49 protein-coding genes (1 of these 49 cut by a window edge) are annotated in these 46,788 nt (G+C 61.1%); 32 read left to right on the forward strand and 17 right to left on the reverse strand.

Annotation, left to right across the window (positions count from 1 at the left end):
• Positions 1 to 106: the 5' end (the start) of a LuxR C-terminal-related transcriptional regulator gene (locus tag CO655_RS10765; protein WP_245423783.1), read on the reverse strand. It extends 476 nt beyond the left edge of the window; only the first 106 of its 582 coding nucleotides appear in the window; it begins with the start codon at positions 104 to 106; the stop codon falls past the left edge of the window.
• Positions 107 to 412: 306 nt separating this feature from the next.
• A complete protein-coding gene (locus CO655_RS10770; protein WP_097664649.1) occupies positions 413 to 1,747 on the reverse strand; it encodes an aspartate aminotransferase family protein in 1,335 nt (444 codons plus the stop codon).
• A 142-nt stretch (positions 1,748 to 1,889) separates the two neighbouring features.
• Here CO655_RS10770 and CO655_RS10775 point away from each other — a divergent pair, with 142 nt between their 5' ends.
• A complete protein-coding gene (locus CO655_RS10775) occupies positions 1,890 to 2,438 on the forward strand; it encodes a cupin domain-containing protein (protein WP_097607251.1) in 549 nt (182 codons plus the stop codon).
• 89 nt (positions 2,439 to 2,527) lie between these two features.
• Here the strand turns inward: CO655_RS10775 and CO655_RS10780 are convergent, their stop codons facing one another.
• The 4 genes from CO655_RS10780 to CO655_RS10795 form a co-directional block, all read right to left on the reverse strand.
• The gene (locus tag CO655_RS10780; RefSeq protein ID WP_010031832.1) at positions 2,528 to 3,715 is read right to left on the reverse strand and encodes a hypothetical protein; all 1,188 of its coding nucleotides are present in this window, start codon (positions 3,713 to 3,715) and stop codon (positions 2,528 to 2,530) included.
• A gap of 286 nt (positions 3,716 to 4,001) precedes the next feature.
• Complete coding sequence (locus CO655_RS10785; protein ID WP_010031833.1) at positions 4,002 to 4,448, reverse strand: DUF5086 family protein; 447 nt, start codon at positions 4,446 to 4,448, stop codon at positions 4,002 to 4,004.
• A 5-nt stretch (positions 4,449 to 4,453) separates the two neighbouring features.
• Positions 4,454 to 5,239 (reverse strand): pyrroline-5-carboxylate reductase, encoded by a 786-nt coding sequence (locus tag CO655_RS10790; protein WP_097664650.1) that lies wholly within the window; start codon positions 5,237 to 5,239, stop codon positions 4,454 to 4,456.
• A gap of 4 nt (positions 5,240 to 5,243) precedes the next feature.
• Positions 5,244 to 5,963, reverse strand: coding sequence for a GntR family transcriptional regulator (locus CO655_RS10795; protein ID WP_010031835.1), 720 nt, complete (start codon positions 5,961 to 5,963; stop codon positions 5,244 to 5,246).
• 200 nt (positions 5,964 to 6,163) lie between these two features.
• Between CO655_RS10795 and CO655_RS10800 the strand changes: the two genes are divergently transcribed.
• From CO655_RS10800 to CO655_RS10850, 11 genes are all read left to right on the forward strand, one after another.
• Positions 6,164 to 6,994 (forward strand): transporter substrate-binding domain-containing protein, encoded by an 831-nt coding sequence (locus tag CO655_RS10800; RefSeq protein WP_097607247.1) that lies wholly within the window; start codon positions 6,164 to 6,166, stop codon positions 6,992 to 6,994.
• 64 nt (positions 6,995 to 7,058) lie between these two features.
• The gene (locus CO655_RS10805) at positions 7,059 to 7,841 is read left to right on the forward strand and encodes an amino acid ABC transporter ATP-binding protein (protein ID WP_097581121.1); all 783 of its coding nucleotides are present in this window, start codon (positions 7,059 to 7,061) and stop codon (positions 7,839 to 7,841) included.
• A gap of 9 nt (positions 7,842 to 7,850) precedes the next feature.
• On the forward strand, positions 7,851 to 8,513 hold the full coding sequence (locus tag CO655_RS10810) for an amino acid ABC transporter permease (RefSeq protein WP_064807820.1): 663 nt from the start codon (positions 7,851 to 7,853) through the stop codon (positions 8,511 to 8,513).
• 9 nt (positions 8,514 to 8,522) lie between these two features.
• Positions 8,523 to 9,191 carry an amino acid ABC transporter permease gene (locus tag CO655_RS10815; protein WP_176539234.1) on the forward strand — a complete coding sequence of 223 codons (669 nt, stop codon included), beginning with the start codon at positions 8,523 to 8,525 and terminating at the stop codon, positions 9,189 to 9,191.
• A 31-nt stretch (positions 9,192 to 9,222) separates the two neighbouring features.
• Positions 9,223 to 10,101, forward strand: a complete 879-nt coding sequence (locus CO655_RS10820; protein ID WP_097607246.1) for a dihydrodipicolinate synthase family protein — start codon at positions 9,223 to 9,225, stop codon at positions 10,099 to 10,101.
• A 58-nt stretch (positions 10,102 to 10,159) separates the two neighbouring features.
• Positions 10,160 to 11,398 carry an FAD-dependent oxidoreductase gene (locus tag CO655_RS10825; protein ID WP_097664652.1) on the forward strand — a complete coding sequence of 413 codons (1,239 nt, stop codon included), beginning with the start codon at positions 10,160 to 10,162 and terminating at the stop codon, positions 11,396 to 11,398.
• Between the two features lie 34 nt (positions 11,399 to 11,432).
• A complete protein-coding gene (locus CO655_RS10830) occupies positions 11,433 to 12,923 on the forward strand; it encodes an aldehyde dehydrogenase family protein (RefSeq protein ID WP_097664683.1) in 1,491 nt (496 codons plus the stop codon).
• Positions 12,920 to 13,954: a proline racemase family protein gene (locus tag CO655_RS10835; protein ID WP_097607243.1), complete on the forward strand. Its 1,035-nt coding sequence runs from the start codon at positions 12,920 to 12,922 to the stop codon at positions 13,952 to 13,954. The genes CO655_RS10830 and CO655_RS10835 overlap by 4 nt, the downstream gene beginning before the upstream one ends.
• Before the next feature lie 9 nt (positions 13,955 to 13,963).
• A complete protein-coding gene (locus tag CO655_RS10840) occupies positions 13,964 to 14,728 on the forward strand; it encodes an SDR family oxidoreductase (RefSeq protein ID WP_097664653.1) in 765 nt (254 codons plus the stop codon).
• 71 nt (positions 14,729 to 14,799) lie between these two features.
• The gene (locus CO655_RS10845) at positions 14,800 to 15,555 is read left to right on the forward strand and encodes an SDR family oxidoreductase (RefSeq protein ID WP_097664654.1); all 756 of its coding nucleotides are present in this window, start codon (positions 14,800 to 14,802) and stop codon (positions 15,553 to 15,555) included.
• An 85-nt stretch (positions 15,556 to 15,640) separates the two neighbouring features.
• Complete coding sequence (locus tag CO655_RS10850) at positions 15,641 to 16,318, forward strand: GntR family transcriptional regulator (RefSeq protein ID WP_097664655.1); 678 nt, start codon at positions 15,641 to 15,643, stop codon at positions 16,316 to 16,318.
• A 28-nt stretch (positions 16,319 to 16,346) separates the two neighbouring features.
• Here CO655_RS10850 and CO655_RS10855 read toward each other — a convergent pair whose 3' ends face one another.
• Positions 16,347 to 17,348: an Ldh family oxidoreductase gene (locus CO655_RS10855; protein ID WP_097664656.1), complete on the reverse strand. Its 1,002-nt coding sequence runs from the start codon at positions 17,346 to 17,348 to the stop codon at positions 16,347 to 16,349.
• A 287-nt stretch (positions 17,349 to 17,635) separates the two neighbouring features.
• On the opposite strand from CO655_RS10855, the gene CO655_RS10860 reads away from it, so the two are divergent.
• Together CO655_RS10860 and CO655_RS10865 are read left to right on the forward strand one after the other, a co-directional pair.
• Positions 17,636 to 18,688 carry a proline racemase family protein gene (locus CO655_RS10860; RefSeq protein WP_010031656.1) on the forward strand — a complete coding sequence of 351 codons (1,053 nt, stop codon included), beginning with the start codon at positions 17,636 to 17,638 and terminating at the stop codon, positions 18,686 to 18,688.
• Positions 18,689 to 18,797: 109 nt separating this feature from the next.
• Positions 18,798 to 19,637, forward strand: a complete 840-nt coding sequence (locus CO655_RS10865; protein ID WP_097664658.1) for a hypothetical protein — start codon at positions 18,798 to 18,800, stop codon at positions 19,635 to 19,637.
• A gap of 12 nt (positions 19,638 to 19,649) precedes the next feature.
• Here the strand turns inward: CO655_RS10865 and CO655_RS33350 are convergent, their stop codons facing one another.
• From CO655_RS33350 to CO655_RS10890, 6 genes are all read right to left on the reverse strand, one after another.
• On the reverse strand, positions 19,650 to 19,844 hold the full coding sequence (locus CO655_RS33350) for a hypothetical protein (protein ID WP_141514299.1): 195 nt from the start codon (positions 19,842 to 19,844) through the stop codon (positions 19,650 to 19,652).
• A gap of 99 nt (positions 19,845 to 19,943) precedes the next feature.
• Positions 19,944 to 20,528 (reverse strand): TadE/TadG family type IV pilus assembly protein, encoded by a 585-nt coding sequence (locus tag CO655_RS10870; RefSeq protein WP_097607236.1) that lies wholly within the window; start codon positions 20,526 to 20,528, stop codon positions 19,944 to 19,946.
• Position 20,529: 1 nt separating this feature from the next.
• Positions 20,530 to 21,060, reverse strand: a complete 531-nt coding sequence (locus CO655_RS10875) for a TadE/TadG family type IV pilus assembly protein (protein ID WP_010030766.1) — start codon at positions 21,058 to 21,060, stop codon at positions 20,530 to 20,532.
• Entirely contained in the window at positions 21,057 to 22,424 is a 1,368-nt protein-coding gene (locus tag CO655_RS10880) for a TadE/TadG family type IV pilus assembly protein (protein WP_097664660.1), read from the reverse strand. The genes CO655_RS10875 and CO655_RS10880 overlap by 4 nt, the downstream gene beginning before the upstream one ends.
• Positions 22,425 to 22,611: 187 nt before the next feature.
• Positions 22,612 to 23,862 carry an ABC transporter substrate-binding protein gene (locus CO655_RS10885; RefSeq protein WP_097607234.1) on the reverse strand — a complete coding sequence of 417 codons (1,251 nt, stop codon included), beginning with the start codon at positions 23,860 to 23,862 and terminating at the stop codon, positions 22,612 to 22,614.
• Between the two features lie 42 nt (positions 23,863 to 23,904).
• Positions 23,905 to 25,983, reverse strand: a complete 2,079-nt coding sequence (locus CO655_RS10890) for an EAL domain-containing protein (protein WP_097664661.1) — start codon at positions 25,981 to 25,983, stop codon at positions 23,905 to 23,907.
• A 900-nt stretch (positions 25,984 to 26,883) separates the two neighbouring features.
• Between CO655_RS10890 and CO655_RS10895 the strand changes: the two genes are divergently transcribed.
• Entirely contained in the window at positions 26,884 to 29,427 is a 2,544-nt protein-coding gene (locus tag CO655_RS10895) for a bifunctional diguanylate cyclase/phosphodiesterase (protein ID WP_097664662.1), read from the forward strand.
• 47 nt (positions 29,428 to 29,474) lie between these two features.
• On the opposite strand, the gene CO655_RS10900 is transcribed toward CO655_RS10895, so the two are convergent.
• Positions 29,475 to 30,431, reverse strand: coding sequence for a LysR family transcriptional regulator (locus tag CO655_RS10900; RefSeq protein ID WP_097664663.1), 957 nt, complete (start codon positions 30,429 to 30,431; stop codon positions 29,475 to 29,477).
• A gap of 126 nt (positions 30,432 to 30,557) precedes the next feature.
• Between CO655_RS10900 and CO655_RS10905 the strand changes: the two genes are divergently transcribed.
• Positions 30,558 to 30,989: a DoxX family protein gene (locus tag CO655_RS10905; RefSeq protein WP_097664665.1), complete on the forward strand. Its 432-nt coding sequence runs from the start codon at positions 30,558 to 30,560 to the stop codon at positions 30,987 to 30,989.
• Positions 30,990 to 31,339: 350 nt separating this feature from the next.
• Positions 31,340 to 31,534 carry a hypothetical protein gene (locus CO655_RS33810; protein WP_170965008.1) on the forward strand — a complete coding sequence of 65 codons (195 nt, stop codon included), beginning with the start codon at positions 31,340 to 31,342 and terminating at the stop codon, positions 31,532 to 31,534.
• 43 nt (positions 31,535 to 31,577) lie between these two features.
• Here the strand turns inward: CO655_RS33810 and CO655_RS10920 are convergent, their stop codons facing one another.
• From CO655_RS10920 to CO655_RS10930, 3 genes are read right to left on the reverse strand one after another with little or no spacing between them, the layout of a single operon-like run.
• On the reverse strand, positions 31,578 to 32,396 hold the full coding sequence (locus CO655_RS10920) for an ABC transporter ATP-binding protein (protein ID WP_097607228.1): 819 nt from the start codon (positions 32,394 to 32,396) through the stop codon (positions 31,578 to 31,580).
• Positions 32,389 to 33,420, reverse strand: a complete 1,032-nt coding sequence (locus tag CO655_RS10925; protein ID WP_097607227.1) for an iron ABC transporter permease — start codon at positions 33,418 to 33,420, stop codon at positions 32,389 to 32,391. Before CO655_RS10925 ends, CO655_RS10920 begins: the two co-directional genes overlap by 8 nt.
• Positions 33,417 to 34,424, reverse strand: coding sequence for an iron ABC transporter permease (locus CO655_RS10930; protein WP_245423778.1), 1,008 nt, complete (start codon positions 34,422 to 34,424; stop codon positions 33,417 to 33,419). Before CO655_RS10930 ends, CO655_RS10925 begins: the two co-directional genes overlap by 4 nt.
• A 94-nt stretch (positions 34,425 to 34,518) precedes the next feature.
• Here CO655_RS10930 and CO655_RS10935 point away from each other — a divergent pair, with 94 nt between their 5' ends.
• From CO655_RS10935 to CO655_RS11005, 15 genes are all read left to right on the forward strand, one after another.
• Entirely contained in the window at positions 34,519 to 35,439 is a 921-nt protein-coding gene (locus CO655_RS10935; protein ID WP_245423779.1) for an iron-siderophore ABC transporter substrate-binding protein, read from the forward strand.
• Positions 35,440 to 35,859: 420 nt separating this feature from the next.
• Positions 35,860 to 37,053 (forward strand): ABC transporter substrate-binding protein, encoded by a 1,194-nt coding sequence (locus CO655_RS10940; protein ID WP_097664666.1) that lies wholly within the window; start codon positions 35,860 to 35,862, stop codon positions 37,051 to 37,053.
• Positions 37,054 to 37,074: 21 nt separating this feature from the next.
• The gene (locus CO655_RS10945; RefSeq protein ID WP_097607223.1) at positions 37,075 to 37,947 is read left to right on the forward strand and encodes a branched-chain amino acid ABC transporter permease; all 873 of its coding nucleotides are present in this window, start codon (positions 37,075 to 37,077) and stop codon (positions 37,945 to 37,947) included.
• Between the two features lie 40 nt (positions 37,948 to 37,987).
• Entirely contained in the window at positions 37,988 to 38,974 is a 987-nt protein-coding gene (locus CO655_RS10950) for a branched-chain amino acid ABC transporter permease (RefSeq protein ID WP_097664667.1), read from the forward strand.
• Positions 38,971 to 39,741, forward strand: a complete 771-nt coding sequence (locus CO655_RS10955; protein ID WP_097664669.1) for an ABC transporter ATP-binding protein — start codon at positions 38,971 to 38,973, stop codon at positions 39,739 to 39,741. The genes CO655_RS10950 and CO655_RS10955 overlap by 4 nt, the downstream gene beginning before the upstream one ends.
• Positions 39,734 to 40,045 (forward strand): ATP-binding cassette domain-containing protein, encoded by a 312-nt coding sequence (locus CO655_RS34665; protein ID WP_280953067.1) that lies wholly within the window; start codon positions 39,734 to 39,736, stop codon positions 40,043 to 40,045. The genes CO655_RS10955 and CO655_RS34665 overlap by 8 nt, the downstream gene beginning before the upstream one ends.
• An 86-nt stretch (positions 40,046 to 40,131) precedes the next feature.
• Entirely contained in the window at positions 40,132 to 40,257 is a 126-nt protein-coding gene (locus CO655_RS34670) for a hypothetical protein (protein ID WP_280953068.1), read from the forward strand.
• A gap of 15 nt (positions 40,258 to 40,272) precedes the next feature.
• Entirely contained in the window at positions 40,273 to 40,974 is a 702-nt protein-coding gene (locus CO655_RS10970) for a GAD-like domain-containing protein (protein WP_245423780.1), read from the forward strand.
• A 128-nt stretch (positions 40,975 to 41,102) separates the two neighbouring features.
• Positions 41,103 to 41,405, forward strand: coding sequence for a PAAR domain-containing protein (locus tag CO655_RS10975; RefSeq protein ID WP_097607189.1), 303 nt, complete (start codon positions 41,103 to 41,105; stop codon positions 41,403 to 41,405).
• Positions 41,406 to 41,519: 114 nt separating this feature from the next.
• Positions 41,520 to 42,533, forward strand: coding sequence for a hypothetical protein (locus CO655_RS10980; RefSeq protein ID WP_097607188.1), 1,014 nt, complete (start codon positions 41,520 to 41,522; stop codon positions 42,531 to 42,533).
• The gene (locus tag CO655_RS10985; protein WP_097607187.1) at positions 42,530 to 43,375 is read left to right on the forward strand and encodes a hypothetical protein; all 846 of its coding nucleotides are present in this window, start codon (positions 42,530 to 42,532) and stop codon (positions 43,373 to 43,375) included. Before CO655_RS10980 ends, CO655_RS10985 begins: the two co-directional genes overlap by 4 nt.
• A 17-nt stretch (positions 43,376 to 43,392) precedes the next feature.
• The gene (locus tag CO655_RS10990; protein WP_141514300.1) at positions 43,393 to 43,992 is read left to right on the forward strand and encodes a hypothetical protein; all 600 of its coding nucleotides are present in this window, start codon (positions 43,393 to 43,395) and stop codon (positions 43,990 to 43,992) included.
• Between the two features lie 134 nt (positions 43,993 to 44,126).
• Positions 44,127 to 44,816, forward strand: a complete 690-nt coding sequence (locus CO655_RS10995; RefSeq protein WP_245423781.1) for a hypothetical protein — start codon at positions 44,127 to 44,129, stop codon at positions 44,814 to 44,816.
• A gap of 284 nt (positions 44,817 to 45,100) precedes the next feature.
• Positions 45,101 to 45,349 (forward strand): PAAR domain-containing protein, encoded by a 249-nt coding sequence (locus CO655_RS11000; protein WP_097607300.1) that lies wholly within the window; start codon positions 45,101 to 45,103, stop codon positions 45,347 to 45,349.
• A 527-nt stretch (positions 45,350 to 45,876) separates the two neighbouring features.
• Positions 45,877 to 46,584, forward strand: a complete 708-nt coding sequence (locus CO655_RS11005; RefSeq protein WP_141514301.1) for a hypothetical protein — start codon at positions 45,877 to 45,879, stop codon at positions 46,582 to 46,584.
• Positions 46,585 to 46,788: the final 204 nt, after the last annotated feature.

Consider the following 46,788-nt stretch of genomic DNA (forward strand, 5'->3'; position numbering starts at 1 on the left):
GGTCGGACAGACCCAGTTTTTCGCCAAAGTAGCTGTCGATATAGGCGGGCGGCATATCCGTATCGATGGAGCAGCCCCGTCCGATCCGATATCCCTCGAGATCCAGCCCGCCGACAGCGATGTAGCGGAAATCGACGGCCTTTCTCAGTTGTTCCAGCAGTTCGCTGTTGCGCAATTGCCGATGGGACGGAACCTCGGAGAGGTTTCTGAAGCGGCAAAGGCTTTCAATTGATACGCACCCCATCGGTCCCCCAACTCGCTGTTGCGTTAACGTTTAACCCAGATTTTGGGGTGCGACGGGTTAATAAATGTTTACGTCTCGACCTCGTGCATGGCAGAGCGTGGATTCTCATCGCTCCGGCGCATGCCGGAGCTGTTGCTTTCTGTCGTAAGGTCTCGAACGGCGCGCGGTTTAAGCCGCGCGTTTCAGGGCATCGGCAAGCGTCGAGACCAGCGTGTCGATCTGGTCCTTCTCGATGATCAGCGGTGGAGACAGGGCGATAATGTCGCCGGTCACGCGGATCAGCAGTCCCTTGTTGAAGCAGTCGACGAAGACGTCGTAGGCGCGTGTTCCGGGAGCGCCGTCACGCGGCGCCAGTTCGACCGCGCCGACCAGTCCGAGGTTGCGGATGTCGGTGACGTGCGCGAGGCCTTTCAGAGAGTGGAGGGCGTCTTGCCAATAGTCGGCCAGCTCGGCTGCGCGCGTCAGCAGGCTTTCCTCCTCGTAAATTTCGAGGGTTGCGAGCCCGGCGGCGCAGGCGACAGGGTGGCCGGAATAGGTATAGCCGTGGAAGAGCTCGATCGCATTTTCCGGTCCGACCATCAGCCCGTCATAGACCTTGCGGCTGGCAAAGACCGCGCCCATGGGAACGGCGCCGTTGGTGAGGCCCTTCGCCGTGGTGACGAGATCGGGCGCGACGCCGAAGTAATCCACCGCGAAAGGCGTGCCGAGACGGCCGAAGCCGGTGATGACCTCATCGAAGATCAGCAGGATGCCGTACTTGTCGGCAGTGGCGCGCAGCTTTTCCAGATAACCCTTCGGCGGCAGGACAACACCGGCCGATCCCGACATCGGCTCGACGATGACGGCTGCGATGGTTTCGGCGCCGTGCAGTTGCACGAGGCGCTCGAGATCATCCGCCAGTTCGACGCCATGGGCGGGCAGCCCCTTCGAAAACGCGTTGCGCTCGATATCGAGCGTATGGCGCATGTGATCGGCCGGGATCTGCGGGAAGACGCGCCGATTGTTGACGAGACCGCCGACGGAAATGCCGCCGAAGCCGACGCCGTGATAGCCTTTTTCGCGGCCGATGATCCGGGTGCGCGTGCCCTGGCCGATCGCGCGCTGGTAGGCGATGGCGATCTTCAGAGCCGTGTCGACCGATTCCGAGCCCGAGCCGGTGAAAAAGACCCGCTCGAGCTTGGCGTCAGCCCCGCCCGGTGCGTTGGCGGCGAGTTTTGCGGCGAAGTCGAAGGCGATCGGATGCCCCATCTGGAAGGTCGGCGCATAGTCGAGCGTGGCAAGCTGCCGCTCGACCGCCTGGGCGATCTTCCTGCGGCCGTGACCGGCGTTGCAGCACCAGAGCCCGGCCGTGCCGTCCAGCACCCGGTTTCCATCGACGTCGGTGTAATACATCCCTTCGGCAGCGGCCAGCAGGCGCGGCGCGGCCTTGAATTGCCGGTTGGCGGTGAACGGCATCCAGAAATTTTCGAGTACGGGCGCGTTCGTCTTGCTGATCTGGTCCATCCTGGCCTCCTTTGAAATCGCCTGGAGAATGGCAATTTCTATCCTTCAAACAAGTCTTTTTCTTTGCCGATGCAAGTTATTGAAATTGAACAGTGAAGAAGATAGATTTTGGGGTATTCTGGACAACGCAAACGGATCCATCATGTCAGTCGACATCGGCAGCCGCCTTCGCCACCTGCGCATCGCCCACAAGCTTTCCCAGCGTGAGCTCGCCAAACGCACCGGTGTGCCGAACTCGACGATCTCGCTGATCGAATCGAACGCCTCCAACCCTTCGGTCGGAGCGCTGAAGCGAATTCTCGACGGCATTCCGATCGGGCTGGCGGAATTCTTCGCCTTCGAACCGGAGCGTCCGAAAAAGGCCTTCTACGCCGCCGAGGAGCTGGTGGAGATCGGCAAGGGCGCCATTTCCTACAAGCAAGTCGGTGAAACCCTGTTCGGGCGCAGCCTGCAGATACTGAAGGAATGCTACCAGCCGGGTGCCGACACCGGAAAAATTCCCCTTGTTCACGAAGGGGAGGAGGGCGGGATCGTGCTCTCGGGAAGACTCGAGGTCACGGTCGACGACGAGCGGCGTATCCTTGGGCCGGGGGACGCTTATTATTTCGAAAGTCGGCGCCCGCATCGGTTCCGCTGCGTCGGACCGGTGCCCTGCGAGGTTATCAGCGCCTGCACGCCGCCGACGTTTTAACGCAATTTCAGAAAATGCGCGCAGTGGTTTCGGAATGATGATCCCGAAGGCGGATCGGTAAGGACCCGCCTCCGGCAGTTGATCTCGATTTAGTCGTTCGCCGATACCTTGACGCCGAGCACCGTAGGAATGGTGTTCGGCGCACCCATGGCAGCACCGACAATCATCGGCACGGGAACGGGCTTTTCCGGCGCGGCGCTGATCGTCAGGCTCTTCGGCCCGTCGAGATAGGTGTTGAGAGCCGCCGATATCTGGTTTTGCAGTTCCGGCATGTTGAGTTGCGCCATCATCATCGGAACCAGCGCCTTCAGCGATTGTGCCAGTTCGTCGCCCGTGACGCCCTGCTTGGCGCCGGCATAGTCGAGCGCCTTTTTGGTGATCGAGGCGTCGTCGAAGCGGATCGAGGCGCTGTTGAACGTCAGTTGCTGCATCAGCCCCATCATCGCAAGTCCGGCGGCCTGGTTGGCCTCTTCCTTGTTCGGATTGGCTTCGGCTGTCTTGACCGCCTCCTGCAGCGACTTGATGAAGCCGAGCGTATAACCGGAGAAATCGACGGCGAAGTTCAGCCGGCCGACATTCTTGAAATCGAAAGCATATTCGTCGAGGACAACCTTGCCGCTTTCGACTTCCCAGCTTCCCTTCATCGTCATTTTGCCGTCGAGCGTCGTCAGTCCGAGCTTCTCGATGGCCTCCTTCGCAGCCGCATCCTCGACTTGCGACAGGTCGGCCTTGAAGCCGGCGACGTTGGCGTCGTAGGCAAAGCCGCCGTCCTGGCGCCCCATGTTTGCCTCGACGCCTTCGATCGCAAGCACATCCTTGCCCTTGATGTTGAGCGCGATCGGCCCGGTGCTGGCGGTTTCATAGAGGAGGATATCGTCCAGCGTCTCGCCGGTCGCATTGGCGGGAATCGTCAGGCCGGTGAACAGAATCTCCTTGGCGGAAAAGCGTCCTCCCTCCTGGCTGACGTCGACATCCGGGAAGGAAAGGGTCTTGGCGTAATAGGCGCCGCCTTCTTTTTCCTCGACGCCCTCGAAGGTGAGGTCGCCGATCTTCAGCGTGTCGCCGGGCAGGCTCGCAAATCCCACCTGGACGCCTGTTGCCGTCACCGTGTCGCCGTCGACTTCGGCTTTCTCGAAGGTGATGACCGTGCCGCCGGCATTGGTTGCGGCGCTGAGCTTCTTCATCATATCCGCGCCGTCGAGGGCGAGCGCCGGGCCGGCCAGCGTCAGGAACGCGGTGCTTGCCATCATCAGGTGGAAATTGCGCAGATGCTTCATGGAGATGTCCTTGTGTTGAAAGTAGATGCGGGGAAATTCATGGAATATGTCCCGCCGCGCTCTGCTCGCAGAGCGGCCGGGACGTCACGGTTCGTCAGATCAGCTAATTGGGGGTGACGCGATCGGGATCGGCCGGAGCCGGCAGGCCGGAGACATTCGGCCACCCCGCCGCCGGGGGCCGGGCGAGGATATTTTCTCTAGCAAAAGTAGTTTTCTGACTCATCGCCAGAGCTAAATTGCATTTCTTCGATTTTTGCAACCGCGAATTTTCGTTGGTGGAGCGGAATCAGTCACGCTTGCCGGCGATGCCGACGCATTCGAGGATGGTCGTGCGGCAAACACCCGCCTCCCGCTGCGGGCGAGGCTGCACGCGCCAGTTCTGGTAGGCGATCCGGAATTCGATATCCTTGTAAAAATAGCTCCTGGCTTTTTGTCGCGAGCGGCTCCTGTTCAACGCATCGGCCGTGACCACGACATGGGTGGCAAGCCGTTTGAATTGCCACGGCGGCGCGCGTCGCTCCTTCTCGATCACCTCGACGTGGTAATAGGGATCGTCTTCCCCGGGATCGGGAGCCATGTGGACGGTGGCCCAACGGACGGTCCGAGGTGAGACGGAGAGAATGATGGCGGAAATGGTCGGTCGCTCCACCGCTTCGGCGCGCGCCAAAATCGTCTGGTTCAAAATCGCGGCGACTGTGAAAAGGACGGTCAGGGATTTTCGCTTAGGGTGCATGCGCTTCAGCTGCTGCGGCCCTCGATACGCGCGAGCACGCCGTCGAGCGCTGCGGTCAGCGCGGCAAGGCCGCCCTTCTTGTCGACGTCGGAAAGAACCTGCTCGTTCAATCCGCCCTTGGTGGCGAATTCGCGGCTTAGCGCGCTGAACGGCTCTGTGCCTGGGCTGTTGGCCTTCTGCGCTAGGCTTGCGAAAAGCGGCGCGATGTAGGCATTTGCTTTCGGCCTTTCGAGGCCGCTTTTTTCCAGCCAGACGGCTGTGGTTTCCATGATGCCGAAATAGGTCGACATCATTGCGCTCGCCGCCGCGAGCAGATCATATTCCTTTTTCGACTGGCACTGGACGGCGGTTCCGAGCGTGTCGAACAGCGCCGCGACGGCGGCATCGGGCGGGAGGATGGCGGTGACGCCTTGCCGCTGCGCGACGAAGGGCAGGGGGATAGCCTGGACGAGGTGCACGTCGGCACCGATCCAATCGAGAAGAGCCTGGCGTTCGGTTGCTGCAACGAGGCTGACGACCACCTGGCCGGTTCTGAACGAAAGCGCCCGTACGACCTCCTCGGCGATCTGCGGCCGGATCGCCAGGAACACCATGTCGCTGCGATCGACGACAGTCTGGTTGTCCCCGGCAATCCTGACGGCGGTGAACTCCTGGGCCAATGTCGCGGCAATGTGCGCGCTCCGCGGCGATACGTGGATCTCGGAGGCGTAGGCCGGTGCGGACAGAAGCCCGCGAACCATCGCTTCGGTGATCGCGCCGGTGCCGACGAATCCAATGCTGTTGATCATCACGTCGTTACTCCGCAGCCCGCAACGGTCCCAGCGCGACATCCGTCGTGTAGTTCTCGCGCATGAAGTTGATGAAATTATCCTGGAACTGGCGCGTATGGGCGTGGGCGAGCTCGTCGGCCAGATCCACGTTCTTCTCCCTGATGGCGTCGAGCATCAGCGTGTGCTCGTCGGTCAGCAGATAGCCTTCGTGCGTCCGCTCCAGATATTCGAAATGCAGGTGCAGCATGCGCTGGCCCTGCGACAAAAGCTTCTCGTAGAATGAGGCCAGATACTGATTTTTTCCGGCATGGGCGATTGCCATGTGGAATTCCTTGTTGGCTTCCGACATGGCGAGATGATTGCCTGTCTTGACCGCAGCCTCAAACGACTTCAGCCGTTTGGCGATGATCTTCAGATCGGCTTCCGTCCTCAGTGCCGCGGCAAGCCGCGTATTCATCCGCTGGGCGATGTCGAGCGCCTCGACATATTTCGGAAAGGTCGCCACTTCGATCGGCGCGACGATCGTGCTGCGGTTGGAAAGCGTCACCACCAGCTCGTCGGCGCCGAGCCGGATCAGCGCTTCGCGCACCGGCGAACGCGACATGTCGAAACGTTCGGCCAGCGTCATCTCGTCGAGAAGCTGACCGGGCGGCAGGGCGAGCGACAGAATCTCGTTGCGCAGCGTTTCATAGACGCTTTTCCAGCCGGTCCCGCGGATGCGTTTCACTTCCGATTCTTCAGACACTTAAGTCCCTTTCTCTCGACGCCGGGTCCATTGGGCCAGAAAAACAGCGTGTCGGCAATGTAATTTTTCCGCTTGACTTTGTCGACACGCTGTTGACATATTCTTGCCAGTCGACACGCAGCCGACAAGAAAACAACAGAAACGGCCGGAGCCGACGAGTGGAACCGCGCGCTTCGCGCACAACAAAAGAGGAATGCCCAATGCTTTCTTTGATAACGTCCGCCCTGCGGGCGATGCCCGCGCTCGCCCTGATGGCAGGTCTTTCCGCAACCGCCGCCCAAGCCCAGACCGCCGAGGGATATTGGCAGGGCGTGCAGAAGGCCGGCGCCTTGCGTTGTGGCGCGGCTGTCGCGCCGCCCTATGTCATGCGCGATCCGGCGACGGGCGAGTACACCGGCTTCTTCGCCGATCTCTGCAAGGAATTTGCCGACGTCCTCAAGGTGAAGCCTGAATTTGTCGATACGACCTGGGACAATATCGTCGCCGGTCTGCAGGCGGGCAAATGGGATCTGTCGCTCGCGCTCAACCGGACGCCGGCGCGCGCCATGGCCGTGCAGTTCTCGATCCCGGCGATGGAGTACCAGATCTCGCTCGCCTACAATAAAAACAATCCGAAGATCGCGGCCGGCGCCGCTTCGGTGGCCGATATCGACAAGGCGGGCGTAACTCTTGCGGTCATGTCAGGCACGGCCCAGGACAAGGCCATTTCCGCAGCGGTCAAGAACGCCACGATCATGCGCCTGCCCGGCAACGACGAGACCCGCCTGGCGGTCACCTCGAAGCGCGCCGACATCCTGGTCGACGCCTCCGACACCAACCAGCTCTTCACCCAGTCGAACCCGGATTGGGCGGTTGCGCTCAACCCGACGCCGGCCCTTGCCAAGCAGGGTGTCGCTTTCGGCCTGCCGCATCAGCTTTCGGCCGCCGACGTCGAAGTGATCAATATCTTCCTCGAAGAGAGGGTCGCCACCGGCCATGTCGACGAGCTGATCCGCAAAGCCGTCGACGAAGTCCTCAAGGGCGCGAAGTAACCTCGCCGGGGCCGGTGCGAGGATCCCCCCGGCCCTTTCAAGCTTCGATCATCGGAGATTGGCCATGACCACGTCCTTCAGCCTTCCCCTCGTGAAAATGCAGGCGCTCCACAAAAGCTATGGCGGCGGCGCAATCCAGGTGCTGAAAGGCATCGACATCGAAATGAAGCCCGGCGAACGCGTCGTCGTCATCGGTCCGAGCGGCGGCGGCAAAAGCACGCTGCTTCGGGTGATGATGGGCTTGGAGCAGATCGACAGCGGCTCGATCAGTTTTGATGGCAAGGCCTATATTTCTTCCGACGGCGCTGCCAGGAAGACCCAGATCGACACCAATGTCCGCCGCTCGATCGGCATGGTCTTTCAGCACTATACGCTGTTTCCACATCTGAGCGTCATTCAGAACCTGATCCTCGCGCCCTGCAAAGTGCGCGGAGAAAGCAAGTCGAAGGCGACCGCCCGCGCCCAGGCTCTGCTCGAGCGCTTCGGGCTCGGCGCCAAGGCCAATGCCTATCCGGCACAGCTTTCCGGCGGCCAGAAGCAGCGCGTCGCCATCGCCCGCGCATTGATGCTCGATCCGAAGCTGATGCTGTTCGACGAGGTCACCTCGGCGCTCGACCCGGAGCTCGTCAGCGAGGTCGAACAGGTGATCCTGCAGCTCGCCGCCCAGGACATGCCGATGATGATCGTCACCCACGACATGTGGTTCGCCAAGAACATCGCGTCGCGCGTCATCTTCTGTGCCGGCGGCGTGGTCGTCGAGGACGGCCCGCCCGAGCAGGTGCTCGGCGCTCCGCGCGAGGAACGCACCAAGGAATTCATCGACCGCGTCTTCCACATCAAGCAGTAGGGGGCACAGATGAACTACACGTTCGATTTCAACGCGGTCTCCATCGCCCCGCTTCTGCAGGGGCTGTGGGTTTCGCTGCAGCTGACGGCGGCTGCGAACATCATCGGCATCGTTCTAGGCTTCGGATTGGCCCTGCTGATCATGAGCCCGATCAAGATCGTGCGGCTGCCGTTCATGCTGTTCGTCGAATTCTTCCGCTGCACGCCTGCTATCGTCCAGATCGTCTGGATCTTCTACTGCGTGCCGATGCTGTTCGACGTCTTCCTCGATCCGATGACGATGGGCATCATGGCCCTCGGGCTCAATCTGATGGCGTTCAATGCCGAGGCCTATCGGGCCTCGATCCAGGCAGTGCCGCGCGAGCAGCTCGACGCCGGCATCGCGCTCGGTCTCAATCCGCTGCAGCGGGTGCTCTACATCGTCTTCCCGACGGCGTTCCGCGCTTCCATTCCGGTGCTTCTGACCAACGGCATCGTCATCTTCCAGCAGAGCGCGCTGGTCGCGATCGTGGCGATCCAGGACCTGATGTACCAGGGCAAGACGCTGGCGACGGAAACCTATCGCCCGATCGAGACCTTCACGGTTGTCGCTCTCATTTATTTCGCCGTGTCCTTCCCGATAACCCAGATCGTCGGCCTGCTTGAACGCCGCCGCCAGATCCTCGTCAGCTAGGAGGCCAGCATGATGACGCTCGACTTCTCGATCCTGCTGCGCTTCGAAAACGCGCTGCTGCTCGGCCTGTGGATGACGATCAAGCTGACGATCATCTGCGTCGTGCTTGGATGCTCCCTCGGCTTCCTCGTCGGCCTTGCCCGCACGTCCCGCAACATCGTCCTTCGCGCCGTCGCGGGCGTCTACGTCGAATTCTTCCGCGGCACGCCGGTGCTCATCCAGCTCTTCTGGATCTTCTTCTGCCTGCCGCTGATCCTCGGCGTCGAGCTCTCGAACCTCACCTCGGGCGTCATTGCGCTGACGCTCTACATGGGAGCGATCACCAGCGAAACCTTCCGCGCCAGCCTCAAATCCATCGGCCGGGAGCAGCTTGATGCCTGCGTCGCCCTCGGCCTGCCGCAGAGGGTTCAGGTCGTCAACGTCGTGCTGCCGCAGGCGGTGCTGCGGGCCATCCCGACGCTGCTGTCGAACTGCGTCAGCCTGTTCAAGGAGAGCGCGCTCGTCTCCGCCGTCGGCATGGCGGACCTGATGTTCGTCGGCCAGAACATTTCCAACAATACCGCCCGTCCCGTCGAAGTGCTGACGGTCGTCGCCCTGATCTATTTCGTCATCGCCTTCCCGCTCACGCGGGCGGTCTCCCTCATCGAGGGACGCATCCTCAAGAAGCTCGCAATCTGAAAACCGTCGTTCCCAGGACAGGAGACATCCCATGAAACTTTCCGGCGTCATGCCCGCCCTCATCACACCCTTCGACGCGAACAACAAGATCGACTTCAAGGCGTTCGAGAAGCTTCTGACGCATCTGCGCGAGGCAGGCGTCACCGGCTGGGTGCCGAACGGCTCGACCGGCGAATATTTCAGCCAGTCCAGGGAAGAGCGCCGTGACGTGCTGCAGTTCGTCAAGGAGTTTGCCAGGCCCGGCGAAATCCTGATCGCCGGCACCAATGCGCCCGCGACCCGCGAGGTGATCGAGCAGACTGCGCTCGCCAGAGATATCGGCTATGACACCGTTCTGCTGGCACCGCCCTTTTATACCCGTCCGACCCAGGCGGAACTGATCAGGCACTATGAAACCGTGCTCGGGGCCGTCGATGTGAACCTCGTCCTCTATTCCTATCCGGCTAAGGATGGTTCAGACATCAGCTTCGAGCTGATGGATCATTTTGCCGATAATTCGCGGGTGATCGGCATCAAGGAAAGCTCGGGCGTATTGCAGCGCGCCATCGACATCGCCAGCCGCTATGAGGGCAAGATCCAGCTCGTCAGCGGCTCGGACGATATCGCGCTCGACTTCATGTTCTGGGGCGCGGAAAGCTGGATCTGCGGCCCCTCCAACTGCATGGCCAAGGCGTGCTGCGATCTCGACCGAACCTACAAGGCGGGAGAGCTGGGCAAGGCCCGCGAGATGATGAAAACCCTCTATCGGGCGATGAACATCCTGGAGAGCGGGAAGTTCGTGCAGAAGATCAAGTATGGCTGCGAGCTTCAGGGCTTGCCCGTGGGGACGTGCCGCGCGCCGCTCGGCGAGCTGACCTCGGAGGAAAAGGCCGAGTTCAGGGCGGCGATGGAGCCGATCCTCAACTGGTAGCAGGAACAGGCCGGGGCGGCCGAACCGCCCCGGGATCTCTGAATTTACGAGGTTCGCCGTGTCATCCATCGTGATCGTCGGCGCCGGCATTATCGGCGCCACCATCGCCTATGAACTCCAGCGCCGGGGAAACAACGTCACCCTGCTCGACAGGGCGGCCCCCGGCATGGGCGCCTCCTACGGCAATATGGCGAGCATCGCCGTCACCGAATTCATGCCGGCCTCGCGCCCCGGCATCTGGGCGCAGATGCCGAAATGGCTGCTCGACCCGGAAGGGCCGGTGCGCATCCGGCCCGGCTACCTGCCGAAACTCGTGCCGTGGTTCCTGAGATTCCTGGCAGCCAGCCGCCCCTCAAAATTGAGGGAATTGGAGGCGGCCGGTGCCGTGCTCTGCCGGCGCGTCTACCAAGACCTGGATGCGCTGCTGAAGGAGACCGGGCTGACGCATATGCTGACGGCCGAGGGGTGCCTGAGCCTTTATACCGACGAAGCCGAGTTCAGGGCCGATCGCGAACATATCGACATCCTGGAGCGTTTCGGCTTCCGGCACGAAATTCTCGGCGGCAATGCCATCCGGGATCTCGAACCGGCCTTGACCACGAAGATCGGCAAGGCCGTGCTCTTTCCCGACAATCGGTCGATCACGGATCCGCACAAGCTCGTCCTCGCTCTTGCCGAAAAGTTCCAGGCGCTCGGCGGCAGGATAGTTCAAGGCGATGTCGCCGGTTTCGAGCAAAGCGAGGCCGGCGTCTCGGCCCTCCGCCTGGCGGATGGGCGCAGCGTCGCGGCCGATAAGGTGGTGCTTGCGGCCGGCGCCTTCACCGCGAGGCTTTCCGCCCTGCTGCTGGAGCCTATCCCGCTCGAAACCGAACGCGGCTACCACACGCAGATCATGGAACCCGGCATTTCGATGCGCCATTCGATCATCTGGCCGGCGCGCGCCTTCATGGTGACGCCGACGGCAGGCGGCATCCGTGTCGGCGGGACGGTTGAAATGGCCGGCCTCGACGCGCCGCCGGATTATCGGCGCGCAAAGATCCTGGTGAAGCGCGCTCGAGAAGCGTTGCCGGAGCTGAAGGCCGAAGGCGCGACGGAATGGATGGGGCACCGCCCGGCACTGCCCGACACCGTACCGGTCATGGGGCCATCCGCCAAGCGCCGCAACGTCTGGTACGCGACGGGTCATGGGCATCTCGGTCTGACTTATGCCGCCACGACCGGCCGCTTGATGGCCGACCTCGTTACGGGCGTCCAGCCGCCCGTGGACATGAAACCTTATCGCGTCGACCGCTTCTAAGCGCGGCGTTGACGCAAGGCAAAAGGGAGTGAACATGCGAAGCGAACTCTACATTGATGGACAGTGGGTGAAGCCGGTCAAGGGCGGCACCTGCACGGTGACGAACCCGGCAACGGAAGAGGTGATCCAGACGATCGGCGCCGCAACGGCCGAAGATGTCGACCTTGCCGTCAAGGCAGCGCGCCGCGCCTTCGACAAGGACGGCTGGCCGAAGTTGACGGGCGCTCAGCGCGCCCGATATCTCCGGGCCATCGCCGATGGCATCCGCGCCCGCCAGGCCGAGATCGCCCGCCTCGAAGTCCTCGACAACGGCAAGCCGTTCCCCGAGGCCGATTGGGACGTCGCCGACGCCGCCGGCTGCTTCGATTTCTACGCGGGTCTCGCCGAACAGCTCGACAACAATCCCGAGGAGACGATCGCGCTTCCCGATCAGCGCTTTACCTCCAAGGTGGTGCGCGAGCCGCTCGGTGTCGCCGGCGCGATTATCCCCTGGAACTATCCGCTGTTGATGGCGGCATGGAAGGTCGCCCCGGCACTGGCCGCCGGCTGCACGGTGGTGCTGAAGCCCGCCGAGCTGACATCGCTGACGGCGCTTGAACTGGCGGCGGTTGCCGACGAAGCCGGGTTGCCGCCCGGCGTACTCAATATTTTGACCGGTGCCGGCTCGGTCGCCGGCCAGGCGATCATCGATCATAAACAAGTCGACAAGCTCGCTTTTACCGGCTCGGGGCCGGTCGGCTCGAAGATCATGGCGGCGGCCGCCCGCGACATCAAGCGGGTCAGCCTCGAACTCGGCGGCAAGTCGCCTTTCGTCGTCTTCGAGGACGCCGGTATCGACAAGGCTGTCGAATGGATCATGTTCGGCATCTTCTGGAATCAAGGCCAGGTCTGCTCGGCGACATCGCGGGTCCTCGTGCAGGACGCCATCTACGAGCGGCTGCTCGCGCGGCTGATCGAGGAAACGAAGAAGATCAAGATCGGCAACGGCCTGGACGAGGGCGTTCTCCTGGGGCCGCTGGTTTCCAAGCGCCAGCACGAGCAGGTCGTCGCGGCGATCGAGGCGGCGCGGCAGGCGGGTGCGACGGTCGCCTGCGGCGGAGCCCGCCCGGAAGGATTCGACAAGGGCTATTATCTCCAGCCGACCGTTCTGACCGAGGTTCCGCTCGACAGCGCCGCCTGGGTGGAGGAGATCTTTGGGCCTGTCGTCTGCATCCGGCCGTTCAAGACCGAAGAAGAGGCGATCGAACTCGCCAATGATTCCCGCTTCGGCCTCGCCGCCGCCGTCATGTCGAAAGACGACATCCGGGCCGAGCGCGTCGCGGCCGCCTTCCGCGCCGGCATCGTCTGGATCAACTGCTCGCAGCCGACCTTCACCGAAGCGCCCTGGGGCGGCTACAAGGAGTCCGGCATCGGCCGCGAGCTCGGCCGCTGGGGCCTCGACAACTATCTCGAGACCAAGCAGATCACCCGCTTCGTCAGCGAGGATCCCTGGGGCTGGTACATCAAGCCGGAGGCGGCCGAATGAACTGGAACCGCAGCCTCGACCTGCTGCAGGTCCACTGCCAGGGCGAGATCGGCAAGGTCATCATGGCGGGAGCGCCCGAAATACCGGGCGCGACCATGCTCGACAAGATGAACCACATCAACACGGTCGACGACAGCCTGCGCCGCTTCGTCACCTTTGAGCCGCGTGCCAGCGTCGCCATGTCGGTGAACCTGCTGGTCGAGCCGACCCGCGCCGATGCCGACGCCGGCTTCATCGTGCTGCAGGCCGACCGCGCCCACCCGATGTCCGGCAGCAACTGCATTTGCGTGGTCACCGCCCTTCTCGAAAGCGGCCGGGTACCGATGTCGGAGCCGGAGACGATCGTCCGCCTCGATACGCCCGCCGGCCTGATCGTCGCGCGCGCTGCCTGTCGCGACGGCCGCTGCCTTTCGGTCAGCCTCGACAATGTGCCGAGTTTTGCCGAAGCGCTGGACAGGGAGGTGGAGACGCCGAAATGGGGCCGCATCAAGGTCGATGTCGCTTTCGGTGGCGTCTATTATGCGCTGGTCGATGTCGACCAGCTCGGCCTCGATATCGCGCCGGCCAATGCCCGGCTGCTGGCGGAGGCCGGCATCGAGCTCAAGTCGCTTTTTGCCGGGCAGGTCTCGGTCGCCCATCCCGTTTTAACCGGCGTCAACGAGATCGCCTATGTGATGTTCCGCGGCCGCGAGGCTGACGGGACGGTCAGGACCTGTACGACGCTGCAGCCGGGCCGCGTCGACCGCTCGCCCTGCGGCACCGGCAGCTCGGCCAATCTGGCGACCCTCTATGCCCGCGGCGAGGTCGCCGTCGGAGACTCGAGGACGTCGCGGTCGATCATCGGCGGCGAATTCCTGGCGGAGGCGATCGGCGAAACCGAGGTGGGCGGCCGCCGCGCCGTGTTGCCGAGAATAACCGGCCGCGCCTATGTCTATGGTCGCGAGCAGCTGCGCATGTCCGACGACGATCCCTTCGCCGCCGGCTTTGCGCTCTCTGACACATGGGGGCCGCAGGTCGGCCTGCTCGGATAGGAGCCTGCAATGTCTAACCTTCAACCACTCATCGGCCAGACTGTCCTCGTCACCGGGGCCTCCGGCGGAATCGGCGCAGCCATCGTCGAGCGCCTTTCGGCGGAAGGCGCGCGGCCGGTCATCCACTACGGCCGCGACAGGCAGCGTGCGGAAGCCCTGCTCGGCAAACTCGGCGGAATCGGCTTGATCGTTCAGGCTGATTTGTCCAGTCCGGACGGCGCCTTCGCGCTTTGGCGCGACGCGCTTTCGGCGGCGGGGAGGATCCATGCCGTCGTCAACAATGCAGGGGTCCGCAACGAGATTTCGATTGATGCGGATCCGGCCGATTGGCGGGCGGCCTGGCAGAAGGAGTTTCAGGTGAACTTCTTCGCGGCGGCGGATCTCTGCAAAGAGGCGCTCGTGCATTTCAAGCAGCATGGCGGCGGGCGGATCGTCAATATGGCCAGCCGCGCCGGTCAGCGCGGTTACGCGGCCGACGCCATGCCTTATGGGGCGACGAAGGCGGCGCTGGTCAATCTGACAAAGTCGATCGCGAGGAGCTTCGGCCGCGACGGCGTGGTCGCCGTCTCCGTCGCGCCGGGATGGGTGCGCACCGATATGGCCGAGGATTTTGTGGCAAGGCACGGCAAGGATGCTGCCGTCGGCGATATCCCGATCGGTGAGATGGCCGAGCCGGCCGAGATCGCCGAACTGGTGGCCTTCCTGCTTCGCCCGTCGCAGGCATCGGTCAACGGCGCGACATTCGACGTCAATGGCGGCAGCTACATCAGGTAGAGGAATTCCAGCGGTAGCGGGCAGCGATATTGCATCCGCAATCGCCTGAGGACAAAGGGAAGAGGTTCGTTATGAAGAGATTTTTGGGCAAGGTCGCCGTCGTGACGGGCGGCGGAGGCGGCATCGGATCGGCCATCTGCAAGCGGCTGGCCGATGAGGGCGCCTTGGTGGTGGTGACGGACGCGAACGCCGGGGCGGCGGGTGACGTCGCCGCCGGCATAGAGGCCGTCGGCGGATCTGCAATTGCGATCGCGGCCGACATCTCGCGCAAGCCCGACTGCGTCGACCTCATCGAGAAAGCCTTTGCGATCAAGGGACGGCTCGACGTGCTGGTCAACAATGCCGGCATCAACCGGCGCGGAAATCTGCTGTCGCTGTCGGACGAGGATTGGAGCACGAGCTTCGCCGTCAACCTGGATTCGATGTTTCATCTCTGCCGGGCGGCGCTGCCGTATATGATCGCCGGCGGCGGCGGCGCGATCGTCAACACTGCCTCTCAGTGGGGGCTCTATCCCGCGCCGAACCACATCGCCTACAATACGACGAAAGCGGCCGTCGCCGCCTTCACCCAGAACCTTGCCCGCGACTATGCGCCCGATAAGGTTCGCGTCAATGCGGTCTGCCCCGGCGAAATCCACACGCCGATGCTCGAAGCGGGCGTCAAACGCTCCGGCCGCACGATCGCCGATCTCGACAAGCTCGTTCCCTATGGCCGTATCGGCAGACCGGAGGAGGTGGCGGCCCTCGTTGCCTTCCTCGCATCGGACGAGGCGGCCTTCATGTGCGGCTCGCTGGTGGAAATCACCGGGGCGCAAGCCGTGGCTTGAAAGCGCCGATCGGCCTTGAGCAGCGGGATCGTCTACGATATCCCAATGGGGATATGCGTCGGCTACGAAACGAGGAGCTCGGGGAATGCCTTTCAACACCGCTCAGGTGACAAATCTCGGGAAGGCCCCCACCGCCTCGGATGTCATCCTGAAGTTCATCCGCGATTCCATCGCGGACGGCTCGCTGGATGAAGGCGAGCCGATCCGCCAGGACGATGTCGCCCGCCTGTTCAATGTCAGCAAGATCCCCGTGCGGGAAGCGCTCAAGCGGCTGGAGGCGGAAGGCCTGGTGGAATTCCACCGAAACAAAGGCGCAATCGTTACCAGCGTCTCGGAACCCGAGATCGCTCAGATCTTCGAGGTTCGAGCGATTCTGGAATCGAACGCCATCAAGCTCTCGATCCCTCACATGACGGAAGAGACCTTCGAAACGGCTCTGGCCTATTGCGAGGCCTTCGCCAAGGAAACGGATGTGGCGCGCTGGTCGGAATTGAACTGGCGGTTTCACAGCTGTCTTTACGAGGATGCGCAACGACCGTTCCTGGTCAACACGATCCGTTCCGTCCACGACCGGCTGGAACGCTATCTCCGGGTGCAATTGACGCTGTCGCACGGCAAGCAGACGGCGGACCGCGAACATCGGGAGATCATCGAAGCGTGCCGGGCGCGTGACGAAGAAAAGGCGGCCGGTCTCGTCTATGCTCACATCATGAGCGCCTGCCAATCCCTCCTCGAACATCTTCCGGCAAAAAAGCCTCGCTGAGCGGCACTCTGAAATCGATGCCGGTCCGTCAGGCGTCTGCGATCTGCTTGATGGTCTCGAAGACCGCGCGCGGCACTTTCAGGCTCTGAGACGGCGATTTTGGATATTCGATCCCATCGACGCCAGGTATGAACACGCCGTGTTGCTGGAGCCGGGCTGCCTGGCGATGCGCGCGCTCGACGAGGCCATCGTCGGGGCGTCCGGGCATCATTGCGATGACGGTCAATCCCACCGCCGGGCTGGCGCTTCCCGATCTGAAAGATGGCGTGTCCAGTGACCAGGGGCCTCCGGACAGTCCGGCCGACAGCATTTCCACCATCAGCGCCACGTTGGCGCCCTTGCGCCCGCCGAAGGGAAGGAGGGCTCCGGCCAGTGCTCTTGCGGCATCCCGTGTGTCCATGCCCGTTTCGTCGACCGCCCATCCCTCCGGAATGCTGCGCCCCTCGGCTGCAGCTGCGACGATGTTGACATAGGCCGTGGCGCTCGAGGCCTGGTCGATGATCAGCGGCAACGAGCCTTCTCCGAGCGGAAAGCCGAAGGCCATCGGGTTCGTGCTGTAGACGGCGGGGCCGCCCGCTTTGGCGACCACCATGGCATTTGCATTGGTCGCGGCGATGCCGGCAAGCCCTTCGCCGGCAAGCCGGCGAACATAATAGCCCAGCTCTCCCGCGGTGTAGCTGTTCGTCTGCGTGAAGACGGCGACCCCGAAAGTGCGCGCCGCTTCGGCCAGATCGTCGAACGCCAGATCGAAGCCCAGCTGCGCGATGCCACGATCGGCGTCGGCGACGAAGAAGGCGGGAAACGGGCGCTCGCAGCTGGGGGTTGGGTCGCAATTGATGCGGCCCTCGCGAAAACTGTCGAGATAATCCACCATGTGCGGAAATCCGAGGGTGGCAGGTCCAAAGAGCGCGGCGGACAAGGTGGCGTCCACCAGAGAGCGGGCGGTGGATTGTGCTGCCCCGGCTGCCCGACAGGCCCGTATTGCCAAGGTCTCGGCTTCAGCCTGATCGAGCACGACCTCATCCGACATCTGAAATCTCCCTTCTCGTGTTTCCTTGACCGCTGATGCTTTGAAGACATCTGGCGCGGCCCGGTTTCTCGGCCGGTCGATGTTCCGGCCCATGGAATTCCTTAGCAACAGCGCCGGGACGCCGAAAGGAAAAATGTACATTGGTGTCAACAAGTGTGACTTTGACGGTTGACAGCGCCGTGACTTCGGATAAGAGATATCGTATACGATATTACAAGGCAATAGCGACCTGCAGGCGCCGGTCTAGTGAAACGGCAATTTCGCAACGACACGATGGAGGAGAAATTATGGGTTTCAAAAGAACGATCCACGCAGTCGATACCCATGCGGGCACGCCGATGCGGGTGGTCACGGGCGGCATTCCGCATATTCCCGGCAATTCCGTCTATGAGAAGATGAAATGGCTGGAGAGCAACGATGACCAGCTGCGCAAGCTGATGCTGCGCGAGCCGCGCGGTTATCCCGCCCATTGCTGTAACATCATCGTACCGCCCTCTCACCCGGAAGCCGATGCCGGCTACATCATCCTGGAGCAGGTCGAATATCCGATGATGTCCGGCGGCAATACCATCTCGGTGGTGACGGTGCTTTTGGAAATGGGCATGCTGCCGATGAAGGAGCCGGTCACCGAGCTGGTGCTTGAGGCGCCCGCCGGCCTGATCCGCGTCAAGGCCGAATGCAAGAACGGCAAGGTCAAGAACGTGACCTTCAAGAACGTCCCGGCATTTGCCGCCCATCTCGATGCCGTCATCGATGTGCCGCATCTCGGAAAGGTCACCGTCGATGTCGGCTGGGGCGGCATGTTCTATGTCATCGCCGATGTCAGGCAGTTCAAAGGCCTCGAGCTGATCCCGGAACATGGGCGGGAGATCGCGCGCGTTTCGGCGATGATCCGGCAGGCGGCCATCGAACAATTGCCGGTTGCCCATCCGCATTACCCCGGCGTCGGCATCACGATCTCGCAGCTGTCGGGGCCGACGGACGATCCGAACGCCGATTGGAAGAACACGGTGACGATGGCGACAGGGGATCTTTCCTGGGACGATCCCGCCACCTGGACGGGTGCGCTTGATCGCTGCCCCTGTGGCACCGGCACTTGCGCCAAGATGGCCGTTCTGCATGCGAAGGGCGAATTGCCGCTCCATCAGGACTTCCGGCATCAAGGGATTCTCGGCAATATCTATACCGGCAGGCTGGTCGAGGAGGCCCGGATCGGCGACCAATCCGCCGTTGTTCCGACGCTGACCGGCACCAGCTGGATCTCGGGCCTGAATACCCTCGTCCTCGACAATGACGATCCCTTCACCGAAGGTTTCACCCTAGGCGACATCTGGGCCTGAAGAAAAGGCGCACGACGCATCGGCTGCGGCGACGATCCCGCTTTCGTTTCGTACGTCATATGTTTACAAGCGGAGGCTGTAAACATATGACCGAACGGAGGCATCGATCTTGCATATCCTGCGTCGCTCGCTCTTGGGGTCCTTGTGGGCCATGATCGGCTGGAAACCGGCTTTCGCCGGGGAAGCGAGCCCGGAATCGGCGATCCGGGAGGAGGCGTCCTCGGTGACGCCCCGGCATGTTCTGTGTTTCCTCGGGAAGGATCGCGACCTCAGCCGCTTGTCCGAGGCAGCAGTCCAAGCGATTCGGGACTTCGCCGATGGATTTAGCGTCGACGAGGAATATTCGCAGGCAGAGCCGGATGATCGCATGAGCCGATCGTTCGATGTCTGCTGGGATCGGGTCGAGGCCGATGTGTGGAACGAGGCGGATGAGAAAGCCGTCGCCGATCATCAATCCGTCCTCTACGTGCTCGGGCCGAGCATGGCGCAGGCGGAGACGGTAAAGGTGTCGATGACGGCGCTGCGCCTCGTCGAGCGACTGATCGCGGCGGGAGCGGTGGCCGTCAAAGGCGAAAGCGCCGGCATCGCCCATGGCCTCGATCGATGGAGAGCGCTGATCGGCCAAGGTGCGGAGGCGGTGAAAGCGGCAGATCCGCTCGCCCAGCAGCGCATCGGCCGGCTCGCTTTCGCCAAGCGGCCGCTCTCGGCGCGGGGATATCTGGAAAGCGTCGGCTTCCATCTCGTCGGGCTGCCGGAAGTCTACGTCGCGGAGACCGCCGGCAGTGAAAGGAAGGTCGTTGCCATTATGGATGCGGTTGCCGACGAGATTGCCGAGCAGGGGCTCGATCCGACGCTCAAGGCGCGCGGGGCCAGGCTCTCGTTCGATTCCACCTATGAAGTGGACGAGTTCAAGTTCAATCCCTACGGCATCGTCAAGCTCGCCGGGTGAGCCTCGTTCCACTCAGTAGAGGCTGTAGTGATAGTCGTAGCTGCGCAGCCAGGCGCCCAGAAGCTGCAATGGCTGGCCGGGTCCTGCGACCGGTGAAGACCGGCTTATGCCGCCGCGGCTGGAGCACGGAAACTCACGATCGCGGCCAGCGCGATCGGCGCGACTGGCAGACAATTGCCGCATGCCGGAACCTCTTCCTGCCGTCATTTCACGTTCCTCATATTCACGATCATGCATTGCGATTCCCCGGAAAAGCCGATCCGCCGAGTGGCCGAAGCAATGCATCAATGGCGGGCAGCCTGCGGCTCAATTGTATTTGATCGTGTCGCTGACCCTGGGACGCGTGAAGAAATGGTGGTCGAAGCTGTAGCCGTCCATTCCCGTGAAGTTTGAAAAGAATGTCGAGACGGGCGTCGTCAAACGATATTGCACGCGGGTCAGCACCACCTGCACCCCGGTCTCCTGTATCTTTTTCGGTATGTCGATGGCGCTTGCCGTGCCGGAAGCAAGCGCCGTGGTGTTGAACGCGGCCGACCAGTTGACGGTTGCCTTGCCGCTGTTGTCGACATCGTTGACCGTGACCATAATGGTCAGCCCGGTGGTTTCATAGGGCTGCAGGATGAAGCTTGCGCCGGAGAGAAGCTTAGCGACGTCGGTCTTCGTCCAGGTGCTCTGCTGGGCGATCATGTCGCTCGTGCTGGAAGCGATCTCGTCTATCTTGCGGCTGACGGTGAGAGCATGGCCGAGATCGACGGTGCCGAACAGCAGCACGATCAGGATCGGCAGCACCAATGCGAATTCCACGCCGGAAGCGGCCGAGCGGTCGCGGGCGAGCCGGCGGATACGGGACCTGATGAAGCTGATAAGGGGGAGGTTTCGTTTCATCATCATGTCAGAAGGGCTCGTTGCGGAACAGAGCGGACGATCCGAGCAGATAGCTGCCGTCCGAGAGCTTGGCGCTCGACAGGCTGAAGAAGTTGACGGTGGCTCCCCAGGGCAGGAATGCCTGCACCAGAATGTAGTCGCTGCCCTTGCCGATATCGTAGGTCTCGGTGACGGTGAGCTTGCCGCTGTTGTCGATAGGATCGGCGCTGGTGGCGGAGGACAGGTCGGAAAGCACGCTGACCTTGACGACGAGACCGCTGGAGCAGCTGAAGGCCAGAAGCATGTCGTCGCAGATCTTGCTCTTGAATCCGGCCAGTGTGATCTTGGACGAGGCGACCTCGCCGGTCCGGATCATCCGGGAGATCTTGTGAACCGAGGCGTCCAGCGCGGAGTTGACGAAGAACATCAGCGACACTTCGATGATGCCGAATATCATGATGAAGAGCGGCAGGGCCAGGATCGCAAACTCGATCGCGGCCACCCCCTTGCGATCGCCGAGCAGGCGGCGAAACGGCGCAAAGCGTTTTCTTGCGGTCATTGGGTCAACCGGACGGAAGAGAGATACTGGGTGAAGAGCGTCGACAGGCCTTCCGTGATCTCGGACGACGACGATGCCGAAATGAACAGGCTCTTCGACGATGCGCAGCCGGCAAGCGCATAGGGGATGTAATCCCGCCGCGTAATGCTGCTCGAAACGCCGCTGTCCATGGTGCCGCCCCAGGTGCTCTTCCAGTTGGCGCTGGCCATGGTCGAGCCGACGGTGGCGTTATAGCCCCAGTCCGAGGTGATCGGCAGATATTCGGTGTAGAGCACCGCCATCGTGTTGGATTGGTTCTTCAGATAGCCGCACCACTCGGGATTAAGCGGCGCCACCTTGTTCCAATAGGCCCCGTACGTCGGCTTCCCGTTCTTGTCCCATGTCACCTTGTCGGTCACCCATTCACGCTGCGACTGCACGCCGTCCGTCAGCAGAAGAACCAGCTTGAGTGGCGAGCCCGAGGTGGTTCCATCCCCTCCAGCGCCGACCTTCTGCTTGAGCGTTGCAAGCGATACGTCGAAATAGGTGGCGGCCTTCGAGGTCGCGCTGGTGAGGCCATAGCTCGCGTCCGCCAGGCGGATACGCGCCGTATCCGTGCTCAGGGTCGGGGTCAGAACTTCGGTGAGCGTATCTCCCAGGCTGTAGAGTCCGACCTTGATCCGTTCATGATTGGCGTCGGATTCGTCGATCATGTCGAGCACTTCGCGGACGGCGTCGCCGGCGACATCGGCACGCAGTTTTATCTTCTTTTCCGAGCTGTATTCATAGTTGTTGGCATATGTCTTCTTGCCGATCGTGTGCGCGTCGCCGGTGTGGCAGGCGAACTGGCACCCGATGCCGGCATACATCGTCGCCTGGCCTGATGTCGTTGCCGCCAACAGCATCGAGGGCGAGGTGTCGATGACGATATAAACGTTGAGATAGGAGGTGGCCGGTCCCTTGACGGCGCTCGCCACGCTGACGTCGACGGTCTCGATGTTGGCGATCTTCATGAAGGTGGTCGGAACGGTGCCGCTCGCCGTCGCCGTGATGTTGTGGTTGGCCGTATCGATCTCGATCTCACCCAACGTGTAGCTGTTGTCCACCTGTGCGTGGAACCAGTCGGAAACCTTCGTCTTGAGAGCGTCCGCGTCCTCGACATTGTCGATCTGTTTGACCGCGGCGATCAGGGCTGCGTCAAGGTCGCTCTGCATTCTCTGTCGGACATTGTAGCTGCGGATGTAGTCGAAGCTTGCGCCGACCGCGACGAGCATCGGCACCAGGCTGAGGGCAACGACGATCGCGACATTGCCGGTTCTGTCGCTTCCGAGACCGCGAAGCGTGTGCAAGCATCGACCCAATGAAGATAAAAAAACTGACTTCAAAAAACCACCAACACGCCCACAATGAAAATCGTGATGGCAAGATGTTTCAACGAAGCTTAAGCCTTTGTTAAATCTTGTGAGTTCCAGCCGCCAGCGGACTGGCGGCGCGCCGTTTTCTGCGCTTATCGTACATCTCTGCGAATTATGGATACTCGTGCCGTGCTGCGGTGCCGGCCGTCCGCGGCCTTCAGCGCTGCATCAGCAGATCGTGCAAGCGCTTCTGAACCTCTTGCGCCGACATGTTCCTGTTGTTGAAGAAGTCGCCGACCACGGCGATCCAGCCTTCCGACATCTGGGTCGGCATGGCCTGGGACTGGGCGCTGACTTCGCCCTTATGCGCCTTGATCATCTCCAATCCAAGTTTGCCGCAGCGATCGAGTCCCGATGGATCGACATCGGTGCGGACGGGCAAAGAGCCCTTGATCCGGCTGAAGGCAACCTGGTTGTCCCGGTCGAGCACCATGCGCGCGAAAGCCTGCTGCGCTTGCGCCGTGCCGTCCCGGTTGGTCAGCGGAAAGGCGAAGGCATCGATCACCATGAAATAGGCGATGGAGGTGCCGGGAACGAGGCTGCAGTCGAAATCCTTGTCGACGCTGTAGCCGCGCGCTGCAAGTTCGCCTTTGGCCCAGTCGCCCATGAACTGCATGCCGGCCTTGCCCTGGCCGACCGCCGCAGTCGCATCAGCCCATGTCTTGTTCTTCCGCTGTTCGATCGGCTCCACATAATCGGACAGGCGCAGCAGCATATCCAGCGCCTCGATCATGCGCGGGTCCTGCACCAGCTCTGCATCGCCGCTCATCAGCCGGGCATAACCTTCCGGCCCGAACTTGTGATAGACGATGTCGTTGAAGATGAGAGACACCTCCCATCGGGCGCCGCCGAGCGCGATCGCCCGGCGTCCCGTCGCCTGGATTTTGTCGGCCGCATCGAACAGCTCGTCCCAGGTCTGCGGCGTCTTTGCTCCCGCTTCGGCCAATGCCGCCGTGCTCGTCCACAGCCAGTTTTCGGCATGGATATTGGTCGGCGCAAAATAAACCTTTCCCTTGGAGGAGATCCGGTCGAACACCGTCGCGGGAATGACATCGCGCCAGTGATCCGCCTGGGCGACATCGTCAATGTCGAGCACGATGCCCATTTCCGGCAGTTCGCGTGATCCTTCGTTGGCATTCCACTGCATGACAGCCGGCGCATATCCGTTGGCGATGCGGTCGCTCACGACCCGCTGGACCGCGACCTTGTTCTCCGCCGGCATGTCAACCCATTGGTTGCCGGCCGCTGCCCAGGCCTTGCGGTAAACATCGAGCGCCGCCGCCTCGCTTTTCGATACCCAGAAATGCACGACGTCCACCGCCATGCCCTCTGCCGCGAAAGCCTCGGCCGCAGGAGCTGCCGCCGCCAGGGTCGTGGCAAGCCACGCCCGTATGATTGCCCGTCTCATTCCTTATCCTCTTTCGTCGATGTTTGTGCCGCGCCGTGCGGTTCAGGAGACCGTTTCAACCGGCAATTTGCGGGACCGCCCGGATATTCCGCGCACCGCCGGCCGACGAACCAATCGTTCGACCGCCACGAGAGCCGGTTCCGGCTTGCCGAACAGATAACCTTGGCCGATGTCGCAACCCGCATGCAGAAGGAAGTCGCGCTGGACCTCCTCCTCGATACCTTCCGCGACGCACCGTTTGCCGAGGTTGCGCGCCAGATCGATGATCGCCCTGACGATCTGTTCCGATCGAACATCCTTGCCGATTTCGGCAACGAAGCTGCGGTCGATCTTCAGTTCGTCGAAGGGGAAGTCACGCAGATGCACGAGCGACGCAAAGCCGGTGCCGAAATCGTCGAGCGAGACCGAGACTCCATGCTTGCGGAAGCGGGAGATGGTCTCGGCGATCTGGTTGGCGCCGCGATTGAGAAAGACGTCTTCGGTGATCTCGATGGAAAAGTCGAGCCAGTCGAGCCGGTTCGCTCCGACCGCCGCAGCGATAAGATCGTAACCGTCATCGCCGACCAGCAGGGCTTCCGGCAGATTGATGGCGACCGATCCCACGGCGAGGCCTGCTGCCTGCCATGCTCTGAGATCACGGGCGACGGTGTTGACGATACAGCGCGTCATCCCCTGTATAAGGTGACCTTCCATCAGCGGCAGGAAGCGTCCCGGCGGCAGAATGCCGAGCTGGGGATGGCGCCAGCGCACCAATGCCTCGAAGCCGAGATGCCTGCCGGTCTGCAGGTTGACCTTCTGCTGGTAGTAGACGACGAACTCGTCACGATCGGCGGCGAAGGCGAGGGCGCTCGCAAGCCGGTTCTGCTCCAGACGCTGGGCGAAGGAGCTTTCGTCGAAGATGACGGCGGTATTGCGCTTGGCCTTTGCGGCATAAAGCGCCAGATCGGCAACGCGCATGAGGGTCGCCTCGTCTGCGGCATGGCCCGGCACGACCGCGCCGCCGAGGCTGGCCGAAACCGGCAGCAACCGGCCGTCGAACTGACATTCCGTCGCAATGGCGGCGACTGCGCGCCCGGCAATTCCTTCCAGCGTTGCCGCATCTGAAATGCCCGGAAGCAGAGCGGCGAACTCGTCGCCGCCAAGCCGCGCGACGATATCACCGGATCGGAACGTCTTCTGCAGCGCCCTCGCGACATGGCTCAGAACCGCGTCCCCCGCCGGATGACCAAAACTGTCATTGGTGGCCTTGAAGTGGTCGAGATCGACCAGCAGCATGGAAAAGCCTGCCCCCGTCCGCTCAAGGGATCCGAACAGTCCGTTCAGCGCCTCGTTGAACGACGATCGGTTGCCAAGGCCCGTCAGCGTATCCGTATGCGCCAGATGCGTCAGCTTGATCTCGAAATCGAGGGTCCGGCGGTGTTCGGTGCGCAGTTTGACGAGGAGCGGTATGAAAAGGATGAGGGTCGCAAGGATGAGCGTTGCCGCAGTGAGGCTGAGCAGCACGGCACTGATCAGGCGCGTGTGATCGATGCTGACATCGCTCCGGTCATGCGCGCTCTCGATCAAGGCGCTGAACTGACGCATGAGCACGCTGTCCGACGAAACGGCAAAGTCGATCGGTCCCCAGAAGCTGTAACGTTCCCGTCGATCCTGCAGTTTTGCGGACACGACGCGTTCGGCCCTCTGAAGGAAGTCCTCCAACCGTCCGTCGAGTTCGAGCCGCAATTTCTCGGACGCGCTATCCCGTCCGTTCAGCCGTTCGAGTAGGTTCGCCTCGACCTGCGTATTCAGCCCGTTCAAATCTATGCTCATGGAGCGGATGTCGTCGATCGCCCTCTGAACGTCCTCGACCATCGGCCTGATAATATATTCAGGCATATTCGGGTCGGCCGAAGCGCGCATAATGGCGCGTGTCTGGGTGGCCAGCTGCTGGAAGCGGATGAATTGGCGTCCGATCAAATAGCTGATGTTCTGCTGCAGCGAATGGCGATCGAGAGCCACCTTGACCGTCTGGAAGGTTGCCCCGATCAGAACTGTCATGACGACGACGGCGAGGACGTAATGGCGCCCGATGGAGCGGATATATTTCGCGACGGAAGAATGGGACTCGCCGGATGGCATCACCGTATTTTCCAAATCCGAACCCCCACCATTCGCGCTTCGTCAGAACAAGACAGCCCGGCCGAGCGGCCTCCGGGACACTGCTTCACAATCATTTGCTAGAGATCGGCCATCATGGCCCGGCCCCGCGCGTCGGGTGCGGCGCGCCGGAGAATGGCGTTCACGTCGCTGACGTGCATGCCGAACCGATCTCGTGATCGACGTCCAACCGTCAACATCTCGTGGGAGGCTTTCAGCAAGCCGAGGCGGCGCGATCCACGCTCAACTGTTCCTGGCGGCGGGGATATTCAGGGTCGGCGCGATCGCGGCCCGTGCGCTGCATCTGGAATGACGGTCGTAGGCATGCGTACTATCAAACATTTCCACCTCTGAACGCGCTGTTGACAACGCGGATTTTTGGCTCGTCTCTGAACCCGTCTTCATGGCGGAGAAGTACAAGCAGCACCTCATTCGGTGACCCAGCTTGTCGTTTCCCTGGTTTAAGAAGCGTAAAAAAATGCAACGAAACCAGGTTCTTGCCACAAGCTCATATGAAACCGTCGTGATCTGGCCAGAGGGTTCGGATTCCGGATAGCCGCTCGTCTGTTTTACGATCCAATCGCCCGGCCTTTCGGACGCAGCGTTTGAGGTCACGAGAATTATGAATATCCATAATGCGCCGACCCGATCCGCTTCGCGCGTCGAAAATTGCTGAACTGCCGAAGACCACAGCGATCTCTTAATTTTCTGACCGCAATATCCAATGCCAAGCCGACATGCTCGGATCGCGGCGGACCGGTGCCTTTGTGATCCGATCTTCAGGCCATAACTTTCCCCTCAAATGACTTGGGCGGCCTTTGCTAAAGATTCTCGACCGGGTGAATGAGACATCTGGTTGTTTCCCATGGTTGAGGGAGATCCATGATGACCTTGTCCCAGTCGCTTCAGCAGCCGGCCCTTCCTGCGCCGGGGCATGACCACGGGCGAACCGGAGAGCAGCATCAGGACGCGGCAGTCGATCGGGAAGCCCTGCTCGAAGCCTTGCTCGGCGCCTTTCCTCTTCCGGTTTTCTACAAGAACAGGCATGGGCGTTACCTCGGCTGCAACAGGGCCTTCGAGAACCTGCTTGGCCATGCGCGCGAGGAGATCATCGGGAAAACCGACGCCGATCTCAATCCGGAACATCAGGCGGAATGGCATTTGGCGCGAGACGAGGCTCTCCCGGAAAGGGGCGGAGCCCGCGATTGTGAGACCAAGATCACCACGGCGGGCGGGACGGTGCGCGACGTCGTCGTCAACAAGGTGGTGTTGTCGGGAAAAGATGGCGATGCCGCCGGCGTGATCGGCGCCATCGTCGACATTACCGAGCACAAGCAGGCGGAGCGGGATCTCAAAAAGGCGCTTGAGTTCGCCGAGGGGATCATCACCGCCATTCCCGACGTCCTCTTCGAGGTGGGTGAGGACGGCCGGTATCTTCAGGTCTGGACACGAAATCCGGAACTGCTGGCCCAGCAGAAGGAGATGTTGCTCGGCAGGACGGTTAACGACGTCCTTGCGCCCGATCAGGCCGCCATCGCAATGGAGGCGCTGCGCGAGGCCGGCAAAGAGGGCGTTGCCTACGGCCGATGCATATGCATCGGTTTGCCGAACGGTCAGATGCGGTGGTTCGAACTCTCCGTGGCCAGACGGCCGAGCGCCGATCCTGCTGCCGCGACCACGCTCCTGGCGTTCTCGCGCGACATTACCGAGCGGAAGCAGGCGGAAGACGCCATCAACCTCGTGCGAATGCAGTTGCTCAGCGTGCTTCAGACCATGCCCGATATGGTGTGGGTCAAGGACATGGACGGTGTCTATCTCCTGTGCAACCACGCCTTCGAGCGGCTGACCGGATTGGCGGAAGCCGACGTTGTCGGGAAAACGGATTTCGAGCTGTTCGACATCGAAAGGGCGCGGTTTTTTCGGGAATCGGACAAGGCGGCGGTCGAGGCCGGAGAATGCATCCTCAGCGATGAGGAATGGGTCATTTCCCGGGAGAACGGGCAATCTGTTCTTCTTGAAACACGCAAGGTGCCGGTCATGGATGCAGGGGGAGGCGCTGTCGGGGTTCTCGGTGTGGCGCGCGACGTTACCGAATTGAACGTCTCGCGCCAGAAAATCCACCAGATGGCCTTTTACGATCCCCTGACCTCGTTGCCGAACCGATCGCTGTTCAACGACCGGCTGCGGCAGATGATCACCTCAGCCGTGTCACGCGGTCAGCGGGCTGGCGTCGCGCTGATCGACATCGACCACTTCAAGGTGGTCAACGATACGATGGGGCATCCCGTCGGCGATGAACTGCTCTGCCAGGCGGCGACCCGCCTCAAGGCGAGTGTCCGCGACTACGACACCGTCGCCCGTCTCGGCGGCGATGAATTCGCGATCCTGCTGCCGGATATCCGCCAGGGCGACGACCTCGGCCGGATTGCCGGCACGATCCTCGAGAGGTTCAAGGAAGGCTTTCTGCTGGATGGCAAGGAAGTGTTCATCTCGTGCAGCGTCGGCATCGCGCTCTATCCCGATGACAGCGCCGACGTCAACGATCTCGTGAAATACGCCGACTCCGCGATGTATCTCGCCAAACGCTCGGGGCGAAACAGCTTTCGCTTCTATTCAAAGGATCTGACGGCGAGCGCCGAAGAGCGCATGCGGCTGGAATCCGATTTGCGCCGTGCCATCGAGCGCGGTGAACTGGAGCTGCACTACCAGCCCAAGGTGCTCCTGGACAGCGGCGTCATGATCGGATCCGAGGCCCTGTTGAGATGGCGTCACCCGGTGCTGGGCATGATTCCCCCCGTCCGCTTTATTCCGGTCGCCGAAGATACCGGGCTGATCGTGGAGCTCGGCCGATGGGTGCTGCGTGAGGCATGCCAGACGGCCGCCGAGCTGAATGCCGACGGCGGGATACCGCACAAGGTGGCAATCAACCTGTCGGTCAAGCAGTTCCAGTCCGCCGGATTGATAAAGTCGATCGCCGAGATTCTCGAGAACACAGGCTGCCGCGCGGAATGGCTCGAAATCGAAATCACGGAAAGCCTGCTTCTGGATCAGAAGGATGAAACGCTGCAGATGCTTTCCGAGCTTCGGAGCATGGGATTTTCGATCGCCATCGATGATTTCGGCACGGGCTATTCGGCGCTGAACTATCTGGCCCGTTTTCCCATCGACACGCTGAAGATCGACCGGTCTTTCATCAACAGCGCCGACAAGCGCAATGAGGAACTGGTGAAGGCGATCCTCTCCATCGCGCGCTGTCTCGGCCAGAGCGTAGTGGCGGAAGGCGTCGAAACCGCCGAGCAGGCAGCCTTCCTTGCCGCAAACGGTTGCGGGACGGCGCAAGGTTTCCTCTACAGCAAAGCCCTGCCGAAGACGGAAATCATGGCTCTGTGGCTGGGCTCTTCGTCTGCCGCAAGCGTGATGCGCTAGAACAGGATGATTTTAGGCCCGGTCGGCCTAAGATCTGAATCCAGTCCTCAGCCGTCGATTTTGCTGGAGCCGTGTTCGACGTCTTGCTGACGTCCCCGATCTCGGACCGTGCCCGAAAGCCTCGCCCGAAGCTCCGCCACCAGCCATCTTGCCGCAGGTCCGGGCGGGTTTGCGACGTTGCGTATCACGTGGATCGGATATTCATCCTGATCGAAGGCAGGAAACTGGAGATGGACGAGACGGCCATCGGCAAGATCGTCCTTGACCAGATAGGCCGGAAGCCCGCCCCAGCCCAGTCCGCCGCGGATGAAAAGATGCTTCGTTGCATTGTCGCTGACCCGCCAGGTCTTGAGCGAAAATACGTTGAAATCCCGGCCCTTGGTCAGCCCCGAGGCGTCATAGACGACGAGCTGGGTTTCATCGCGCACGTCGGCAAGGTTTAGCGGTCGGCCCAGCATGCCGAGACTATGGTCGGCGGCGGCGACCGGAATCATCGCCGACTGGCCGATCCGCTCGAAAACGATCTGATCGTTCCTGGTTGCCATGGCGCCACCGAAGCCGACGGCGGCCTTTCCTGCCATGACCGCATCCATGACGATCCCGAGCGTGCCGACGGTCACGTTCAGTGAGACGGTCGGATAATGATTGCGGAAGGCGCGCAGCACGTCGACGACGATATCCGACGGCACGATGGCGCTCATCGCGACATTGAGTTCCGCCTCCAGTCCATCGCTCAAGGCCCGCACGCGTGCCCGCATCAGGTCGAGGTCGCCGAGCAGCCGACGCGCATCCTCCAGCACGGATCGGCCGGCCTCCGTAAGTTGCGGCCGCTTGGTGCCGGAACGGCTGAAAAGCGCGACGCGCAGCTGTGCTTCGAGATTGGCGATCGTATAGCTGATGACCGACTGCGTGCGGTTCAGCGCGCGGGAGGCTGCCGAGAAACTGCCTTTCTCCACCACGGTCAGGAATACGTGAAGCTGATCCAAGGTCGGATGCGGCTGCATTTCTCATCGATCCTGTCGATAAATTGTTTCGAAAATATACCGATTTTCACGATGGGTAGCCAGCTTTATCTGTGAAGCTCGTTCAAGGTTGCCTGTCGCAGCCAGCCATCGTTCAGGAGGTTCGAAATGTCCAATGCCACGACCGTTTCGCCGGCGCCGCCCGTGGGAAGATTGCTTCAGGTCGCGATATGGGCCGCGCAGGTGCTCGTCTTCGCCGCTTTCACCATCTTCGGCTGCATGAAATTCTTCATGCCGGTCGATCAATTGGCGGCGATGTGGGTCTGGCCAGGCCAGGTTCCCGCCTGGTTTCTACGGCTCATGGGCATCATCGATTTTGCCGGCGGCGTTGGCGTATTGCTGCCGGCCCTGACCCGCATCCAGCCGCGTCTGACGGTGCTTGCGGCGCTCGGCTGCGTGCTGCTGCAGATCGCTGCGATGATCTTTCATCTGTCGCGCGGCGAAGCGGCGGCCCTGCCGCTCAACGTCATCCTGCTCGGCCTTTCGGCCTTCATCCTCTGGGGCCGCGGCAGGAGGGCGCCTATAACGCCGCGCGGATAAAGAACGACCGCTTGCGAGTTTGCTTCGAAGCACGGCAAGCGGCCGGGATTTCCGCATTATGCCGGTTCTTAAGCCGCAGAGACTGAACGGTTCTCAAAGTTGACGCCTGCCTTATCCGAATTTCGCAACGCTGTCCGATCGGCGCAGCAAAGCTTGGAGCTGAGCCGCTTGTAGCGGCAAAAGTAGGAGTTTTGTTAAGGTTGACAAGGCGTTTACTGGGTGCAGGGACGAGCGCAACACATTGAAATGAAAATTGAAGACGTTCCGGTCGATCGGCAATGAAACCACGCCGCATCCTGGAGACATGAGAGTTTCCATCCTCCCAGGCACAATGAAAATAATGAATGAGAATGGCTGAAATCATCCAGTTTCCAAATCCGGTCTCCGATATCACGACGAATGCTCATGACCTGCAGACCGCAGCCGGACCGTCCGGCGGCTCCGACATTGATCAGATGCTTCAGGCACGCGCCCGCATCCAAAAGGTTCTGCACGAACTCGACAGATTGACCGGTGAGCTCAGCCAGTTGTCTATCGAGGGGTGACAGCGGAATGATTGGTCAGCGCGCTCCTTGCCGGCGAGGCCGCCTACTCGGATGACGTCTCGGCAAGACGCAGCGGGATGCAGAGCGGCCGGCCGTGAACAGGATCGGTTATGACCCTTGCCTGCACGCCGAAGACGTCGGAGACCATCGCCTCGGTGACCAGATCGGCGGGCGCCCCGGTGGCGACGATCTCGCCGCCTCTGAGAAAAACCAGCGTGTCGCCGTAGCGCGCCGCGAGATTGAGGTCATGCAGGACGAGGACGACCGTTCTGCCGAACTGCTGCTTGAGACGGTCGACCAGTTCGAGGCATTCGAGCTGGTGGGCGAGGTCGAGATGGTTGACCGGCTCATCGAGGCAGATGATGTCGGTCTCCTGCGCCAGAACCATGGCGATCCAGGCGCGCTGCAACTGCCCGCCCGAGAGCGAGCCCAGCCTGCGGTCACGCAGATGCCCGACGCCGGTGCCTGCCATCGCCTGCTCGATCGCCTCCGCGTCGCCGGCGCTCCAGGGCTGCAGCAGCGTCTGGTGCGGATAGCGGCCAAGCCGGACGAGCTCCTGCACCGTCATGTCCTCAGGGGCTGAAGGACTCTGGGTCAAGAGCCCGATCTTCCTGGCGAGCGCCTTTTCCCCGAGGCTGTGAAGGCTCAGTTCCTCAAGGAGGATCTCGCCCTTGCTGGGCTTGTGCAGCCTGCGGATCGCTCTCAGCAGGGTGGATTTGCCGCAGCCGTTCGCGCCCGCCAGCACGGTGATCTTGCCCCTGGGGATGGCAAGTGACAGGGAATGCAGGACGTTGACCTTGCCATAATCCAGGCTCAGCCCTTCGATCGATATGACGTTTCCGGTGGTGGTCGCACTAGCCATGGCGCTGGTTTCTCATCAGGAGATAGAGGAAATACGGAGCGCCGATGACGGCCGGAACCGTTCCGGCAGGTACCTCCGTCGGCGAAAAGAGCAACCGGACGATAAGATCCGCACCCACCAGCATCGACGCTCCGATGAAGAAGCTGCCGATCAGGCCGAAATGGACGCCTCGCCCGATCAGCCGGCGCGCCAGATGCGGCGCCATCAGGCCGATGAAGCCGACGCCGCCGACGAAGGCGGCCGAAAGTGCGGTGATGGCCGCGGCAAGGACGAAGATTTGAATGCGGAAGCTCGGCAGGTTGAGGCCGACGCTTCTGGCCGACATCTCGTCGAGGTCGGCCGGCGGCAGCCTGCGGGCGACGATCAGCACGACGAGGGTCAGCGGGAGCATGCCGATCGCCGTGATCCGGATCTCGTTCCAATTGATCTCGTTGACTGCGCCGGCGATCCAGCGGGCGGCCTGTCCTGCCTGGTAGACCGGGCCGACGAGCATGGCGATGACGGTCAGCGATTTCAGCACCGCGGCAACGGCGGTGCCGAACAGAAGCAGACGGATCGCCGACGCCGCCTGGCGGCCGGCAAAGGCGAAGACGACGAAGATCGCCGCAATCGACCCGGCAACCGCGGCGACGGGCTGATAGGCGACCGAGGTGACGAGCGCGTTCGACTCATTGGAGAGCGCCGCAAGGAAGCAGACGACCGCCAGCGCGGCGCCGTCGACGACGCCCAATATGCCGGGCGATGCGAGTTCGTTGCGGGTGACGCGCTGGAGAAGATATCCGGCGACCGCAAAGCCCCCGCCCGCCAGAGCAGCGATCACGACACGCGGCAGGCGGAACTGCAGGATGATGACGGTTTTGCCGCGGATCTCGGCGCCGAGAAGGACGTCCCAAACCTGGGCAAGCGGGATCCAGGTGGAGCCGAATGCCACGCCGGTCGAAGCGAGAGCGAGGAAGAGGAGGACGATCGCTGCGAGCGTCAGGGGAGTTCTGGAGGCTGCGTGCGACCGGACAGGCGAGGTCATGCCGCTCTCCGTTTAAGCAGGATGAGCAGCGTGATGCCGCCGACGGTGGAGGTGATCGCGCCGACCGGAGCCTCAGTGGGATAAATGATGAAACGCGCGAGAATATCGGCCGCAGTCGCGTAGATGGCGCCGATCAAAGCCGAGGTGACGATCAGGCGGCGATGGCTGAGGCCGACGAGCCATCGGGCGAGGTGCGGCACGACGAAACCGACGAAGCCGACCGGACCGGCCATGCAGACGCCAGCTCCCGTCAGCAGCGAGACAGTCAGGAAGCCGGCCCAGCGCACGACGGCGAGCGGCACGCCGAGATTTGCTGCTGTCGTATCGTCGGCCTGCAGGGCGTCGAGCGGCTGCGCGAGCATCCATGCGGCCGCCAGCCCGGCCAGGACCACGGGTGCGCCGCCGATCGCAAAGGCGATCGGCCGGTCGGCAAACGAGCCGGTCAGCCAGAAGAGCAGCTCCTTGAGCTGGGCTTCGTTGGTGGTCAGGATGATCTGGACGATCGAATATGCCAGACCGCCGACGGTCACGCCGACGAGCACGATGCGGATCGGCGAGAAGCCTCCCGAAGTGGCGGCGACGCCGAAGACGAGCAGGCTGGTCGCCAGTGCGCCCGAAATGGCCGCCACCGACATTCCGGCGATCGAGCCGATCCCCAGCCAGACGCTGGAGGCGACGACCGCGAGAGCTGCGCCGGCATTGATGCCGAGCGTGTCGGGGGAGGCGATGCGATTGCGCGCCAGCGTCTGAGTCAAGACGCCGGCGACACCGAGAGCGGCGCCGACGAGCGGCGCAAGAAGAGCCCGGGGGATGCGCAGCGTGGTGATGACGACGGCGCTTTCCGATCCGTCGAAAGCGAAGATGGCGTTCCAGATCGCAGCCGGCCCATATTGCCGATATCCCAGTGCCACGCTGGCTGCGACGACAAGGATGAGGATCGCCGGCAAGGCGATCGCCAGCAATGTCATCGGCCGCGAAGACGTGGAGAGGGGGATAGAGCGCACGAGTTTCAGCTTGACTTTAAGTGGACAATGTATCTCATCTTATGACCCAACCGATTGGTCGAAAAATCATTCAATTGTCAAGTTCGAGGCCTGCGTGCGTACGAAATCCATTCTGCTGGCGGCGTTCGCTGCCATTCTGTCCCTCATCGCCGTAACTGCGGCCGGCGCGCGCGAAGTAACCCATGCCATGGGCGTGACCGATGTGCCTGATGCGCCGAAGAGGATCGTCGTGCTGACGAACGAGGGAACGGAAGCGCTGTTGGCGATGGGCATCAAGCCGGTCGGCGCCGTGCGGTCCTGGCTCGGTAAACCCTGGTACGACCACATCGCCCAGCGGATGGAGGGCGTAACCGTCGTCGGCGACGAGTCGGCCGTCAACCTCGAACTGATCGCCTCGCTCGAACCCGATCTCATCCTGGGCACAAAATTCCGGCAGGAGAAGATCTATTCGCAGCTTTCGGCCATCGCGCCGACCGTGCTTTCCGAACGGATCAGGAGCGATTGGAAGGGCAATATGAAGCTCTATGCCACCGCCGTCGGCAAGCTGGCGGAGGCGGATGCGGCCTTCAATGCCTATGACGATCGCGTTGCGGCGATCAGTAAGGCGCTGGGGGACAAGAAGGCCGAGAAGATTTCGCTGGTGCGCTTCATGCCCGGGCGCACCCGGATCCTGCTGAAAGATACTTTTGCCGGCAACATACTGAGCCAGATCGGCTTTGCGCGGCCGGCAAACCAGGATCGGATGGAATTCGCCGACGAGGTGACGAAGGAGCGCACGCCCGAATTCGAAGGCGATCGGCTCTTCTACCTGGTTTATGACACCGGTGACGGCAAGACGGCCGCCGCCGCGGCCGATTGGACGTCCGACCCGCTGTGGAACAATCTTGCTGTCGTTAAGGCCGGCAAGGTCGGCGCCGTCAGCGACGCCGTCTGGAATACGGCCGGCGGGATTCTCGCCGCCAACCTGATGCTCCACGATATCGAAAAGATATACGGGCTGCCTGCCTCGCGCTGAGGCTTCAGGCAATCCGGAACGATCTTGCGGCGCGCCTTGCACGGGCTCGCTTTTGAGCTTGCGTCAACAGACACACTTAGCTTCGGCAGTATGCATCTCCGCTGTGGTGCGGACGCGTGCAGACCTATATCGCAGGGGACGATGAAGCCGGTCCGAGACCGGATCGTTTTCCTGTGCACGGCGCTCGTTGATGTCGGGGATGCTGATTGTCGGGAGGTCATCGCTGAGCTTCGGAAGCCTTCCCCGCTATAAAGATTCGTTATGGCGGCAGAAGCGAGTTGTGTTGGCCATGCGGCAATGGATGAACCTACTCTGACAGCGTCAGCAGAAGACTGGCGCAACAAGAACCGCGGCAAAGCGGCATTTGAGCACCTGACGGCAGGGGCCGATCAGACGTGTCCAACAAACGGAGTGGGAACCATGAACAAGACTTTGACGCGCCGGGCATTTTGCATTTCCACGGCAATCCTTTCCTTGACCGCGCTCATGACCAGCGTCTCGCAACACGCTCTCGCCGCGGATGAAACGATCAGGCTCGGCCTGGTATCGCCGATGAGCGGGCCGAATGCCCGTTACGGCGCGTTTTCGCTGCACGGCGCCGAACTGGCCGTCAAAGAAATCAACGATGCCGGCGGTATCGACGGCCGCAAGATTGAAATCTTTTCCGCCGACAGCCAGGGAACGCCGGTCGAAGGCGTTTCGGCGACGCGGCGCCTGATCGATCAGGACAAGGTCAACTACATCATCGGCGACGTTTCGAGCTCGGTCACTCTGGCAATGCAGCCGGTCTCCGAAGATGCGGGCGTGCTTCTGCTGAACGCCGCATCGTCCAACCCGAAGATCACCTATGGCGCCGGCGTCGGCGGTTACAAGTGGACCTTCCGCAACTATCCCACAGACGAGAACCGGGCGCTGATCGTGGCGAAATATGCCGCCGAGCAGCGCGGCTTCACCAAATTCGCGGTTCTCTCGGTCGACAGCGACTACGGCCGTTCGGCAATCACCTTCACCAAGAAATACCTGCCCGACTTCAAGGGCGAGATCGTCAGCGAGGACTATTACAAGGAAGGCGAGGTCGACTTCCGCAGCGTGCTCGCCAAGATCCGTGACAATGGCGCCCAGGCGATCATCATGTACGGTCTTGCCGATACCACACCGATCATTGCCCGTCAGATGCTCGAACTCGGTCTTGCCGGCAAAGTGACTTTGATCGGCAATGGCGAGTTCAACACCGAAAAGACCATCAAATCAGCGCCGAAGGTCCTTGAAGGCGCGGTCGAAGCCGCGGCATGGCTGCCGGCCTTCGATTCCCCCGAGAGCAAGGCTTTCGTGGAGAAGTTCACGGCCGCCTACAACGAGGCGCCGAACAACCACGCCTATGTCCATTGGGACACGGTTCACCTTCTCGCCCAGGCGATCAAGGAAGCCGGCAGCCCAGACCAGGCCAAGGTGCGCGATGCGCTCTCCAAGATCAAATATAAGAGCGCCGTCGGGGAGGTGACCTTCGACGATCACAACCAGGCTCGCCTGCCGATGATCCTGCTGCAGATCGAGGATGGCAAGCCGAGCATCAAAGGTGCCTACGCGGCGGATATCCAGTATCCTGCGAACTGATCCACCGTCGGGGATAGGACCATGTTCTCAACAATCCTTGAGCAGATCATCAACGGCATCGTGACGGGCTCCGTCTACGCCATCGTTGCGGTCGGCATGACGATGATATTCGGGGTGCTGCGGGCCATCAATTTCGCCCACGGCGAATATTACATGCTGGGAACGTTCGGGGCATGGTTCGCCATCGACTATCTCGGACTGTCCTATGAGGCCTCGATCGTCGTCGGCGTGCTGTCGACGATCGTCATCGCCTATGTGGTGGGCAAATTCGTGATGCAGCGCATGGTCGGCGCTCCGGCCGAATCCGGAGTGCTCGCCACGCTCGGCATCGCGCTCGTCCTGCAGAATACCGTCATCCTGGTCTTCGGCGGCGGCTACAAGTTCTTCTCGGGCGGCTATATCGAACCCGTGTCGATCCTCGGCTTCAGCCTGGCCGAGCAGCGCATCATCATCCTCATCGTCTGCCTGATCGTGTTCATCGGCCTCGAACTGATGGTGACCTATACCAGGATGGGCAAATCCATGCGGGCGGTGTCGCAGAATGTCGAATGCTGCGAGGTGGTCGGCATCGATGTGCCGCAGGTCGTGCTCAGGACCTTCATTCTCGGCGCCGCACTTGCCGCCCTCTCCGGAGTGCTGACGGCGCCGGTCAATGTCAGCGTCTATGGCGGCATGGGTGAGCTGATCACCTTCAAGACCCTGCCGATCATCATCATGGGCGGCCTCGGCAATGTGCGCGGCACCTTCTTCGCGGCGATGATCCTCGGGATCGCCGAGAGCCTGGTTGCCACTTATGTCGGGCTGCAATTCCGCGACACCGTCGGCTTCGCCACGCTGATCCTGATGCTGATGTGGCGCCCGCATGGACTGTTCTCGACACAGGCGCGCTTCTGAGCGCGCCCCGCCGAACCTTTCTCGAATTTGAGGACTTGCTATGTCTCTCACGGAAGTCTCGCAATCACAGCAGCGCCGCGATCTTCGCCTGCCGCTCGGTTTGCTGCTGTTGTTGGGCGCGCTCTGCGCACCCTTCGTCGCCAGCACCTATGTCGTCCATGCGCTGATCATCGCGCTGATCTTCATGCTGCCGGCGCATGGCCTCAATCTTCTGGTCGGTTATACCGGTCTGCTCTCGCTCGCCCAGGCCGCGTTTTTCGGCATCGGCGCCTATGCCTCGGGCCTGCTGGCCGTTACCTACGGCACGCCGTTCTACGTCAATGTCGTCGCGGCCGGGCTGGCGGCGGGCGCCATCGCCCTGCCTCTCGGCATCCCGGCCCTGCGGCTGCGCTCGACATCCTTCGTGATGTGTACGCTCGGGTTCGTGATCATCGGCCAGGCGATCGCCAAGAACTGGATTTCGCTCACCCGCGGCGATATGGGACTCTCCAGCATACCGAAGCCGCATTTTGCGCTCGGGCCGCTGTCCTTCACCGTATCGGGCACGACGGCCTTCTATTATCTGGCGCTGACCGTCGGAATTCTGGCGACACTCGCCGTCTGGATGATCGTCCGCTCGCCTGCCGGCCGCAACATGATCGCTATCCGGGAGAACGAGACGCTGGCCGAATCCGTCGGCATTCCCACCTGGCGCTACAAGCTGATCGTCTTCATGCTGAGTGCGGTCTTCGCCGGCGTCGGCGGCAGTCTCTACGCGCATTATCTGACGGTGGTCAGCCCGCTGACCTTCCAGATGTATTATTCGACGACGATGCTGATCATCGTGCTCGGCGGCGGCGCCGGGACGATCTCGGGCGTCGTCTTCGGCAGCCTGCTCTTCGTCGGCCTGACGGAGGCCCTGCGCGTGACGCCGGAGCTTCGGATGATCGCCTACGGGCTCTGCCTGCTCGTCCTGGTCTTCTGGTTCCGGAGGGGTTTTGCGCCTGTTATCAACCGCCTCTGGGATTCGATCGGGAGCGCAAAATGACCGGTCTTCCCATTCTCGAAATCAGCAATCTCACGAAATCCTACGGCGCGGTGAAGGCAGTCGACGATGTCAGCATTCATGTCGAGCGCGGCGAGATCGCCGGCTTGATCGGGCCGAACGGCTCGGGCAAATCGACCTTCTTCGATTGCAGCACCGGCCTCGGCAAACCCGATAGCGGCAAGGTGAGGCTCGACGGCCAGGATATCACCGGATGGTCGCTGAACCGGATCGCCCGCGAAGGGCGCATGTTGCGCTCCTTCCAGAAGACGGTCGTCTTCAAATCGCTCGACGTCGAGGAAAACCTGATCATCGCGGGGCAGATGTTCAGCTTCCCGTCGCTGTTTTCCACCTTCGGGATCGGCAAGCTGTCGCGCAGCCGGGTGTTGGGATTGCGTGAACGGGCGCAGGAACTGATCCGGATGGCCGGGTTGTGGGATGTGCGCAAACAGCCGGCCGGCAATCTTTCCGGCGGGCAGCAGAAGCTCATTCAGTTCGCTTCCATGCTGATGCCGGAGCCGAAGCTGATCCTGCTCGACGAGCCGATGGCGGGCATCAACCCGAAGATCATCGAGCGGGTGGTCGAGACCATCCTCTACGCCAACAAATCGCTCGGCGTCAGCTTCCTGATCATCGAACACAATATCGATGTGGTGACCAGCATATGTCGGCGGGTGATCGTGCTCGACCAGGGGCGCAAGCTCGTCGAGGGGCTGCCGCAGGAAATCATCAACGACCAGCGGGTCAGGGAGGCCTATCTCGGTGGCTGATTCAAACCTCTCGATCAAGAGCCTGCGCGCCGGCTATGGATCTCTCGACATCCTGAACGGCGTCGATCTCGACGTGCCGGCAGGCCAGTTCGTGGCGCTGATGGGGCCGAACGGAGCGGGAAAATCGACACTTCTGAAGACGCTCTACGGCATGACGACGATCAAGGACGGCAGCATCGACTGGCGCGGCAATTGGCCGCCGCCAAGGTTGCGGAAGAAATGGCAAATCTTGCCGCGACGCACACGCTGGACTTGGTCGCAGGGGGCGACGGCTCTATTTCCGGGATGGGTGACAAAACCATAAACAGCTCTCTCGGAGCGCAATGGAAGGGTCGCCGGGCAGCGCAATTGCGGCAGCATGCGGAGAATGCTGCAAAGCAAGGAAAAAAAATGAACGTTACGCTTGAAGAGTGTACACAAAACGGAGAAAAGCCCTCACCGCAAGACGACGGCAGCAATACCAACGGCGGTTCGGGAACTGGAGAAGGTACGCCGTCCAATGTTCCGATGTCGTGATCGCGGGAATGTTATGTGGAATTGATAGCAAAGGCAGAAGCGATGAGCGAACTTTTCATCACCTATCAAAATGCTTTGAAGAAATTTGGCGAACCGCACGGCGGGTCACCACTGCCGAATGGTATCCTTGAGTCTTATCGCGGTCGTATTCCAGATAGCTTTCTCGATTTTTTGGCACTTCACACCCCGGGCAAATGGCTCCAGGGCTATTTCCAGTTTTGCAATCCCAGCGAATACAGATCCGTTTTGGACTTGGTTCTCTATGGCGACCAAGAACTAAGGCCGGAGCGGACGCACGCTCTCGGATTTTCCGCTTTCGGAGATATCCTAGCCTGGAATGAACATTATAGAATCCTTGAAATCAACATGATTTATGGGCGCGTAAGCTGCGCGGAGATTTTCTCTCCCAAGCCCGACATAGACCCCAAAATCACGCTGGGCATTGCGATTGGCGGTGTAAATACCGAGTCCTACGACAATCCCGATGAACATGGTAAGCCGATGTTCAAGCGTCTGCTCCGCGCACATGGCGAATTAGAAGTGGGACAAATCTACGCACCCAAACTTCACCCGTCTCTGGGCGGGCCGATTACCGTCGACAATTTCCGTCCGGCAGGTGCGCTAGCGGCAATGACAATTGCAGCCCAAGCTACGCCATTCACTCTTTATAACACTACCATACCCAGTGTCCCGGCAATCCGCGAAGTTGGTGCATAACGATGAGCAAGTAGATCTCAGGTACTTGAGGATGCTGAAGGCGGCTCATTAGTCACGTCTAATCGATAACGAAGCTTGTGCCTAAAACAGATTTGCAGCCGCACCGTTGGAATGAAGGAGTTCTCAGAATGGTCGGTCGTCCAGTCACGCTTAAGGGCCATATGCATGTTTGCCCGATGGTCGACCCCGGGCCGCGGCCGCATGTTGGAGGACCTGTGTCTTCGACATCCCAGTCGTTCGTCTGCGTCGAAGGCGTACCAATCGCAACGGTGGGAGACAGGTGCACATGCACGGGCGTCCCGACGACAGCCGGCATTACAAGCGGATCGTCGGTTGCCAATATTGGCGGCAAAAAGGTCGCTCGCTTCGGGGATGCCTGCGAGCATGGAGGTCGGCTGGTGCAAGGTGAGACCTGGCTGACATTTGATTAGTCGACCCCCAAAGTCGATTTGGAATGTAATCAGATCGAGGCTCGGGCTGGGAGAGAGAACCTTCTGCCTGAGGCAGATCGCGCAGTAATCTACGCGTTCGTGAGCGGTTGAGACATGGCTAATAGTGCACAACTGAAACCGTTGATTCTAGAGGCCCAGCAACCCGTTTTCGCTGTGTTGGACGGCGCGCAATTCGAGGATTTGCCGCGTGCTTTGTTTGACGCCGACTTCGTTTTCAAGTCACTTTATCTGGATCGCGGCGAGGGTGATCGAGCTCGCATCCTCACCGCGCCGCAACTCGTCTGGCTCGATCGTGACTACTACAGCTTCGAGAAAGACAACACGGGTAGACCCCGCTCAACGAGCGCCCAAATAGTGGATCGTCTGATCGATCTTGTGGGCGGTCGGCCAGCCGTTGTTTTCTGGATGTGTGGTGAAGGTGGTGATGTTCTCTACCGGCACCTTCGAACGATCAACATGATCCTCCTGCCTGCCACATCGCAAATAGATCGAGGCAAGAGCTACGAGCGAAACCCGCTTTCGCAAGAAATTGATCACGATCAGCCTAGTGGCGACGAACGGGTTTTGTTTCGTCATGCGGATTCAAATGTCATGGCGCAGGTCATGCCTAGTCTCTCCTATTCAAACATGTCTCGTGTTCTGGGTCCTGCGAACCAGATTCTTTACTCTGCGGACGCGGATTGGAGTGAAAAGCCGATGAGCATTCGGCGCGCGAAAGACATGTCGCTGCCAAAAGCAGGACCGCTTAAATTGAACTCCGACGAGGTCGTAAGGATCGAGAATTGGCGGCGCCGTGCAACTCGCAGGCGCCGAGTTTCCTATCTTCAGGATACCTGCCCGGTGGAAACGAAAGGAGCGACGCAAGAAGCCTTGGAGCGGCATCTCCTTGTAAGCGAAGAAACGGGGGCAAAGCTTGGGTTGATCTCGGAGGGTGCACATTGCCGATGGGCGTTCATGATGTGCAAGACAAATGGCCGTATCGCGCAGTCGCGCGACGCAACTGAATTCATCAGCAGGAAGGGCGTCTCTCCCGATGAGCAAGTGAAGGTGTTCATGCGGGGCGTAATTGGAGCCTTGAGGTCGCGGCACGACACGGGGGCGGTATGAGCGGTGGCTTTTTCGAGAATTTTCTTGGCAACCTCGGTTTGGTGGGCGGTGGCGCGGGCGGGCTGGTTGGCGGTGCCGCCGCCGGAGCTGCTGTCGAAGGTGCAATAGGAGCAGGGAGCGGAGCTGTTATCGGTGGTGCCGGAGGTGCTTTGGTTGGGGGCGTCGGTGCTGTACCCGGTGCCGCCGGAGGTGCGGCGGTCGGTGGGGTTGCCGGTGCGAGTGTGGGAGCGTGGACCGGCGGAGCGGCTGGCGCTGTTGCCGGTGCGGCGACAGGATACTCGGGTGGGAAAGCAGCTGGCGCGTGGGTCGATCAGACGGCGGCGGGACAGTATGTCAATGAAAAGGTCGAGGATTTTAAGCAATGGCTGACCGGCGATGAGGCTGCCGATAAAGCTGACGCCAAGGCGACTGCGATAACTTGCGCTACTTGCGCTCAAAACCCGTGCGCGAAATATGCTTGTGGCGTCCCCGGGGGAAAGTATCGCGGTGGAGCGCATGGGTGTATGACAGGCACAGATGAGACAAGAGGTGACGAGCTGGACAGTCACCACATGCCGGCCAAGTCTAAATCTCCCCTCAATCCGGCGGTTGGACCCGCTATCCAGATGGACCCAACAGATCACGCGAAGACGGCGTCCTATAAGGGAAGAGTGAATGGCCCCACCTATGCGCCACAGCGGGCATTGCTATCCAGGGGAAAAGTGTATGCTGCCTTTCTGGTTGACGTCGCGGATGCTAAGCGGGTCGCCGCGGCTGTCGGCGACCCGACGAAATATGACGGCGCCATACTTCAAGCAACAGCCTATGCAAATTGCTTGAAGCAGCATGGCATTATTCAGTAACGAGCGGGGATTGGACAATGAATGAAGCTCAGCATTGGCGGATCATGCCGAAAATTGGCCTTGGCAAGTTAAGGTTTGGGATGAGCCGGTCAGAGGTCGATCGCTTCAGTTCCATATACGGGACTTCGAAAGGGATTTCTTCCGACAAAATTCCCGATGATATACTTAACTCTACCTTAGCTGAATTGGGGGAGGGTCTGACTGCCGAAGAAAAGCAGGAAATTCTGTCTCTCTATCAAGAAAGTGGACCTACCGCCGCCAGCGAAACGGAAGTGCGCGGGGAGAGTAATCCACTTGTTCTGACCTACGACTCCGATCGTCTGGTGGAAATTTTGGCGGACACAAAAGTGCGGAGCCTAAAATACCGCGATATCGTTGTGTTCGAGGAAAGCCCCCGGGATGTGATAAAGCATCTAGCCGACACTCTGGGAGAGAAGCCCCTTATTCTAAATGAGGAAGTCGCCTTTCCGGCCAATTTCATATTTCTGTTCGAATTCGTACGGGAAGCTGGAAGCATATACGCGGAGGGCAGTCGAACCGATCGGTCCATTATATGGCGATCCAGGCCGCGCGAAGGCGGGGTTGATCTCTCCGAATATAAACCGATGAAAATTTGAGGATGGCGGGTCAATAAGCCGAGCGCGGAGGTGCAGGGTTTAGGGTAGACATGAATCTGTCAGAAATCAGAAGATACGTTACGGCGGAATTTCCGGAGTAGCTGGTAAAGTACGAGCAAACGCTGGCCAACTTGGTGCGTAGCGACCTGCAGGAATGGCTCGACGGGGATGACTCCCACGGTAAATCCGTCGGCCGGTATCTGAGCCAACTCAGCCTTCTGGAGTTGAAAGCCGTTGTCTTGAGCGCCGTCGAGGGTCACCCAGCAGTCGATCGGCTAGCGATGGCAGCACGCCTGTCCGTTCCGCGGCTTCCCTACGCGATTGGCATCCAACATCTGAACACCAACAGCGCGGCATCCTTTCCCGACGTCGTCAACGGGCTGGCCCTGACGATGACCGTCGGCTGGAAGGACTGGAGCGAGTTGCTTGGCCGGCTTGCCTTGCAGGAACTCGAGAAGGATACGATCCAACGTGGCAAGTTTTATGGCGGAGCCTTGGGGCAGGGCGTCACCAGCTTCGGTTTCCCCTACGCGATAATGGATATCGTCGCGGACTGGTTGAAGGCGGACGCGGCCGCGACTATGACCGAGTGGCGCGAGAAGGTTTACGACGAATATGCCGGCGGTTATGGCGGCTGGAGCGAGCTTGTCGAACATTGGCGGGAGCCGGACGCGGTTGCTTTCCACCGCATCCTCGCCAAGGCGGCCGACTACCACGTCGCCCAGAGCAGCGACATGACGACCACAGGCGACAAGCGCACAAGCGCGAGACGCATTATGAAATCGAGCCGGATGCCTATTGGGCGTTCCCCGTTCTGCTGCTAATGATCCTACGCATGCGCGAGTGGGAGGGTTTGCAGAACCTCGGTTATCTCAATCACGACCTGTTCCAGATCGGCGTCTTCAAGGAGCTTCCGAAGTCGATCGCATGGCCGGCGGATACCCTTCTGGACGCGGTGGACAGAAAGTTCCGTCAGGATTTTAGACACGCCCTCTGTGGCAGATCTGCCCAGGCTGCGGGAAGTGCAATCCTTAGCATCGCTGTCTTTGCGAAAGGAGGTGAGCCGGTGGCAAATGTTTCACTCAAGGACCACAACTATGTTTGTCCGATGGTCGAACCCGGACCGAAGCCGCATGTCGGCGGCCCGATCTCGCAAACGCAGACACTGGTAACGGTGGAAGGGGTTCCGGTTGCAGTTGTCGGCGACAAATGCACCTGCGTGGTCGGCGGACCCGACACGATCAGCGGCGGCTCGTCGATCGTCTTTATCGACGGCAAGGCGCTTGTTCGCATCGATGACCCGACGGCCCATGGTGGCCGTGTCGTCGAGGGGCTTGTCTGGTTCACATCCGAATAAATTCAGCTGCACGTGGCCGATAATACATCGGGCCAGCTCGGTCGCCTGTCGCAGGGTCGGCCGACTGCATCCACATCAACGCATCGCGCCGGCACCCGTGGAACCGGTCCAAATGCTGCGAGCCCCGGTAAACGGCGGAGCACGACGACGGTTCAATCGCCGCCGAAAAATATGACTTGCGACCACAGCATCTTGACTCAACACTGGAAATCCGAGGTGACTTCGGCTTGATGTGGCGGAAGGTTCCACCATCAACGGAGCCTCCCGGCACGACACAATAGGTATGCATGTTTTGACAGCAAGATTTTGCAAGAGATTGAAAAATGCGATCGGTCGAGCACACGATTAAGGCAAATCTGAACCAAGAGAAGCGCGACATCCGGGACTGGGTCAAGGATTCCTTCAACAAGGAAATTCTCTACTACGAACCGCTTTCTGAAACGATCGAGCCATTCGTTCGTGACGGGAAGAGCGAAACGAAGCTCGTTCCCGATGCGCTCGGTTCCATCGCAAGCTGGCATATGCGGATGGCGATGGACAAGAGCCTCAACGAAGGCCTTTATCCTACCGACGAGATTGCGAGGTTCGGCATTTACCGGTTCTGGCACTACGAATGTGCTCATGCGGTCATGGAATCGGAAGATCCGGCCGGCTACAAATTTTCAATGCGGCCGTTCACCGACGTTTCCTCCATGCTGGCGCTTGGTTGGCTGAGCCATGCAAATCGCCTGGCCGAGACGATTTTCGACCGGTGGGACGCACAGTCCGACGGCAACGGCGCCGTCGCATGGAAAAGTCTGCCGCAATATCTGCCATGGCTTTCAGTCAAGCTCTATAAGGCGTGGCGAGAGAGCGACGAGACCTACGATCTGGAGCCGGATGATGGAGAAATGGGTGAATTTTCCCCATTGCTCGAAACGCTCTTCGATCCGCGACCCCGTACATTCGGCGAGGCATTGGCAAAAGCTGCGGATTTCCATGCATCGGGGTGCGGGACGGATGACTACGACGTCGTCAACGAAGAAGAATTGTGGTTCTTCCCGGTCGAACTGCTGGCCGCATGCCGGCTCCGCCAGCAACGTGGCCTGGACCTGCCGCCGCTGGATTATCCCCTGTTCAACGCCACGCCGCTTTGCCGCTTCCAGAATGCGCTGCCGCTTCCGTTCGACGAAACCTTGGCAAAGCTTCTCCCGGCTTACGCGGCCGCGACCAACAAGTTCGATCTGAAAGTCTGAACGGGCAGTGGTCTGCGATGCCGAATACAGAGACGTTGAACTACAAAGAGTTCGTGGAAAAATTCCTGCATTTCGAATCCAGTGGGGGGAAGCGATGCGCTTCATCAAGTCTGTCGCATGGTTTGTCGCGGGAATGTTCGGTTACATCTTGATGATCGTTTCCGGAGTTGCCGATTCCGATGAAGCCGCCCCTTTGTTCCGAGA

Source organism: Rhizobium sp. M1, from assembly GCF_002531805.1.
GTDB lineage: Bacteria > Pseudomonadota > Alphaproteobacteria > Rhizobiales > Rhizobiaceae > Rhizobium > Rhizobium etli_C.

Coding starts and splice junctions, on each gene's coding strand:
- CO655_RS10900 (WP_097664663.1), bottom strand. CDS start 30,431: ATGCAGCCGCATCCGACCTTGGATCAGCTTCACGTATTCCTGACCGTG.
- CO655_RS10820 (WP_097607246.1), top strand. CDS start 9,223: ATGAAACTTTCCGGCGTCATGCCCGCCCTCATCACACCCTTCGACGCG.
- CO655_RS11000 (WP_097607300.1), top strand. CDS start 45,101: ATGGTCGAACCCGGACCGAAGCCGCATGTCGGCGGCCCGATCTCGCAA.
- CO655_RS10925 (WP_097607227.1), bottom strand. CDS start 33,420: ATGACCTCGCCTGTCCGGTCGCACGCAGCCTCCAGAACTCCCCTGACG.
- CO655_RS33350 (WP_141514299.1), bottom strand. CDS start 19,844: ATGACGGCAGGAAGAGGTTCCGGCATGCGGCAATTGTCTGCCAGTCGC.
- CO655_RS10770 (WP_097664649.1), bottom strand. CDS start 1,747: ATGGACCAGATCAGCAAGACGAACGCGCCCGTACTCGAAAATTTCTGG.
- CO655_RS34670 (WP_280953068.1), top strand. CDS start 40,132: ATGAACGTTACGCTTGAAGAGTGTACACAAAACGGAGAAAAGCCCTCA.
- CO655_RS10775 (WP_097607251.1), top strand. CDS start 1,890: ATGTCAGTCGACATCGGCAGCCGCCTTCGCCACCTGCGCATCGCCCAC.
- CO655_RS10885 (WP_097607234.1), bottom strand. CDS start 23,862: ATGAGACGGGCAATCATACGGGCGTGGCTTGCCACGACCCTGGCGGCG.
- CO655_RS10810 (WP_064807820.1), top strand. CDS start 7,851: ATGAACTACACGTTCGATTTCAACGCGGTCTCCATCGCCCCGCTTCTG.
- CO655_RS10870 (WP_097607236.1), bottom strand. CDS start 20,528: ATGATGATGAAACGAAACCTCCCCCTTATCAGCTTCATCAGGTCCCGT.
- CO655_RS10840 (WP_097664653.1), top strand. CDS start 13,964: ATGTCTAACCTTCAACCACTCATCGGCCAGACTGTCCTCGTCACCGGG.
- CO655_RS10985 (WP_097607187.1), top strand. CDS start 42,530: ATGAGCGGTGGCTTTTTCGAGAATTTTCTTGGCAACCTCGGTTTGGTG.
- CO655_RS10980 (WP_097607188.1), top strand. CDS start 41,520: ATGGCTAATAGTGCACAACTGAAACCGTTGATTCTAGAGGCCCAGCAA.
- CO655_RS10975 (WP_097607189.1), top strand. CDS start 41,103: ATGGTCGGTCGTCCAGTCACGCTTAAGGGCCATATGCATGTTTGCCCG.
- CO655_RS10805 (WP_097581121.1), top strand. CDS start 7,059: ATGACCACGTCCTTCAGCCTTCCCCTCGTGAAAATGCAGGCGCTCCAC.
- CO655_RS10780 (WP_010031832.1), bottom strand. CDS start 3,715: ATGAAGCATCTGCGCAATTTCCACCTGATGATGGCAAGCACCGCGTTC.
- CO655_RS10990 (WP_141514300.1), top strand. CDS start 43,393: ATGAATGAAGCTCAGCATTGGCGGATCATGCCGAAAATTGGCCTTGGC.
- CO655_RS10955 (WP_097664669.1), top strand. CDS start 38,971: ATGACCGGTCTTCCCATTCTCGAAATCAGCAATCTCACGAAATCCTAC.
- CO655_RS33810 (WP_170965008.1), top strand. CDS start 31,340: ATGGCTGAAATCATCCAGTTTCCAAATCCGGTCTCCGATATCACGACG.
- CO655_RS10890 (WP_097664661.1), bottom strand. CDS start 25,983: ATGCCATCCGGCGAGTCCCATTCTTCCGTCGCGAAATATATCCGCTCC.
- CO655_RS10815 (WP_176539234.1), top strand. CDS start 8,523: ATGATGACGCTCGACTTCTCGATCCTGCTGCGCTTCGAAAACGCGCTG.
- CO655_RS10950 (WP_097664667.1), top strand. CDS start 37,988: ATGTCTCTCACGGAAGTCTCGCAATCACAGCAGCGCCGCGATCTTCGC.
- CO655_RS10835 (WP_097607243.1), top strand. CDS start 12,920: ATGAACTGGAACCGCAGCCTCGACCTGCTGCAGGTCCACTGCCAGGGC.
- CO655_RS10945 (WP_097607223.1), top strand. CDS start 37,075: ATGTTCTCAACAATCCTTGAGCAGATCATCAACGGCATCGTGACGGGC.
- CO655_RS10850 (WP_097664655.1), top strand. CDS start 15,641: ATGCCTTTCAACACCGCTCAGGTGACAAATCTCGGGAAGGCCCCCACC.
- CO655_RS10785 (WP_010031833.1), bottom strand. CDS start 4,448: ATGCACCCTAAGCGAAAATCCCTGACCGTCCTTTTCACAGTCGCCGCG.
- CO655_RS10920 (WP_097607228.1), bottom strand. CDS start 32,396: ATGGCTAGTGCGACCACCACCGGAAACGTCATATCGATCGAAGGGCTG.
- CO655_RS10800 (WP_097607247.1), top strand. CDS start 6,164: ATGCTTTCTTTGATAACGTCCGCCCTGCGGGCGATGCCCGCGCTCGCC.
- CO655_RS10895 (WP_097664662.1), top strand. CDS start 26,884: ATGATGACCTTGTCCCAGTCGCTTCAGCAGCCGGCCCTTCCTGCGCCG.
- CO655_RS10845 (WP_097664654.1), top strand. CDS start 14,800: ATGAAGAGATTTTTGGGCAAGGTCGCCGTCGTGACGGGCGGCGGAGGC.
- CO655_RS10860 (WP_010031656.1), top strand. CDS start 17,636: ATGGGTTTCAAAAGAACGATCCACGCAGTCGATACCCATGCGGGCACG.
- CO655_RS10905 (WP_097664665.1), top strand. CDS start 30,558: ATGTCCAATGCCACGACCGTTTCGCCGGCGCCGCCCGTGGGAAGATTG.
- CO655_RS10940 (WP_097664666.1), top strand. CDS start 35,860: ATGAACAAGACTTTGACGCGCCGGGCATTTTGCATTTCCACGGCAATC.
- CO655_RS10855 (WP_097664656.1), bottom strand. CDS start 17,348: ATGTCGGATGAGGTCGTGCTCGATCAGGCTGAAGCCGAGACCTTGGCA.
- CO655_RS10875 (WP_010030766.1), bottom strand. CDS start 21,060: ATGACCGCAAGAAAACGCTTTGCGCCGTTTCGCCGCCTGCTCGGCGAT.
- CO655_RS11005 (WP_141514301.1), top strand. CDS start 45,877: ATGGCGATGGACAAGAGCCTCAACGAAGGCCTTTATCCTACCGACGAG.
- CO655_RS10830 (WP_097664683.1), top strand. CDS start 11,433: ATGCGAAGCGAACTCTACATTGATGGACAGTGGGTGAAGCCGGTCAAG.